The organism is Rhizobium sp. BK196 (assembly GCF_014193255.1).
GTDB lineage: Bacteria > Pseudomonadota > Alphaproteobacteria > Rhizobiales > Rhizobiaceae > Rhizobium.
Genome location: NZ_JACHZB010000007.1, coordinates 115,344 through 172,534 on the forward strand (window position 1 = coordinate 115,344; position 57,191 = coordinate 172,534).

The 57,191-nt window shown below is 59.8% G+C and carries 51 protein-coding genes (2 of these 51 cut by a window edge); 22 read left to right on the forward strand and 29 right to left on the reverse strand.

Annotated elements, in window-relative coordinates; translation table 11 throughout:
- Window positions 1-1,795, forward strand: partial view of an EAL domain-containing protein gene (locus tag FHT78_RS21780; protein ID WP_183748552.1) — the 3' portion only. The gene continues 395 nt to the left of window position 1, outside the view; the window shows 1,795 of its 2,190 coding nt (coding positions 396-2,190); the start codon falls outside the window, past its left edge; it ends in the stop codon at window positions 1,793-1,795.
- A gap of 8 nt (window positions 1,796-1,803) precedes the next feature.
- Here FHT78_RS21780 and FHT78_RS21785 read toward each other — a convergent pair whose 3' ends face one another.
- The 4 genes from FHT78_RS21785 to FHT78_RS21800 form a co-directional block, all read right to left on the reverse strand.
- Window positions 1,804-2,733: a rhodanese-related sulfurtransferase gene (locus tag FHT78_RS21785; RefSeq protein ID WP_183748554.1), complete on the reverse strand. Its 930-nt coding sequence runs from the start codon at window positions 2,731-2,733 to the stop codon at window positions 1,804-1,806.
- Between the two features lie 72 nt (window positions 2,734-2,805).
- The gene (locus FHT78_RS21790) at window positions 2,806-3,282 is read right to left on the reverse strand and encodes a VOC family protein (protein WP_183748556.1); all 477 of its coding nucleotides are present in this window, start codon (window positions 3,280-3,282) and stop codon (window positions 2,806-2,808) included.
- 76 nt (window positions 3,283-3,358) lie between these two features.
- On the reverse strand, window positions 3,359-4,267 hold the full coding sequence (locus tag FHT78_RS21795) for a CHAD domain-containing protein (protein ID WP_183748558.1): 909 nt from the start codon (window positions 4,265-4,267) through the stop codon (window positions 3,359-3,361).
- On the reverse strand, window positions 4,245-4,733 hold the full coding sequence (locus tag FHT78_RS21800; RefSeq protein ID WP_183748560.1) for a CYTH domain-containing protein: 489 nt from the start codon (window positions 4,731-4,733) through the stop codon (window positions 4,245-4,247). The genes FHT78_RS21795 and FHT78_RS21800 overlap by 23 nt, the downstream gene beginning before the upstream one ends.
- A gap of 152 nt (window positions 4,734-4,885) precedes the next feature.
- Between FHT78_RS21800 and FHT78_RS21805 the strand changes: the two genes are divergently transcribed.
- The 3 genes from FHT78_RS21805 (at window position 4,886) to FHT78_RS21815 (ending at window position 6,679) form a co-directional block, all read left to right on the forward strand.
- A complete protein-coding gene (locus FHT78_RS21805) occupies window positions 4,886-5,524 on the forward strand; it encodes a 2-dehydro-3-deoxy-phosphogluconate aldolase (RefSeq protein WP_183748562.1) in 639 nt (212 codons plus the stop codon).
- 125 nt (window positions 5,525-5,649) lie between these two features.
- Window positions 5,650-6,369: a tellurite resistance TerB family protein gene (locus FHT78_RS21810; RefSeq protein WP_183748564.1), complete on the forward strand. Its 720-nt coding sequence runs from the start codon at window positions 5,650-5,652 to the stop codon at window positions 6,367-6,369.
- A gap of 103 nt (window positions 6,370-6,472) precedes the next feature.
- The gene (locus tag FHT78_RS21815; protein WP_183748566.1) at window positions 6,473-6,679 is read left to right on the forward strand and encodes a hypothetical protein; all 207 of its coding nucleotides are present in this window, start codon (window positions 6,473-6,475) and stop codon (window positions 6,677-6,679) included.
- A 2-nt stretch (window positions 6,680-6,681) separates the two neighbouring features.
- Here the strand turns inward: FHT78_RS21815 and FHT78_RS21820 are convergent, their stop codons facing one another.
- From FHT78_RS21820 to FHT78_RS21830, 3 genes are all read right to left on the reverse strand, one after another.
- Complete coding sequence (locus FHT78_RS21820) at window positions 6,682-7,752, reverse strand: nickel/cobalt transporter (RefSeq protein ID WP_183748568.1); 1,071 nt, start codon at window positions 7,750-7,752, stop codon at window positions 6,682-6,684.
- Window positions 7,746-8,387, reverse strand: a complete 642-nt coding sequence (locus tag FHT78_RS21825) for a DUF1007 family protein (protein WP_183748570.1) — start codon at window positions 8,385-8,387, stop codon at window positions 7,746-7,748. Before FHT78_RS21825 ends, FHT78_RS21820 begins: the two co-directional genes overlap by 7 nt.
- 96 nt (window positions 8,388-8,483) lie before the next feature.
- Complete coding sequence (locus tag FHT78_RS21830) at window positions 8,484-9,377, reverse strand: LysR family transcriptional regulator (protein WP_183748572.1); 894 nt, start codon at window positions 9,375-9,377, stop codon at window positions 8,484-8,486.
- 527 nt (window positions 9,378-9,904) lie between these two features.
- On the opposite strand from FHT78_RS21830, the gene odc2 reads away from it, so the two are divergent.
- Both odc2 and FHT78_RS21840 read left to right on the forward strand, forming a co-directional pair.
- A complete protein-coding gene (gene odc2, locus FHT78_RS21835; protein WP_113296001.1) occupies window positions 9,905-11,038 on the forward strand; it encodes an ornithine/lysine decarboxylase in 1,134 nt (377 codons plus the stop codon).
- Between the two features lie 96 nt (window positions 11,039-11,134).
- A complete protein-coding gene (locus FHT78_RS21840; protein ID WP_183748574.1) occupies window positions 11,135-11,725 on the forward strand; it encodes an N-acetyltransferase in 591 nt (196 codons plus the stop codon).
- A 62-nt stretch (window positions 11,726-11,787) separates the two neighbouring features.
- Here FHT78_RS21840 and FHT78_RS21845 read toward each other — a convergent pair whose 3' ends face one another.
- The 6 genes from FHT78_RS21845 to FHT78_RS21870 all read right to left on the reverse strand — a co-directional run bounded on the left by FHT78_RS21845 (window position 11,788) and on the right by FHT78_RS21870 (window position 17,203).
- Window positions 11,788-12,753, reverse strand: coding sequence for an NAD-dependent epimerase/dehydratase family protein (locus FHT78_RS21845; RefSeq protein ID WP_183748575.1), 966 nt, complete (start codon window positions 12,751-12,753; stop codon window positions 11,788-11,790).
- 98 nt (window positions 12,754-12,851) lie between these two features.
- Window positions 12,852-13,661 (reverse strand): serine O-acetyltransferase, encoded by an 810-nt coding sequence (gene cysE, locus FHT78_RS21850; protein WP_183748577.1) that lies wholly within the window; start codon window positions 13,659-13,661, stop codon window positions 12,852-12,854.
- A 41-nt stretch (window positions 13,662-13,702) separates the two neighbouring features.
- The gene (locus FHT78_RS21855; protein WP_183748861.1) at window positions 13,703-14,134 is read right to left on the reverse strand and encodes a GNAT family N-acetyltransferase; all 432 of its coding nucleotides are present in this window, start codon (window positions 14,132-14,134) and stop codon (window positions 13,703-13,705) included.
- A gap of 55 nt (window positions 14,135-14,189) precedes the next feature.
- Window positions 14,190-15,182: a WD40 repeat domain-containing protein gene (locus FHT78_RS21860; protein ID WP_183748579.1), complete on the reverse strand. Its 993-nt coding sequence runs from the start codon at window positions 15,180-15,182 to the stop codon at window positions 14,190-14,192.
- Window positions 15,182-16,267 (reverse strand): GTP-binding protein, encoded by a 1,086-nt coding sequence (locus FHT78_RS21865; RefSeq protein WP_183748580.1) that lies wholly within the window; start codon window positions 16,265-16,267, stop codon window positions 15,182-15,184. Before FHT78_RS21865 ends, FHT78_RS21860 begins: the two co-directional genes overlap by 1 nt.
- Window positions 16,268-16,414: 147 nt before the next feature.
- Complete coding sequence (locus FHT78_RS21870) at window positions 16,415-17,203, reverse strand: creatininase family protein (protein ID WP_183748582.1); 789 nt, start codon at window positions 17,201-17,203, stop codon at window positions 16,415-16,417.
- An 83-nt stretch (window positions 17,204-17,286) separates the two neighbouring features.
- Between FHT78_RS21870 and FHT78_RS21875 the strand changes: the two genes are divergently transcribed.
- The 4 genes from FHT78_RS21875 (at window position 17,287) to FHT78_RS21890 (ending at window position 21,207) form a co-directional block, all read left to right on the forward strand.
- Window positions 17,287-17,796: a MarR family transcriptional regulator gene (locus FHT78_RS21875; RefSeq protein WP_183748584.1), complete on the forward strand. Its 510-nt coding sequence runs from the start codon at window positions 17,287-17,289 to the stop codon at window positions 17,794-17,796.
- 114 nt (window positions 17,797-17,910) lie between these two features.
- Window positions 17,911-18,933: a LacI family DNA-binding transcriptional regulator gene (locus FHT78_RS21880; RefSeq protein ID WP_183748585.1), complete on the forward strand. Its 1,023-nt coding sequence runs from the start codon at window positions 17,911-17,913 to the stop codon at window positions 18,931-18,933.
- Window positions 18,934-18,957: 24 nt separating this feature from the next.
- The gene (locus tag FHT78_RS21885; protein WP_183748587.1) at window positions 18,958-19,914 is read left to right on the forward strand and encodes a 2-hydroxyacid dehydrogenase; all 957 of its coding nucleotides are present in this window, start codon (window positions 18,958-18,960) and stop codon (window positions 19,912-19,914) included.
- A gap of 261 nt (window positions 19,915-20,175) precedes the next feature.
- Window positions 20,176-21,207: an aldo/keto reductase gene (locus tag FHT78_RS21890; RefSeq protein ID WP_183748589.1), complete on the forward strand. Its 1,032-nt coding sequence runs from the start codon at window positions 20,176-20,178 to the stop codon at window positions 21,205-21,207.
- 50 nt (window positions 21,208-21,257) lie between these two features.
- Here FHT78_RS21890 and FHT78_RS21895 read toward each other — a convergent pair whose 3' ends face one another.
- Complete coding sequence (locus FHT78_RS21895; RefSeq protein WP_183748591.1) at window positions 21,258-22,037, reverse strand: gamma-glutamyl-gamma-aminobutyrate hydrolase family protein; 780 nt, start codon at window positions 22,035-22,037, stop codon at window positions 21,258-21,260.
- Between the two features lie 289 nt (window positions 22,038-22,326).
- Between FHT78_RS21895 and FHT78_RS21900 the strand changes: the two genes are divergently transcribed.
- A complete protein-coding gene (locus tag FHT78_RS21900) occupies window positions 22,327-23,433 on the forward strand; it encodes a TRAP transporter substrate-binding protein (RefSeq protein WP_183748593.1) in 1,107 nt (368 codons plus the stop codon).
- An 85-nt stretch (window positions 23,434-23,518) separates the two neighbouring features.
- On the opposite strand, the gene FHT78_RS21905 is transcribed toward FHT78_RS21900, so the two are convergent.
- Window positions 23,519-25,006: a TRAP transporter large permease subunit gene (locus tag FHT78_RS21905; RefSeq protein ID WP_183748595.1), complete on the reverse strand. Its 1,488-nt coding sequence runs from the start codon at window positions 25,004-25,006 to the stop codon at window positions 23,519-23,521.
- Window positions 25,007-25,027: 21 nt separating this feature from the next.
- The gene (locus FHT78_RS21910; protein ID WP_183748598.1) at window positions 25,028-25,567 is read right to left on the reverse strand and encodes a TRAP transporter small permease subunit; all 540 of its coding nucleotides are present in this window, start codon (window positions 25,565-25,567) and stop codon (window positions 25,028-25,030) included.
- 318 nt (window positions 25,568-25,885) lie between these two features.
- Between FHT78_RS21910 and FHT78_RS21915 the strand changes: the two genes are divergently transcribed.
- The 6 genes from FHT78_RS21915 to FHT78_RS21940 all read left to right on the forward strand — a co-directional run bounded on the left by FHT78_RS21915 (window position 25,886) and on the right by FHT78_RS21940 (window position 32,530).
- A complete protein-coding gene (locus FHT78_RS21915) occupies window positions 25,886-28,189 on the forward strand; it encodes an EAL domain-containing protein (protein WP_183748600.1) in 2,304 nt (767 codons plus the stop codon).
- A gap of 142 nt (window positions 28,190-28,331) precedes the next feature.
- Complete coding sequence (locus tag FHT78_RS21920) at window positions 28,332-29,084, forward strand: hypothetical protein (RefSeq protein WP_183748601.1); 753 nt, start codon at window positions 28,332-28,334, stop codon at window positions 29,082-29,084.
- Window positions 29,085-29,249: 165 nt separating this feature from the next.
- Window positions 29,250-29,474 carry an aa3-type cytochrome c oxidase subunit IV gene (locus tag FHT78_RS21925; protein ID WP_183748602.1) on the forward strand — a complete coding sequence of 75 codons (225 nt, stop codon included), beginning with the start codon at window positions 29,250-29,252 and terminating at the stop codon, window positions 29,472-29,474.
- Window positions 29,475-29,578: 104 nt separating this feature from the next.
- Entirely contained in the window at window positions 29,579-30,727 is a 1,149-nt protein-coding gene (locus tag FHT78_RS21930; protein WP_183748603.1) for a Re/Si-specific NAD(P)(+) transhydrogenase subunit alpha, read from the forward strand.
- Window positions 30,727-31,125 (forward strand): proton-translocating transhydrogenase family protein, encoded by a 399-nt coding sequence (locus FHT78_RS21935; protein WP_183748604.1) that lies wholly within the window; start codon window positions 30,727-30,729, stop codon window positions 31,123-31,125. The genes FHT78_RS21930 and FHT78_RS21935 overlap by 1 nt, the downstream gene beginning before the upstream one ends.
- A 10-nt stretch (window positions 31,126-31,135) precedes the next feature.
- Entirely contained in the window at window positions 31,136-32,530 is a 1,395-nt protein-coding gene (locus FHT78_RS21940) for an NAD(P)(+) transhydrogenase (Re/Si-specific) subunit beta (protein WP_183748605.1), read from the forward strand.
- Between the two features lie 46 nt (window positions 32,531-32,576).
- Here FHT78_RS21940 and FHT78_RS21945 read toward each other — a convergent pair whose 3' ends face one another.
- The 5 genes from FHT78_RS21945 to FHT78_RS21965 form a co-directional block, all read right to left on the reverse strand.
- Entirely contained in the window at window positions 32,577-33,059 is a 483-nt protein-coding gene (locus FHT78_RS21945) for a DUF992 domain-containing protein (protein ID WP_183748606.1), read from the reverse strand.
- Between the two features lie 62 nt (window positions 33,060-33,121).
- Window positions 33,122-34,765, reverse strand: coding sequence for a sensor histidine kinase (locus tag FHT78_RS21950; protein WP_183748608.1), 1,644 nt, complete (start codon window positions 34,763-34,765; stop codon window positions 33,122-33,124).
- Window positions 34,766-35,122: 357 nt separating this feature from the next.
- A complete protein-coding gene (locus tag FHT78_RS21955; RefSeq protein ID WP_183748610.1) occupies window positions 35,123-35,989 on the reverse strand; it encodes a tetratricopeptide repeat protein in 867 nt (288 codons plus the stop codon).
- Between the two features lie 137 nt (window positions 35,990-36,126).
- Window positions 36,127-36,342: a 30S ribosomal protein S21 gene (gene rpsU / locus FHT78_RS29425; protein WP_003542939.1), complete on the reverse strand. Its 216-nt coding sequence runs from the start codon at window positions 36,340-36,342 to the stop codon at window positions 36,127-36,129.
- A gap of 176 nt (window positions 36,343-36,518) precedes the next feature.
- Entirely contained in the window at window positions 36,519-38,147 is a 1,629-nt protein-coding gene (locus FHT78_RS21965) for an adenylate/guanylate cyclase domain-containing protein (protein WP_183748612.1), read from the reverse strand.
- 311 nt (window positions 38,148-38,458) lie between these two features.
- On the opposite strand from FHT78_RS21965, the gene FHT78_RS21970 reads away from it, so the two are divergent.
- Window positions 38,459-40,630, forward strand: a complete 2,172-nt coding sequence (locus FHT78_RS21970) for an adenylate/guanylate cyclase domain-containing protein (protein ID WP_183748614.1) — start codon at window positions 38,459-38,461, stop codon at window positions 40,628-40,630.
- Between the two features lie 4 nt (window positions 40,631-40,634).
- Here FHT78_RS21970 and FHT78_RS21975 read toward each other — a convergent pair whose 3' ends face one another.
- Window positions 40,635-41,774 carry a FecR domain-containing protein gene (locus FHT78_RS21975; RefSeq protein ID WP_183748616.1) on the reverse strand — a complete coding sequence of 380 codons (1,140 nt, stop codon included), beginning with the start codon at window positions 41,772-41,774 and terminating at the stop codon, window positions 40,635-40,637.
- A gap of 242 nt (window positions 41,775-42,016) precedes the next feature.
- Between FHT78_RS21975 and FHT78_RS21980 the strand changes: the two genes are divergently transcribed.
- From FHT78_RS21980 to FHT78_RS21995, 4 genes are read left to right on the forward strand one after another with little or no spacing between them, the layout of a single operon-like run.
- Window positions 42,017-43,270 carry a sarcosine oxidase subunit beta family protein gene (locus FHT78_RS21980; RefSeq protein ID WP_183748618.1) on the forward strand — a complete coding sequence of 418 codons (1,254 nt, stop codon included), beginning with the start codon at window positions 42,017-42,019 and terminating at the stop codon, window positions 43,268-43,270.
- Between the two features lie 13 nt (window positions 43,271-43,283).
- Complete coding sequence (locus FHT78_RS21985) at window positions 43,284-43,625, forward strand: sarcosine oxidase subunit delta (RefSeq protein ID WP_183748619.1); 342 nt, start codon at window positions 43,284-43,286, stop codon at window positions 43,623-43,625.
- Window positions 43,622-46,615: a sarcosine oxidase subunit alpha gene (locus FHT78_RS21990; protein WP_183748620.1), complete on the forward strand. Its 2,994-nt coding sequence runs from the start codon at window positions 43,622-43,624 to the stop codon at window positions 46,613-46,615. The genes FHT78_RS21985 and FHT78_RS21990 overlap by 4 nt, the downstream gene beginning before the upstream one ends.
- Window positions 46,608-47,156 (forward strand): sarcosine oxidase subunit gamma, encoded by a 549-nt coding sequence (locus FHT78_RS21995; RefSeq protein WP_183748621.1) that lies wholly within the window; start codon window positions 46,608-46,610, stop codon window positions 47,154-47,156. The genes FHT78_RS21990 and FHT78_RS21995 overlap by 8 nt, the downstream gene beginning before the upstream one ends.
- Window positions 47,157-47,171: 15 nt before the next feature.
- Here the strand turns inward: FHT78_RS21995 and FHT78_RS22000 are convergent, their stop codons facing one another.
- The 7 genes from FHT78_RS22000 to FHT78_RS22030 form a co-directional block, all read right to left on the reverse strand.
- The gene (locus tag FHT78_RS22000; RefSeq protein WP_183748622.1) at window positions 47,172-47,660 is read right to left on the reverse strand and encodes a MaoC family dehydratase; all 489 of its coding nucleotides are present in this window, start codon (window positions 47,658-47,660) and stop codon (window positions 47,172-47,174) included.
- 88 nt (window positions 47,661-47,748) lie between these two features.
- Window positions 47,749-49,719 (reverse strand): glycogen debranching protein GlgX, encoded by a 1,971-nt coding sequence (glgX, locus tag FHT78_RS22005; protein ID WP_183748623.1) that lies wholly within the window; start codon window positions 49,717-49,719, stop codon window positions 47,749-47,751.
- 12 nt (window positions 49,720-49,731) lie between these two features.
- Entirely contained in the window at window positions 49,732-51,363 is a 1,632-nt protein-coding gene (locus tag FHT78_RS22010; RefSeq protein ID WP_183748624.1) for an alpha-D-glucose phosphate-specific phosphoglucomutase, read from the reverse strand.
- 1 nt (window position 51,364) lies between these two features.
- Window positions 51,365-52,810, reverse strand: coding sequence for a glycogen synthase GlgA (gene glgA, locus FHT78_RS22015; protein WP_183748625.1), 1,446 nt, complete (start codon window positions 52,808-52,810; stop codon window positions 51,365-51,367).
- Window positions 52,811-52,813: 3 nt separating this feature from the next.
- Window positions 52,814-54,076 (reverse strand): glucose-1-phosphate adenylyltransferase, encoded by a 1,263-nt coding sequence (gene glgC / locus FHT78_RS22020; RefSeq protein WP_183748627.1) that lies wholly within the window; start codon window positions 54,074-54,076, stop codon window positions 52,814-52,816.
- A gap of 19 nt (window positions 54,077-54,095) precedes the next feature.
- A complete protein-coding gene (gene glgB, locus FHT78_RS22025; RefSeq protein ID WP_183748629.1) occupies window positions 54,096-56,303 on the reverse strand; it encodes a 1,4-alpha-glucan branching protein GlgB in 2,208 nt (735 codons plus the stop codon).
- Window positions 56,300-57,191, reverse strand: the end of a protein-coding gene (locus FHT78_RS22030) for a glycogen/starch/alpha-glucan phosphorylase (RefSeq protein ID WP_183748631.1). 1,571 nt of this gene lie beyond the right edge of the window; 892 of the gene's 2,463 nt are visible here — the last part of the coding sequence; its start codon lies off the right edge, out of view — the gene reads right to left on this strand; the stop codon is at window positions 56,300-56,302. Before FHT78_RS22030 ends, glgB begins: the two co-directional genes overlap by 4 nt.

Here is a 57,191-nt window from a genome sequence, read left to right on the forward strand (position 1 = left end):
GGTGAACGATTTCTTCTCCCCCTCGCTTTGGCGGCTTCTGGACAAGGTTCGCGCACCTGATGCCGGCGAGAAGCCGCAGGCCACCGGTTTCATCAAGACTGCCAGGGGCATTGCCGCTGTCGGTATCGCACTTGTGCGAGAGAAGTCGGGTGAGCTTGATATGCCCGACGGTCAGCATCGCTATCTGGTTTTCGCCCGGCATCTCGACGAGGACAAGATCTCCGCTCTCGGCGCGACTTACGTCCTGAACGGGTTACGACTGGTGCCTGCGGATTTTGCCGCGGCCTATTCGGTGGAAATTGCAGACCCTGCTCGAGCGGTTCTCGGCAAGCTAGTCTGGGTGTCGCGTTCGCCCGGCGATGTTGGTTACGCGCAGGTGAGGCCCATGGTCATCCAGGCGCTTGGTCTTGTCGGCCTGTTCTTCGTCGTCCTCCTCATAATCGGTTGGATGACCGGCCGGCGGCTGAAGGCCGAGGAAAACAGCGCGCGTAAAGAAGCACTTCGAGATCGCCTGAGCGGTCTTTCCAACCGCGACGGCCTAGGGCTTGCCGTCGACCGCTTCGTTGCGGAAGCCCGGCAGACGAAGCGGAACGTGCTGCTCCTCTATCTCGATCTCGACGGCTTCAAGGAAGTCAACGACAGCTACGGGCACGGCACCGGCGACCAATTGATCCGCGCTGTTGCGGCAGGACTGGACGTGCTGATCCCCGAGGACGCGGTGCTCGCGCGCATCGGTGGTGATGAGTTTGCAATCGCTTTCCTTTCGGATGCGGAGAATGCGGCCGCGTTGCAGCTTGCGGAGCAGATCCTCGATTTCCTTGCCGAACCGCTCGAAGTCGGCCGCCGTATCGTCGTGGTCGGCGCCAGCATCGGCATTGCCATGTCATCGCTCGGTTCGATCGCCCGGGAGGAGCTGGTACGCCGCGCCGATCTTGCCATGTACAAGGCGAAGGAGGCCGGCCGCGCCCGCATGACACTTTACGATCCGGCCATGGATACCGATCGCGCGCAGCGCAACGCGCTGGAGCTCGATCTGCGCATGGCGATCGAAAGCGGCGATCTCACGCTTGCCTATCAGCCGCTCGTCGATGCCGCGACGCATGAGATGAATGGTGTGGAAGCGCTGGTGCGCTGGAACCGGCCGGGCCACGGTCCGGTTTCGCCCGAGGTTTTCATTCCGATCGCCGAGACCAGCGGGCTCATCGAATCCCTCGGCCTTTTCGTGTTGCGCAAGGCATGCGAAACGGCAAAGCAATGGCCGGAGCTGAAGATCTCGGTCAATGTGTCACCGGGCCAGTTCCGCAATCCGGCCTTCACCGATTATGTTCGCTACGTGCTGAAGCAGACGGAGATCGAGGCGAGCCGCGTCACGCTGGAAATCACCGAAGGCTATATGATCCAGAATCCGCAGCGCACGCGCCTATCGATCGAGCGACTGAAGTCGCTCGGCGTCAAGGTGGCGCTCGACGACTTCGGCTCCGGCTTTTCTTCGATTGGCTACCTGCGGCAGTTCGGCTTCGATCGCATCAAGATCGACCGCTCGCTCGTGACCGACATTATCGGCGACAGCCGGCAGCGGGAAATGCTGCAGGCGACGGTCGCACTTGCCCGTGCGTTGGATATCCCTGTCACTGCGGAGGGCATCGAGACCGAAGAGCAGGCGGTCGCGCTTCGCCTCTTTGGCTGCGACAGCCTGCAGGGCTATTTCTTTGGCAAACCGATGACTGCTGACCACATCAATGACCGATTGCAGGAGCGCCGCGAAGCCCGGGTCCTGCGCCGGATCGTCGGCTAGACGTCGCCTTATGTACCTATGTGCTTCTGGCCGCGCTGCTTGGCGAGCGCGATCTGGTGCTGGCGCTGACGATAGCGCAGGCGATCTTCTTCGCTGCGCGTATGGTAGCAATTGCTGCAGGAAACGCCTTCTTCGTAATAGGGCGAGGTGACTTCTTCTGCCGTGATCGGATTGCGGCAGGCGTGGCAGAGCTTGTGCTCGCCCTCCTTCAGGCCATGCTCGACGGAAACGCGTTCGTCGAAAACGAAGCAGGCGCCGTCCCACAGGCTTTCTTCCCGCGGTACTTCCTCAAGATATTTCAGGATGCCACCTCTGAGGTGATAGACCTCATCGAAGCCCTGTTCCTTCATGAATGCTGTCGCCTTCTCGCAGCGGATGCCGCCGGTGCAGTACATGGCGATCTTCGGCTTGTTGTGCAGGCCAGGATTGTTGCGCACCCAGTCCGGGAACTCGCGGAAGGTCTTGGTCTTGGGGTCAACCGCGCCGCGGAAGATGCCGATTGCCGTCTCGTAGTCGTTGCGGGTGTCGATGACGATCGTATCCGGATCAGAGATCAACGCATTCCAATCAACAGGATCGACATACGTTCCGACCACCTTGTTGGGGTCGATATTCTCGACGCCCATGGTGACGATTTCTTTCTTAAGCTTCACCTTCATGCGCAGGAACGGCATCTTGGATGCGCGGCTTTCCTTATGTTCCAGCGCCGCGAATTCCGGCTGGGTCCGCAGGAAGGCGAGCACGCTCCAGATGCCGGCATCCGGCCCTGCAATCGTGCCGTTGATACCTTCATGGGCGAGGAGCAGCGTACCCTTTACGCCATTCTCTTCGCAGAGCGCTTGCAAGGGCTGCTGTAAGCTTTCGTAACGCGGTAGCGAAACGAAATGGTAAAGTGCTGCCACGAGGTACGGGCTTGTCTGGATCGCATTGTCGGTCATGCGCGTGGAAATACAGAATATGCTGGGCCTGCGCAATGACATTACGCAAGTCAGGCGCCGTATGAACTCGCCTTACCGACGCGCTTTCCATTCCGCGTGGGACCGCATGCCGAAAGCGGCATCCGGCTCTTCGTCGAGCACGCTCAGGAATTCGATCGAATGCCCGTCGGGGTCGTTGAAATAGAGCGAGAGCGCAGGCACCCAGCCGATGACGATCGGTTCGGTGATCGGCTCGCCGTGAAAGCCGTGCAGCTTCAGGCCCTTATGGATCAGCAGCGCCGGCGCGTGCATTATTTCTTTCTGCGACATGCGGAAAGCCATGTGCAGACGCATCTTCAAGGGGCCGGTGCCGATTTCCCAGAGGCCGAGCATGGCGTTCTCCTTGCCGTTCACCCAGAAGAAGGCAATGCGGCGTTCGGGAAATTCGGCGGCGAGTTCCAGGCCGAGAATATCGCGGTAGAAAGGTATGGAGGTCTTCAGATCAGCGACGGTGAGATGGGTTTCATAGATGCCCTGAATCAGGGGCGTCGTGGCATTGGCTGCAGACATATTTTCCTCGATCGGTTCATTGACCAGGGCCGAGGCTAGGACCTCAAGCAAAGTTCAGGTCAATAGGTCAAATACGTCAATTGCGGATGGACACCCAGAGCAGTTCCAGACGCTGCGCCTCATCGTCAGGATTATCGCCATAGAGCGTTTCGGCTCTGCGCAATGCTTCGCGCCGATCCTCCTGCTGGCGGAAGATGATAGCATCCAGCAGATGGGCGAGGTCGTCGCTGCGGGTGAAGAGCTGCGGTTCTGCCTCCACCAGGCCTGAAAGCACGGCGAGATCGTTGATATGGCCGAGACGTTCGACAAGATCCTTGGCGAAGTCGCGCTTGACCTTCATGGCGCTCGGCCAGACATCGCGCAGAAGCGCGTGATAGAGGCGATAATCGTAGGTGCGCTTGCGCAGCTCATGAAAATCGCCGGCAGCTGGGTTTTCGTGGCAGGCATCGAGCGCTTTCCTGGCGCGCGATGCCGTCCTGCGCCAGCTTTTTGCAAGCATACGGGCATTCTTGCGGTGGCTTTTGTCGAAGCCGACATCGTCGAGCGCTGCAATTGCTTCCCGCAGCGTGCCGGCGGTATCGTGCAGCCGTTGCTCGAGGCCGCTTTCGGCTTCCGCCATCCAGTCGCGACGCGCTTCCAGAATGGAAACAATGCGGCTGAGCGCCTCTGCCTCTTCCGCGTTACGAGCGTTCTCCTTCAGGTAGCGGCCGGTACCGACGATTGCTGCGGCATCGCGAATGGCCGAGAGCGACTTTGCCGCGTCCCTAAGCCGCCCGTTCTCTCGCTTCTGAAAATCCGGTACTTCGCGGGACACGAGGCGATAGAGCGAACGCAGCCGCTTCATATTCTTGCGGAAAGCGTGGATCGCCTCATGGGCGCCTTCGGGCCGCTCCTCCAGAACGGAAATGGCGCGCAAAAGTTGCTCCTCGGCCGCGCTTCGGAACTCATCGGTAAAGTCGGCCTCAGGCCGTATGCGATAGCCCATGCCTATCGTGCTCGAATTCTGTGGCAAGTGCCTGATTGGAATAGCGGAAATCGCCGGTGACCTCGCGGCCGAGCCAGGTGGGAAGCGGAGGATTATCAGTTTCGGCCCGCATCTCGACTTCGGCGATGACGAGGCCGCGATGGGCGCCGGCAAAGACATCGACCTCCCAGACGAAACCTTCATAGGGGACGCGGTAGCGCGTCTTTTCGATGATGACACCGATAGCGTTTTCCAAAAGCTCCTCGGCGTCGGAGACGGGGATCTCATACTCGAATTCATCGCGGGTGAGGGTGCCGCGGCCGATTTTCATCGTCAACCGCGCGGTCTTCTCGTCAAGGATGCGAACCCGCACGGAGCGGTCTTCCATCGAGGCGATATAGCCTTGTTTCAGGACCGATTTGGACTCTGCGGCAGAGCGCCATGCTTCACCGCGCACGAGGAACTTCCGTTCGATCTCTTTCGCCATGCAAATGAACCTTTTGTGACGATCGGTGGCACGCTACCCCAATTTCCAGTGATTTAATACCCGTCTTGTCGTAGGGGCTGGTTTTATCTCGACAAGCCTCCGTGAGGGCGCTATTCGAAAGCCGATTTCAATCGTTTAAGGGAACCGTGGCCATGGGCGAGAAGACAGAAAGACTCCTTTCCATCCTGAAACTCCAGCCCGTTGTTCCAGTCCTGATCGTTGAGGACGCGAAATCGGCCGTCCTGCTCGCGAGAGCGCTCGTTGCCGGCGGTCTGAGAGCCATCGAGATCACCATGCGCACGCCGGCCGCTCTCGATGCGGTGCGCGCGGTCGCCGCTGAAGTGGAAGGCGCGGAAGTCGGCGCTGGCACGATCCTCAACGCCGCACACTGGGAGGCAGCCGTACAGGCAGGCTCCAAGTTCATCGTCAGCCCCGGCACGACGCAGGAGCTTCTCGATGCCGCAGCCGATTCTCCCGTGCCGCTTCTGCCAGGTGCGGCGACCGCAAGCGAGGTCATGGCACTCCGCGAAGAAGGCTATCAGGTGCTGAAATTCTTCCCGGCCGAGCAGGCTGGCGGTGCGGCCTATCTCAAGGCACTTTCTTCGCCGCTCGCAGGTACCTTCTTTTGCCCGACAGGCGGCATCTCGCTGAAGAATGCCAACGACTATCTGGCACTGCCGAACGTCATCTGCGTCGGCGGTTCGTGGGTCGCGCCGAAGGAGTTGGTTGCTGCGGGTGACTGGGCAGGTATCACCAAGCTCGCCTCCGAAGCTTTCGCGCTAAAGAGCTGAGTCTTCGACGCTTGCCGGCTTCGCAGCCCAATGAATGACCAAGGTAGTCGCGCCGCCCTCGTTTGTATTTCGACAGTCGCAACCCTATGTTCCCCTTCAGCCTTAAACAGGGAGAAGACGAGGACATGTTCGACGCGAAGAAACTACTCGATCAGTTTCTGGGCTCGCAGGTGCCGGGCGTGGGCGGCAGCGTGCGCGACCGGGCAGGCGATGCGATTCAAGTGGCCAAGGACAATCCCCTGAAGACCGGCGCGCTTGCCGCCGTGCTTCTCGGTACCAAGACCGGCCGCAGCATCGCAGGTAATGCCATTACCATCGGCGGTCTCGCGGCCATTGCGGGCCTCGGTTACCAAGCCTGGAAGAACTATCAGGCTGGGCAAGCACCCGCAGCGCCCTCCGATGCGCCAACGGCGAACAATCCCGTCCTCCTGCCGCCGCCTGCCGAATCCGGCTTTGGGTCGGCTTCACCTGCGACCAGCAATGAATTCGTGCTTGTGCTTATCCGAGCCATGATCGCTGCCGCCAAGGCTGACGGTCATATCGACGACGCGGAACGCGCCCTCATCATGGACAAGGTCAAGGCCGCTGACGTCAGTGGCGAGGCGGCGAGCTTCATCGAACGTGAGCTTTCGGAGCCGACCGATATCGATGCGCTTGTCGCGGCGGCGGTGACGGAGGAGCAGAAAGTCGAACTCTACACCGCCTCGCGCCTGACGATAGAGCCGGATTCACGGGCCGAACGCGGCTATCTCGATCTGCTTGCGGGCCGGCTCGGCCTGCCCGATCAGCTGGTCGATCACATCGAAGCGACGGTTTCCTCTGCCAAGGTCACTCTCTCGCAGTGATCTTGAGAACTCGCAGCAATCTGCGGGTCCAGTGACATCAGGGCCGGTTGCCTTTGCGGGGCGGCTGGCCTATCCACTCCCGGAAAAGAGGAGTGAGCTATTCATGAGCCCGGAAAGCCGTTCGCAGGCGATCGCCGCCGCTATCATTCTGCTTTGCGCCGGGCTGGTGATCTACTTCCTGCCGACCATCGTGCTGTGGATCGGCAGCTTTTCGCCGGCATTGGCGGTCATCGTCGGCGTCTGCCTGCTGATGTGTTTCTTCGGCATATTCTGGCTACGGGCGCGCTACCAGCGCAGCAGAAAGCCGTGAGGCTATCCCTGCAGGGAGGCTCCGAGCAGCAACACGCCCATCAGGATCACGAGAATTGCTCCCAGGATCTCGATCGCATTGCCGATCCAGACGGAGGCTGACGAGCCGCGGCCGGAGAGACGAACTGCCGTGCTCTTGGCGGTGACGGCAAGTGTAGCGAGGATTGCCACGGTGATCGCGGTGCCGAGCGACATGGCGACGACCGAGAGCATGCCGCCGAGATAAAGCCCGTTCAGCAGCGAGAAGGTCATGACCAGCAGTGCGCCGGAGCAGGGCCGTAAGCCCACGGCGATTACCGCCGACCACGCCTCGCGGACGCTGAACTTGTCGCCGCTGACCAGCGCGGGATCTGGCAAGTGTGAATTGCCGCAGGTCTCGCAGACCATGCCTGGTATATAGGTATGGTCACGCTCGACGGCCTGCGCCTTGCCGTTGAAGCTGAAATTAGGGTTTTGGCGGTGTGCGGCATTATCCTTCCAGTCCAGCATCATGCTGACGGGTCCGGCGGGCGTTGCCATGAGCTGACGGCGTGGCAGCCTGCCGGCCATCGAGCGCAGCTTGCGGAAGAGTAGCCAGCCACCGAAGAGGATGACCATCACGAAGCTTGTGATTTCCATCGCCTGTGTTGCCATGGTCAGGGTGATACCGGTGCCACGCAGCACTAGCCACGCGCCGCCGACAAGTACGACAGCCATGACGCCCTGGACGAAGGCTGAGATGAAGGAGATCACGACGCCACGCCGAAGCTCGACCTCGTTGGCGATCATGTAGGATGAGATGACCGCCTTGCCGTGGCCGGGGCCAGCGGCATGAAAGATGCCATAGGCGAAGGAGAGGCCGATGAGCGAGGACAGCCGCCAAGGGTCTTCGCGCATGGCTTTCAGCGCGCCGGTCAGCGCACGATAAAAGGCCTGCTGCTCGTAGTTCACGTAGAGAAACAGAGACGCGAGCGGCCCACCCGTCGGCTGGAAGCTCGGTTCCGCCGTGCCGATACCGAGCGGCGATTGCGCATGGGCAGTCACGACCATGACAGCGAACGCGAGCAGGGCGAGCGGCAGGCGTTTTGTCAGCATGTGACCTCCAGCCGTGTGGCAAAGAGTTTCGACATATTGGTACCAGTCGGATCGTTGAAGAAAGCATCGGTCAGCGACTGCTTGTTTTCCGAAATCACCTGGTCCGCATCCGGGCGCACGACGGCGCGCTTGCAAGCCTTGAAACCGTCGCCGACTGTCGCGAGTTCGTTGTCGGTCGGAAAGTCGATCGAGGTGTAGAGCGTCGGATCATAGACGCCGAAGGACAGCTTTCCTTTCAGCGGCATCTTTTCGACCGGCTTGACCGCAAAAAACATCAGAAGCTGACCTTCCTTGTAGTCGACATGGATGATGTCGGGCTTCTGAACGGTGATGTTCTTACCGTCGATCGTCAGGTTCATATAATAATCGTAGTCAGCGAGCGAATCCCGGACCGTCTTGCCGACCTCGGCGAGTTCGTTCGGCTCCAGTTTCAGATCGGTGTTCTTGTCGAAATCCATGACGACCGAAGAGGAGAAGACCTCGTCGAAACGCCAGACATTGCGCAGCTCCTGAATGCTGCCGTCAGGTGCTGCGACGATTTCCAGCCGTGCCTCCACGAAGATATGCGGATGGGCGAAGGCGGTGGCGGGGGCCAGTGAAAGAAGCCCAACCGTCAAAAGTGTCGATCTTTTCATGCTTACCCGTTGCCCTGTTCGGTTGGGTGATTTCTCACCAGAAAATGGGACGGAATTGGGACCGGTCCTGCGACGCTTGGGCGCGCTATCCCTCTATCAGGGATGCTTCTTGAACCAGTTGTGGAGGTAATCCACGAAGATCCTGACCTTTGCCGGCAGATAGCGGCGGTGCGGGTAGACAGCATAGATGCCGCGGTCGGTCGGAATATAGTCGTTGAACAACGTCACCAACCTGCCATCCTCGATCGGTTTGCGAGCGATGAAGTCAGGAATCAGCGCAATGCCGATCCCAGACAGCGCAGCGCGCAGCGTCGCGTGCGGGCTGTTGACTTCCATCGGTCCGGACACGGCGACCGCAAAGGAGGTGTTGTCGGGGTTGTAGAAGCGGATGCTTGTCTGGCTGCGGGAATTGGTATCGACGATGAAGGGCACATTGGAGATATCGGCCGGATGCTCAATATTGGGGTACCGCTCCAGGAATTCCGGTGTGGCGCAGATATGGACGCGGAAATCCGAAATCTTGCGGGCGATCATACCGGAATCTTCGAGCTTGGTCACGCGGACCGCGACGTCGAAGCCTTCCTCAATCAGATCGACGAAACGGTCATCGGCGGCGATCTCCAACTGCAGATTGGGGTTCTCTTTGGCGAAATCGATCAGCGACTGACCAACATCGGCGTCGACGAAGGTGCGCGGCACGGAGACCTTCAAGCGGCCTTTCAGTTGGGCATTGTTCTCGCGTACAAGGTCCGCAAGGTTGTCGATCTCCTTCAAGATATCCGATGCGGTGCGATAATAGGTGTGGCCGGCCTCGGTCATAGAGAATTGCCGGGTGGTTCGGTTGAGCAGCAGCGCGCCGAGTTCGTCCTCCAGTTCGCGCACATATTTGGAGAGCAGCGCCTTGGAGCGTCCCGTGCGCCGCGCGGCGGCGGAAAAGCCTTCTGCTTCGACCACATCTATGAAGGCGCGTATGCGGGTCAGCGTGTCCATAACCATTCCTTATCTGTTTCGGAATGTTGAACAAATCCCGCCGTCGCGTTCAATTTATTTTTTTGAGCGGTCATCAAAAATCCTCTTGATTATGTCAGCGAATATTCTTATTTCCCACTCAGCCCAAAGTCGCACGTGCCCATGGGTGTCCGCCGAACCCTCGAATTGGTGAGGAAATCGGTAAGGTACCTGGAATTAACCCCTCCAGTCGCTATTTCGGCCAACCGGAAAATGCGAGGACGCCTGAAGCAACGACGGTGCGGGCCTTTTTGTTCTCTCCCTGCTTTCCATCAGCGGGGGTTACTGAAGAGGCACACCTTCATTGCCGGAAGTGCGGCAGGGATATTCCCTCCAATCCATGGCAGACAAAGCCGAACCTATACCGCATCCGCGGCGTTGGTTCACTATCCGCGCATCAAGCGCTGTCAAGGATCCGGGGTCTCCACCGGCTGGTTCCTGAGCGGTTCTTGCATGCCCTTTGTCCTCCGGTTGACCCCGGAGCTCTGGAATTGGAAGAGGGAATCGATATGACCACCCAGCGCATCCGCGACTTTCTCGCAACCCGACGTCCCGACGGTCCCTGCCTCGTGGTTGACCTCGACGTCATCAGTGACAATTTCCATGCATTCCGTCACGCCATGCCTGACAGCGCCATCTACTATGCCGTCAAGGCCAACCCGGCCCCGGAAGTCCTGAAGCTGCTCGCAGGTCTCGGCTCCAACTTCGATTGCGCGTCTGTCGCTGAAATCGAAATGGCGCTCGAAGCCGGTGCGACCGCAGCCCGTATTTCCTATGGCAACACGATCAAGAAGGAACGCGACGTTGCCCGTGCGCATGCGCTCGGCGTCAGCCTCTTTGCCGTCGACAGCCACGAGGAAGTCGAGAAAATTTCCCGTGCCGCTCCGGGTGCGCGCGTTTTCTGCCGCGTCCTGACCGATGGCGAAGGCGCTGAATGGCCGCTGTCGCGCAAATTCGGCTGCGTTCCGCAGATGGCTGTCGACGTTCTCGTCTACGCTCATCAGCTCGGCCTGCAGTCCTACGGCGTCTCGTTCCATGTCGGTTCGCAGATGACCAAGGTCGATGCCTGGGATTCGGCTCTTGCCGATGCCAAGCGCGTCTTCGTCCAGCTTGCCAAGCAGGGCATCCACCTGCAGATGGTCAACATGGGCGGCGGCTTCCCAACGAAGTACCTGCGCGATGTTCCGTCGGCAGAAGCTTACGGCAAGTCGATCTACCAGGCGCTGCGTACGCATTTCGGCAACCAGATCCCGCAGACGATCATCGAGCCGGGCCGCGGCATGGTCGGCAATGCAGGTGTCATCAAGGCTGAAGTCGTGCTGATTTCCAAGAAGTCGGACAATGACGATGCCCGCTGGGTCTTCCTCGACATCGGCAAGTTCGGCGGCCTCGCCGAAACCATGGACGAGGCCATCCGCTATCCGATCCGCACCGAGCGCGACGGAGACGAGATGGAGCCCTGCGTGATCGCCGGTCCGACCTGCGATTCAGCCGACGTGCTGTACGAGAAAAACCTCTATCCGCTGCCGATCACGCTGACGATCGGCGACGAGGTCTTGATCGAAGGCACCGGCGCCTACACGACGACCTATTCGGCAGTCGCCTTCAACGGTTTCGACCCGCTGAAGGCCTACGTCATCTAAGGTCTTGTTCCTGCCTGCCCCGTAGCCAGCCGGGGCGGCAATTTCACAATTTCCAGTCATCACCGCTGATAACGGTATTGGGTACGGGAGGCCAAGATGGCCGCTGTTCTTGATTCTGTCCGCGCTTTCTTTGCGCCTGTTACTTTCACCATCGACATGGAGAATCCCTCCGACGTCGTCGCGCGCGAAACCCTGCTCGATCGCGTCATGGGTCCGGATCGCCGCAAGAAGTCTTCGGAAATGATCCGCCGCAACCGTGTACCGGCCGAAGGCCTGGCGCTGGTCGCGCGTGACCGTGACGGTCGTGTTATCGGCACGGTGCGCTTGTGGAACGTCGAAGCCGGTATCAACAACGAGGGCACGCCGCTTGACGCCCTGCTGCTCGGCCCGCTTGCCGTCGACGGCAGGCATGGTGGAAAAGGCATCGGCTCGGCGCTGATGCGTGCGGCGATCCTCGAAGCAAAGAACCGCGGCCACGGAGCGATCCTGCTCGTCGGCGATGCGGATTATTACGAGCGTTTTGGCTTTTTCGCCGAGAAGGCTCGTCACCTCGTCATGCCCGGTCCGTTCGAACGCTCGCGCTTTCTAGCGCTGGAGCTCGTCGAGGGCTGGCTTGGCGGTGCGGCCGGCATGATCGTCCCCTCGGGACGCATGCTGGCCGGCGCGCCGGTCCGGAAGGCGGCCTGACCGGCAAAGCCCCTCCCTTTCTCCGGGAGGGGCTTTTTTTGTTTAAGGGCCATCGCTGGTGGCTAGGGAGCCTTTGCCTCGACTCGCCCATTGTCGATCAGCCAGCGGACGGCTTCCTGCACGGCTTGCAACGAGCTGTGCCGCGGCGTGAATCCGAGCAGCCGGCGGGCTTTTTCCATCGAACAGTTGGGACTGCGGGCGATATGTTCCCAGGTGGCTTGCGCCTCCTCCGGGGGCTGTCTTTCCGCCCAGGCTTCGTAGGGAAGGAATTCCAGCTTCGCTTCCTTGCCGAACCAGGCGGCCATCGCTTCGGCATAGCCCCTCAGCGTGATTGCCTTTTCCGACACTGCATGGAAAGCCTCGCCGATCGCCGCCTCAGGCTTTGCGATGGCCGCCATGAACAACTCAGCGATATCGTCGGCATGGACGTGATGCACCGTTTCCATGCCGAAATTCGGCAGGGCAAGCGTTTCGCCGCGCGCTAGCGTGGTGAAGACATCGGAGTTGAAATGACCGGCTGGGTTCAGCGGGTTCCAGCCGGGGCCGACGATATGGCCGGGATGGACGAGGGTTACAGGAAAATTCTTCTCCCGCGCCATCCTGAGCAGATAGGCTTCAATCGCAGCTTTGTTCACGCCGTAGTCGCCGAAAGGCCTTTTCGGCGCCTCCTCGGGCGTCGGCACGACGGTGGAAAAACCGTGCGTCCAGATCGTGCCAGTATGAAGAAAATGGTCGACACGGCCTTCGAGAGCTGTCACGAGCTGTTCGTTGCTGTCAGGCCTGAAGCAGATCATGTCAATGACGATTTCGCCTTCCAGCGCACGAATCTCATAGCCGAAGCGGCCTTCTGCCTCCAGCGCTACGCGATCCATGCGCCTGATATCGACATGGCTCCATGCATCATTCGCCTTGTAGGGCGTGGCCGCCCCGCGACTGATCGCCACCACCTCATGGCCGGCCTCGACGAGGCGGGGTACGAGGTAGGTGCCGACATGTCCTGTTGCTCCGATGACGATGACGCGAGCCATGCGGTCTCCTCCCAATGCGCCTTTGAGCTTGTGCTGCGCATTATGTCGTGCCGCTACACGGAACTGCAAGTCAGGCCGTTTGAGCAGTCCGCCTTCCCTCAGATATTCTGATCCATGGTTTCGGCGGGGATTTCATCATTGCGATGAATACGCACGACGGCAGCCGGAACACCGGCAACCGTGCAATGGGCCGGGACCGGCTTCAGCACGACACTGCCGGCCGCGATCTTGCTGAAAGCACCGATCTCGATATTGCCGAGGATCTTTGCACCGGCGCCGATCATCACGCCATGGCGGATTTTCGGGTGGCGGTCTCCAGTTTCCTTGCCCGTGCCGCCGAGCGTAACGTTCTGCAGGATGGAGACTTCATCTTCGATGACGGCTGTTTCGCCAATCACGATGCCCGAGCCGTGGTCGAGCATGATTGAGGAACCAATCCTTGCAGCCGGATGGATATCCGGGCCGAAGACCAGCGAGGCGAGGTTGGAAACCCAGCTGGCAATCTCGAGACGACCGTCGGTCCAGAGCGCGTGGGCAATGCGGTGTGTCTGCAGCGCATGGAAACCTTTGAGGTTCAGCAGTGCATGCAGATAGGTGGTGCAGGCAGGATCGCGCTCGCGCACGGCCAGAAGATCGGCTTCAATGGCGGCGCTTATATCGGCATGCTCCAGCAATATGTCATGAAACAGCCGGAAGAGGTCTTCGGGATCGACCTTCGCCACTGCGAGGCGTGCAGAGATTACCCGCGCAATGATCTCAGCATCGCTATCTGCGACGATGATCTGCATTTCGAGCAAAGTCCGCAGCGTAGGCTCGCGCGCCGCGAGATCCGCCGCTTCGGCACGGATTGCCGACCAGACGGATGCGAAGGCGCCCAGCTCCCTGGCGGCATTATTCGAAGCTTTCATTCGCGGATCCCTGTTCTTGCAATCTGTGCGCAGCCAAAATGTCAACGGCGGCATGCATCGGCACTATACACCGGTTCCGGCAGGCGACGCCAATGGTAGAGCACGTCGGGCTCATTTTCCTCGTTGCCGCTGCCATCGGTTTCTTCGACGGGTGAGAAGCCGCGTGATTTGTAGAAGGCGCGAGCGCGGCGATTTTGCTGAAAGGTCCAGACGCGGATGTCGTCCATGTCGTTCATTGCCAAGGAGAGAAGCCTTGTGCCAATCCCCGCGCCCTGGACATCAGGCAGAACATAGAGCTGCTCGATCCAGCCATTCCCGTAGGCAATAACGCCAGCAAGCCTGCCGTCAAGGAAAGCGCCTAGAACCACGCACTCCGCCAGAAGATGTGTTCGCCAGTAGGCTTCGTCTTCCTCGACTGTATGCCTATCGCGAAGATGCGGCAATGCTCGCCATAGCGCGTTACGCCGCACCATCGCCGCTTGATACGCATCCCCGCAATCCAGTGGCGCCACTTCGAGAGCCAAGAAATCAGTCCGCCGCGATATCCACCACACCGCAATCGCCGGCTTCAGAGGCGAAGGCGAGCAGCTTGCCGTTCTTGCTCCAACTCATGCTGGTAATCGCACCCTTGCCGGGACGGCGCAGGAGAGCTTCCTTGCTGTCGGCGAGACGGACGGCGAGGATCATGCCGTCGATGAAGCCGATCGCGAGGATATCCTCGGCCGGATGGAATTTCACAGCGGTTGCCATGATGTTGGCGCGCGTGCCGAGCTCCAGCGGCGCCTTGCCCATCGGGCCGTCCTTGCCCTGGAAAGGCCAGACGATAGCGGCCGGCGCTCCGGAGGAGGCGAGCCACTTGCCCTTGGAAGACCAGGAGAGTGACTTCACCTTGGCAGGATAGCCTGTCATGCGCATATGGCGGGCTTCGGCGCCCGACTTGACGTCGAGCTTCCAGCCGTGCAGCGCATTTTCCTGCATGGACGTGACGAGGAAATTGCCGTCGGGCGAGAAGGTTACGCCGGTATGTGCGCCCTTCCATTCGAGATCGACAGGCTTCGCGCTCATGCCGACCCAGTGCAGCGAGACGCCGTTGTAGCGGGCTGCGGCAATACGCAGACCCTTCGGAGCGAAGGCGAGGCCTTCGACTGTGCGCTCCTCGGGGAATTCCTTGGTCGTGCCGTCGGCCAGACGTACAAGTGTGCTCTTCCCGTAGGCATAGGCCACGGCGCCCTGGGGGCCGGCCGCGACCTGTGAGATCCACTTGCGCGGCGCGGACGCGATCTCGCTGACGCTGCCGTCAGCGCTAATGCGCAACACCTTGCCATCCTCACCGCCTGAAATAAGGCTTTCGCTGTAGGGATCGCGGATCGCCGCCAACATGCCTTGATGGGCCTCGATGACCTTGTCAGTTCCTTCGAGCCGGTGAAAGGTACCACTGGCATTCGCGAAAAAGGGGACATCACCTAAAAATTCGACGGCCAGAACGTGGCCGTCGAGATCAAGCGGTGCAACTGTTGGCATCAGGCGGCCGCCTCGCAGGCCTTGAAGGATTCTTCGAGCTTTGCGCGATCGAGATCGCGGCCGATGAAGACGAGACGGGTCTCGTGCTTTTCACCATCCTTCCAGGGACGCTGATGGTCGCCTTCGATGATCATGTGTACGCCCTGGACGACATAACGCTCGGCGTCGTCCTTAAAAGCGATGATGCCCTTCAGACGAAGGATGTTCGGACCCTGCGTCTGGGTGATCTTCTGGATCCAGGGGAAGAAACGCTCGGGGTTCATCTCGCCGCCACGCAGCGAAACGGACTGCACCGTCACGTCGTGGATGGCCGACATCTGGCCATGGTGATGATGGTCGTGGTCATGATCGTGATGATGATGGTCATGATCATGATCATGGTGATCGCAATCCGGGCCGCAGACATGATCGTCATGGCCGTGCTCGAGGAAGTGCGGATCGTTTTCCAGTGCGCGCTCGAGGTTGAAGGCGCCCTGGTCCAGGACGCGGGCGAGATCGACGCCGGAGCGGCTCGTCTTGTAGACACGGGCGGCCGGGTTGATGGCACGCACGATATCCTCGATCTGAGTCAGTTCTTCCGGCGTGACGAGATCGGTCTTGTTGATGATGACGACGTCGGCGAAGGCGATCTGGTCTTCGGCTTCACGGCTGTCCTTCAGGCGCAGCGGCAGATGCTTGGCATCGACGAGGGCAACGACGGCGTCGAGCTCGGTTTTGGCGCGAACATCGTCATCCATGAAGAAGGTCTGGGCAACCGGAACCGGATCGGCAAGGCCGGTGGTTTCGACGATGATGCCATCGAAGCGGCCGGGGCGACGCATCAGGCCCTCGACGACACGGATCAAATCGCCGCGGACCGTACAGCACACACAGCCATTGTTCATTTCGTAGATTTCTTCGTCGGATTCGACGATCAGGTCGTTGTCGATGCCGATTTCGCCGAACTCGTTGACGATGACTGCATATTTCTTGCCATGGTTTTCAGAAAGAATGCGGTTGAGCAGCGTCGTCTTGCCGGCACCGAGGTAACCGGTGAGCACGGTGACGGGGATGGGCTTCTGCTGTGTCTGGATCGCGTCGGTCATGAGAACCTCTAGGAATAGGGTCTTGACCCCGAGAGCAAAGTTCGGGGCCTCAATGGGTCGGTTTCATATAGGCGCTTGGAAGCGGCAGTTCAAAGGGTTTTGTATGTTATAAGATCACATTGCTCTGTCTGCAAAGCCGCGTCTTTATCACAGCGTTTTTGCGTCGAAGGCATCGATATCCTGCAGCAGCTCCACCAATCCGTTCACAGCATGGGTAATCAGCGCCTCGCCCTTTGCTGCAGTCGCCTTCGCGGCATTGCCGGCCGCGCCCTGTGGATTGAGATCCGACATCTTCCAGCCGAAGGCATGCGGGCCATAGGCGCGCAGGTGCTTGAAGCGCTGGACGAATTCTGTCTGCCGGGAAGGGAAGTTGGTTGCCTTCGCCATATCCACCTTCTCCGGATAGAGGGCGAGCATGACCGACGTTTCGATATCGCCGCCGTGAATGTCGATCGCCTTTTCATCAGGTGAGATCACACCATCAGGCACGCCGAAGCGGGTCCAGCTGGTGGCAACAGCCAGCATGTTGAAGCGCACGCGCGCTTCCGTTGCGACAACTGTCATCAGCGGCGAGTTGCCGCCATGGGCATTCAGCATCACGAGTTTGCTGATACCGAGCTTCGAGAGGTTTTCAGCGGTATCGAGCCAGCGCTTTACGGCTGCATCAAAGGAGAGCGTCTTCGTTCCTTCAACATCCATATGCTCTAAGGAGTAGCCGACCGATTCGACAGGGAGTACGGTGACAGGCAAACCGGCCGGCAGGGCGGTTTTGAGCCTGTTGACGATGCCCTGCGCGATCAATGCGTCGGTTTCGAAGGGTAGATGCGGACCGTGCTGCTCATGGGCGCCGAGTGGCAGGACCGCTATCCAATGGCGGCGTGTCTCCGGCGCAAGTGCGGGATCATTGTCCTCGAAACGGAACGACGGAACCAACATCGGCCTTGCCTCTTGTTTATGACGAAATGATGGGCAATGTCATAACGCAGCCTGGGCAGTGCTTAAAGATCAAAGGGATGGCAATGGGCAAGAAGCATAAGGACGGCAAGAAGCGCAAGAAAAAGAAGGACCAGACCGAGTATACGCTTGTCGATCTTTCGCCGGCTCTGACGCAGGCTGCCCGCTCCATGCGTACGGTCCTGTCACGCAATTTGCTGGAAAGCGGGCTCTATGCAGGCCAAGACGGAGTCATTCTTTCTCTTGCCGAAAGCGATGGCATGACGGCTGGTGGGCTCGCCCAGAAGCTCGGTGTCAAGGCGCCTACGATGACCCGGACCATCGGCCGCATGGAGGCGCAGGGATTCCTGGAGCGCAAGCCTGATGCCGAGGATGCCCGCCTCACCAAAGTTTATCTCACCGAACTCGGGCGCGGCAGCGTGAAGGCGATCGAGCTTGCCGCCTCCTCCTGCGATAAGCTCGCAACGCTCGATTTTTCCGAAAAAGAGATCCGTAATCTCGTACGCCTGCTCAAGGCGGTCGATGCCAATCTGCAGGCCGAAGCCATGCATGCGGATGAAGATGAGGAAGATTGAAAATTTCCTCAAAGGCGAATTGCCTGCGCCGCTTAAATCTTTTAATTAAATTTTTTAAGGCTGTCGCGTTGCGGCAGCCTCGACCAGCTTCACGCGTTGCCTGGAGGAGGAGACGTGGCTCAGAAGATCAAGCTTTCGACGATCGCCGAAACGCTCGGCATATCAACGGCGACTGTTTCTCTCGCCTTACGCGACAGCCCCCTTGTTGCAGGCAATACCCGCGAAAAGATCAAGGAACAGGCCCGCACGCTTGGCTACATTTACAATCGCCGCGCTGCCAGCCTGCGCACCTCGCGCTCCGGCATTATTGGCGTGGTCGTGCATGACATCATGAACCCGTTCTACGGGGAAATCCTGAAGGCGATCGAAAGCGAACTCGATCGCAGCCGCCATACTTTCATTCTTTCCAACCATTACGATTCCGTCGAAAAGCAGCGCACCTTCATTGAAACCCTGCTGCAGCTCGGCGGGGACGGGGTGATCATGTCGCCGGCCATCGGCACGCCGCCGGAAGATATTCAACTTGCCGAAGAAAACGGCATGCCGGCAATCCTTGTCGCCCGCTCGATGGACAGCCAGGATGTGCCGACCTATCGCGGCGACGACAGCTACGGCATTTCGCTCGCCACCAACCACCTGATCGGCCTCGGCCACCGGACGATCGCGATGATCGGTGGTACGGACCAGACGTCGACCGGGCGCGACCGTTATCAGGGCTACGTCAACGCACTGCGCAAGGCCGGCATCGAGGTCGATCCGAATCTGCGCATTCCTGGTCCTCGCTCCAAGCAAGGCGGGTTCGAAGCTGCCGTGCATTTCCTGTCCCTGCCGCAGAAGCCGACGGCTGCCGTCTGCTGGAACGACCTGGTCGCTATCGGTCTCATGAACGGCATAGCGCGTGCCGGCCTCGTGCCCGGCGGCGATATTTCGGTCACCGGCTATGACGATCTGGAAGAGGCTTCGATCGCCACGCCGGCGCTGACGACCGTCTGGAACGGGCAGACGGAGGTTGGACGTCTTGCGGCCCGCGCCCTACTTGATCGGTTAGCCGGCAGCCATGAGCCTGATGGCATCCATCTCATCAAGCCGGAAATGCGGATCCGCCAGTCCACCAGTCCCTATCGGCCGCGTATCTGACCGCCGAAGCCAAGAGGAAAAGCCATGCCCCGTATTGCCGTTCTCGTTCCCGGGAAGATACATGATCGTGTTCTCGCCCGACTGAAGGAGCGCTTCGAGGTCATCGGCGTCGAGCGCGCAGAGACGCTGGCGCTTGATGCCGAGGTGGTGAAACGCATTCGCGGCGTAGCCATCAGCGGCGCTTTCCCGGCGGCATGGTTCGAGCAATTGCCTGCGCTGGAGATCGTTGCCAGTTTCGGCGTCGGTTACGACGGCATCGATGCCAAGCTTGCAGGTTCGAAGGGCATCGTCGTCACCAACACGCCCGACGTGCTGAACGACGAGGTGGCCGACACAGCCATTGCTCTTCTGCTCAACGCCATTCGCGAGCTGCCGAAGGCCGAGGCCTGGCTTCGGGACGGCAATTGGAAGTCGGGTTCTGCCTATCCATTGACGCGCTTTTCCCTGAAAGGCCGCCATGTTGGCCTCTATGGCCTTGGCCGCATCGGTCTTGAGATCGCCAAGCGACTGGAACCCTTCAAGGTGAAGATCAGCTATCACACCCGCTCGCGCCATGCCGATGCGCCCTATGATTATCACCCGACGCTGAAGGGGCTTGCCGAGGCCGTCGATACGCTAATTGCGATCGTGCCGAAGACGCCGCAGACGCATAAAACGATCAATGCGGAGGTTCTTTCTGTGCTCGGCCCTGATGGCGTCGTCGTCAACGTCGGCCGCGGCTGGACGATGGATGAGGATGCGCTGATTGCTGCGCTGAATGCAGGCACCATCGGTGGCGCCGGCCTCGATGTCTTCTATGACGAGCCGAACGTGCCGCCCGGTCTGCTTTCCGCACCGAATACGGTCCTGGTGCCGCATGTCGGCTCGGCATCCATCCCGACGCGCAATGCCATGGCGGATCTGGTGGTGGAGAACCTCATCTCCTGGTTCGAGCAGGGCAAGCCGGTGACACCGGTTGCCGAAACACCGGTCAAACAATAGGTCTCTACGCACCCCTTTCGTGAAGGCGGAGGAGGGTTTTCGCTTATTCCTATTTTGCCCTTGGTCTTTTTCCAGTTTCCTACTTGGTCAGCGGGGAAGGATTGGCTATGGTTAGCCCCGGCCGCGTCATTCCCAGCGACCGCGATTATCATCGGCGGCATCTCGCCGTCTCAAGCACACACATAGCGATTTGATCGGGGAGCGTCTGCTCCGCCCGGCGACTTTCGCGCGGGCAGCGGGCGCCTCCGGAAGGAGGCAGAAATGGATTATCGCAAGCTCGGTCCCAGCGGGGCCGTCGTCACCGCATATTGCCTGGGTACCATGACGTTCGGGAAGGAGTCCGATGAGGCGGCTTCCTTCAAGATACTCGACGACTATTTTGCCTGGGGCGGCAATTTTATCGACACCGCTGACGTCTACAGCGCTGGTGCATCGGAGGAGATCATCGGCCGCTGGCTTAAGGCACGCCCGACAGAAGCAAAGCAGGCCGTGATCGCCACCAAGGGCCGCTTCCCGATGGGTGACGGGCCGAACGACATTGGCCTTTCCCGCCGCCACCTCAATCAGGCGCTGAACGACTCGCTGCGTCGCCTCGATGTCGAGCATATCGATCTTTACCAAATGCATGCCTGGGATGCGCTGACACCGATCGAGGAAACGCTGCGATTCCTCGACGATGCCGTTCGCGCGGGCAAGATCGGTTACTATGGCTTCTCCAACTATGTCGGCTGGCATATTGCCAAGGCCTCCGAAATCGCCAAGGCACAGGGTTATACGCGGCCGGTGACGCTACAGCCGCAGTATAACCTGCTGATGCGCGACATCGAGCTCGAGATCGTCGATGCCTGCCAGGATGCGGGCATGGGCCTGCTGCCATGGTCGCCGCTCGGGGGCGGCTGGCTGACCGGCAAGTACAAGCGTGACGAGATGCCGACGGGAGCCACGCGCCTCGGTGAAAATCCCAATCGCGGCGGGGAAGCCTATGCGGCCCGAAACGCGCAAGGGCGGACATGGGATATCATCGGCGCGGTCGAAGAGATCGCCAGAGCGCATGGCGTCAGCATGGCGCAGGTTGCGCTCTCCTGGGTGGCCGCGCGCCCGGCCGTGACCTCGGTCATCCTCGGCGCACGCACCTCCGAACAGCTTGCCGATAATCTCGATGCTGCGAAGCTGGTGCTATCCGAGGAAGAGACAGCGAAACTCAATGAGATCAGTGCGCCGACGCCGGGACAATATCCCTATGGTGTCCACGGCACCAACCAGCGTCATCGTAGGATTGAAGGCAGTCGCTGAGTGATTTCTTCAGGAAAAGGCCGGCGGAGTGATTTGGCGGCCTTTCGGTTTCAGGCGATGGCCTGCGCCGGCGGGGCCGGCAGCTTGCTGGCGGCGTAATCTCTGACGGCATCGCCGAAGGCGGTGAAGAGTTTGTTCGAAGGCTTGTCAGTCTCCGCCCAATATTCCGGGTGCCACTGCACACCGACGGCGAAGGCCTTGGCGTCGATGACAGAGACGGCCTCGATCGTCCCGTCCTCTGCCTTGGCCTCCACCTGCAGGCGAGGCGCGGTCTTGGCGATTGCCTGCCGGTGCAGGGAGTTCACGCGGATCTCACCGGCGCCGAGGATGCCGGCAATGCAAGAGCCTTCTTTGATGAAGACACTCTGACGGATAGCATACATGCCGTCGCGGTCGCCGACATCCGGCTTGCGATGGTCCCAGATGCCCGGCTGCTCCTGAATTTCGCTGGCAAGCGAGCCGCCGAGCGCAACATTCAATTCCTGGATGCCGCGGCAGATGGCAAGAAGCGGAATGGCGCGGTCGATGGCGCGACGGATCAGCGGCAGGGTCGTCGCATCGCGGGCGGGGTCAAAGGGGCCATCGGCATCGGTGGCTTCGAGACCGTAGAGCGAGGGGTGCACATTGCTTGCCGAGCCTGAAACCAGCACACCGTCAACCCGGTCGAGTATCGCATCGGTGTCATAACCTTCCTCGAAGGCGGGAATGATGAAGGCCATTACGCCGGCGGCATTCAGCGCTGCGCGCACATATTGATGCTGCACTGCATGCCAGGTTGCGCCATCAAGGCTGCGGATATCGGCGGGAATCGCAACGATCGGTTTCGTCATTTGTGCCCCGAAGAAAACAATATCGGACGTTTGTGCGGCCAGATCGGCCGGGAAGTCAACGCTTGGCTGCAAGCGGTGGCCAAATTGCGGCGTTCAGGCGGTATAGCTGGCACGCTGCAGCTAAGCCGCTGATTTCGATGGATGTGTGGCTTGCGCCACAGAAGCGGCGTGATCCCAAAGGCTAATAGACTAAAGCTTGAAACGCTTCTTCCGCCATGCTTAGCTTTGCCATTACTGCGGGTAGGGGTGAGGATTGACCGCGCAGTGCCATCTATACGGGAGGTTTTTGATGGATCGTCGTTCATTTATGAAGAAGGCGGGAACGGCCAGCGCCGGTGCCGTTGCCGCGACTGCTTTGGCAGCACCTGCAATTGCGCAGGAAAACCCGAAGATTTCCTGGCGTATGACCTCGTCGTTTCCGAAGAGCCTGGATACGATCTATGGCGGCGCCGAAGATATTGCCAAGCATGTTTCCGCTGCCACGGACGGTAATTTCACGATCCAGCCTTTCGCAGCCGGCGAAATCATCCCCGGTCTGCAGGCCGTCGATGCGGTGGCGGCGGGCACTGTCGAAGCAGCCCACACCACCTCCTATTATTTCGTCGGCAAAGACCCGACCTACGCCATCGGAACGGCCATTCCGTTCGGGCTGAACAGCCGCCTGACCAATGCCTGGTTTTACGAGGGCAACGGCAATACGCTGATGAACGAGTTCTATGCCACACAGGGAATGTATGCCCTGCCGGCCGGCAATACCGGTGCGCAGATGGGCGGCTGGTTCCGAAAGGAAATCAATACTCTCGACGATCTCAAGGGCGTCAAGATGCGCATTGCCGGTCTTGCCGGCCGCGTCATGGAGAAGGTCGGCGTCATCCCCCAACAGATCGCCGGCGGCGACATCTACCCGGCGCTCGAAAAAGGAACGATCGACGCTGCAGAATTCGTCGGCCCCTATGACGACCTGAAGCTCGGCTTCCACAAAGTGGCGAAATACTACTATTACCCGGGCTGGTGGGAAGGCGGCCCGACGGTGCATGCCTTCTTCAATCTCGATAAATGGAGCAGCCTGCCGAAGCACTATCAGGCAGCACTCACCGACGCCTGCGCTTTCGCCAACACCAACATGCTGGCAAAATACGACACGAAGAACCCGAGCGCGCTGAAGCAGCTTGTAGCTGAAGGCGCAACGCTACGGCCGTTCAGCCAGGAGATCATGGAGGCCTGCTTCCAGGCCGCGATGGGCATCTACGGCGAAATCTCGGGCACGAACCAGTATTTCAAGAAAATCTACGACGACCAGACCGCTTTCAAGCGGGATGCCTATCTCTGGATGCAGCTCTCGGAATACACGTTCGACACGTTCATGATGATCCAGCAGCGCGCAGGTAAGATTTGATAAGCCTCCGCCGCTGGACATTGGCGGTTTACGCGAACACGATACCTGAACCCCGGATTTCGATCCGGGGTTTTGCTTTTGCTGACTATTTGGCGGGCGCCGGCGCTCCCGGAAGGCCATTCAGCGGTGGCAGGGTCAACCCCGGGGTCTGCGGCGAGCCATTGTTGCCGCCGAGCGGAGGCAGGCCGAGCTGGCTGCCAAAGCCCGGGACTTCAATCTTGATCGAGTTCGGGTCGACCTTCGGGCCATGGTCCAGCCAGTAGGTCACCGATTGTGGCCAGAAGATCACGATCGCCACCAGGATCAGCTGCATGCCGACCCAGGGAAGCGCACCCATGTAAATATCTGAGGTCTTGACCTCGCGGCCGGCGATCGAACGCAGGTAGAAGAGCGCGAAGCCGAAGGGCGGGTGCATGAAGCTCGTCTGCATATTGACGCAGATCAGCACGCCAAACCAGATCAGGTCGATGCCGAGATTGGAGGCGACAGGGGCGAGCATCGGGATAACGATGAAGGCGATCTCGAAGAAATCGAGGAAGAAGGCGAGCACGAAGATGAAGATGTTGACGAAGATCAGGAAACCGACCGGGCCGCCGGGAATACCCGAGAGCATGTGCTCGATCCAGTGCGAGCCGTCCATGCCCTGAAAGACCAGGCTGAAACAGGTGGAGCCGATCAGGATCATCACAACCATGGAAGTGATATGCGTGGTCGATGTCATCGCCTCGCGGATCAGCGGCCAGGTGAGGCGCCGGTTCATGGCCGCGAGCGCCATGGCGCCGACGACGCCGAGCGCGCCGGCTTCCGTCGGCGTCGCAAGGCCCATGAAGATCGTGCCGAGCACGAGGAAGATCAGCACTATCGAGGGCACCATGCCCATCAGCACCTTCACGAGCAGCGCCCAATTGAAGTCGCCGCGCACTTCCTTCGGCAGTGGCGGCATCGATTTTGGCCGGACGATCGACAGGACCAGGATGAAGAGCACGAAGATCGCCACCTGCAGGATCGACGGGCCGATCGCGCCGCGATACATGTCGCCAACCGATTTGCCGAGCTGGTCGGCGAGAACGACGAGCACCAGCGAGGGCGGGATCACCTGGGTGATCGTGCCGGAGGCGGCGATGACGCCGGTGGCAAGGCGCGGATTGTAACCGTAGCGCAGCATGATCGGCAGCGAAATCACACCCATGGTGATGACCGAGGCGGCCACCGTGCCGGTGATCGCGCCAAGCACGGCGCCGACGAGGATGACAGCATAGGCCAGGCCGCCGGGAACGCCGCCGAAGAGCTTGCCGGTGCCCTCGAGCAGGTCTTCTGCCAGCCCACAACGCTCCAGCACCGCGCCCATGAATGTGAAGAAGGGAATGGCAAGCAAGAGATCGTTGGAGACGATGCCGAAGAAGCGCAGCGGCAGCGCCTGTAGGAGGGCTTCGTTGAAATGGCCGGTGACGATGCCGATGATGCCGAAAAACAGGCCGACGGCGGCCAGTGAAAAGGCGACCGGAAAGCCGTAGAGCATGAATATGACCATGCCCAGGAACATGGCCGGCGGAATGATGCCGAAATCAAACAAATCTGTTCCTCCAGGCGCGCGTTACTGCAGCGGCTTTTCGTACTTCGTGTCGATGCTGATATGGCCGGTAACGGTTGCGATCCGCTTGATCAGCTCGGAAACGCCCTGAAGGGAGAGCAGCGCGAAACCGGCGACAAGAACCAGCTTGACGGGCCAGCGGATCAGCCCGCCGGCGTTGCCCGATATTTCCCCCTGCCGGTAGGAAAGCGCGAAGAAGGGCCAGGAGATCCAGGTGAGGAAGATGCAGACGGGAATGAGGAATAGGATGAGGCCAACGATGTCGATCCAGATCTTCGCCCTGTCGGAAACCGACCCATAGATCAGATCGACGCGGACATGCTCGTTATTGCGCAGCGCATGCGAGGCACCCAGCACCACGACGAAGGCGAAGAGATACCACTGGATCTCGAGCCAGCCGTTCGAACTGTAGTTGAAGGCGTAGCGGACGACGGCGTTTCCGGCGCTGATCAGACAGCAGAACAGCACCATGTATTCGGATAGTTTTCCAATGAACTCGCTGATCGAGTCGATCAGCCGACTGACGGCCAGAAATACCGACATTCGCCTCCCCTTGTTATCTTGCCGTTTCGGCAGTTCTCCCTCTACTATCGGTGTAAACCAGGGTTTTTGGAATTGGAAGGATAAATGGCCCGCCTAGGAGTATAGTCTTAGGTGTCTAGGGCCTGTGATCTTCCGGCAGAAATTTAACAACTCACGCGTGGATATATTTTTCAATAACCTCGCGAAGAAGCTGTATTATCGCGCCTGGGATGAGTTGCTCACCCTGCGGTTTTAGAAAAATTGACCAAATGTTTGAACTGTTTGAAATCAATTTTTAAAGGGTTCGGTTTACATTTCCCGCGCACAGGGAAAGTATGGATGAAGCCACATAACCCGGACAGGGTCCCTAAGGATGTGTATCTGTCGTTTGTGAGTTCTCTCTCCGGGAACCGCATGACGCTTTTGGCTGGCGTCATTGTACATTCCGCAACCTTTCTGGCGGTAGCCGCCAAAACCCAATCCCCGGTCTACATATTCCTGGCCGTTGCCGTCATCCTCGTGTTCTGCGCCCGCATGGCGATCTTCCGCCTGTTCGACAAGGTGAACAAGGACGCGCTGTCATTTGCCGAGATCGAGCGGTGGGAGAAAATTCTCGTAGTCGGAGCAGCCGGCATTACGACGCTCCTCGGTATCGGCAGCGGTTATGCCATCTTCTTCACGCGCGATTCCTTTGCCGAACTCGCCTGTATTGCAGTGACCATGGCGACGATGGTTTCCGTCGTCGGCCGCAACTATGGCTCGCGCATGGCGGTCGATTTGCAGACCTTCTCCTGTTGCCTGCCGATGATCATCTGCAGCGTGATGACGCTGGATTTCTACCGCGGCATCCTGTCGGTCTTCCTCATTCCTTTCTGGCTGACGACGCGGGCGATGGCGACCGGCGTGCGCGAGTTCCTCTACGAGAATGTGATCGCGCGCCGCGAGATCGCTTCGATTGCTGATCGTTTCGATACGGCGCTGAGCAATATGCCGCACGGCCTCGTCATGGTCGACGAGGAGAATCGGATCCAGGTCATCAACCGCAAGGCCTGCGAACTTTTGAAAATTGGCGCACCGGACCGGCTGAAGGATCGCGATCTTGGCGCGGTGTTGCGTTATGGCGCGCGCTACAGCTTCATGGATGCCTCGCAACCCGAGTTGATCCTGCGGCAATTGACGCAGGTCGCCGAAGGCAGCCTGTCGCGCACGCTCATTCATTTCCCCGAGGCACTGTCGCTGGAATTCTCAGCCAGCCGGCGTGCGGACGGTGGCGCGGTATTGATCTTCGAAGACGTTTCGACCCGTGTGAAGGCCGAGCAGAAGATCCTGCACATGGTGCGCTTCGACGCGCTGACCGGCCTGCCGAACCGCGAGTATTTCGGCCATCTCGTACAGGATTATCTCGTCAGACAATCGAAGAAGCGAGGCCCCCTCGGCTTCATGATTCTCGATATCGACGAGTTCAAGCATGTCAACGACATGCGAGGGCATGTCACGGGCGACCATCTGCTGTGCGCCATCGCCATGCGGGTCAAGGAGATGGCCGGCAACGCCATCGTCGGCCGGCTGATGGGCGATCAGTTCATCTTGTTCTTCCCGCATGCGCGTGATCGGCAGGTGCTGGATGCCAGCATCCGCAAGCTGCACGCCGCAATCCAGGGGCAGTACGAAGTCGATGAGATAACTTTCCTCGTCTCGCTCAGTGCCGGTTACGCCGTTCTCGAGAGCGACGCTTTCGCCATGGACGAATGGAGCGTCAAGGCCGACCTTGCGCTGTTCGAAAGCAAGTCGCGCTTAAAAGGCGGCATCATGGGTTTCGAGCATGAAATGGATGGCCGCTATATCGAACAGCAGAAGCTCAAGGCGGATCTTCGCGAGGCGGTGGCTGCAAATGCGCTGCACCTCATGTTCCAGCCGATGTTCAAGGCCGATGGTACGCGCATCGAATGCGCCGAAGCACTGGCTCGCTGGGTGCATCCGGAAAAGGGTTCTATTCCGCCCGATGTCTTCATTCGCCTCGCCGAAGAGATGGGCATAATTTCGCAGATCACGCGCTTCGTGCTGTTCAAGGCCTGCGAAGAATGCATGAACTGGCCGGACCATATCGCCGTTTCAGTCAATCTGTCGGCACGTGACCTTCGCGACGCGGATATCCTGTCCGTGGTTTCGGATGCACTGGCGTATTCCGGTCTCGAGGCATCACGCCTGCATCTGGAAATCACCGAAAGCAGCCTCATCGACGAGCCGGGTGTCGTTCGTGCAATCCTCGCCGAATTGCGCAGCCGCGACATTACCATCGCCATCGACGATTTCGGGACCGGCTTCTCCAGTCTCAGCTATCTCGACACGCTGCCGCTCGATATCGTCAAGATCGACCGCTCCTTTGTGCGTAATATCGTCGAAGATACGCGTCGCCTGAAACTGCTGCGCGGCACGGTTCATCTCGCCCGAGAGCTCGGCCTCAAAATCGTGGTCGAAGGTGTTGAAACCCACGAGCAGCTGGTGCTTCTCAACAAGTACCGCAGCACGGATCTCATACAGGGTTACGTCTTTTCCCCGCCCGTCCCCTCGAAAGAAATCGGCATTCTCTCGCAGGCTCTCAACCGCCGCACGGCACCGCGGCGGCGCAGCAAGGTCGCCTGATCGCGGCGCCACCCGACGGTGTGACCACGGGTATATGCATGGCCGTTAACCTTAATAATTCAAATACGGCCCAAATTCTTATCAAATCTTGCGCTTTAACGAACGAGATATGATTAATGACCCGTTAACAACGGGGTCCAACATGGCATCTGTCCCTTTCAGTACCAGTGACTTTTCGAAAAAGGTTCTCGAAATTCTTGACAATATCGAATATCGCCGCGTCGAGAGCACAGAAGACATGGAGGATGTCGAGCGGCTGCGTTACAAGGCTTACAAGGCGCACGACACGCTGGCGCTGGCGCCGAAGGGACTGCTCGACGACACCGATTTCGACAGCCATGCCTACGTTTTCGGGCTCTATTATTACGGTGAGCTGGTCAGCACGATCCGCATCCACTACGTGACCCCGGAGCATCGCGTCAGCCAATCGGCCGGCGCCTTTCCGGAAGCGATCGACGCGCTTCTGGACGCCGGCCTCAGCCTGATCGACCCGGCGCGTTTTGCCGCCGATCCGGAGCTGACGGCCGATCTGACCTGGATCCCGTATCTGACATTGCGACCGAGCATCGTCGCTGCTGCGCATTTCCGCGCGCACCGGGTGCTGCAGTTCGTCCGTCCACCGCATGCGGCCTTCTACAAGCGCGTCTTTTACGCCGATACTGTTGTGCCGGGCCGGAAGGCGAAGAATTACGGAATCGACATGACGCTCATGGCGACCAACGTCATCGAGGTCGGCCGCAAGCTTCTCACGCGTTATCCCTTCTTCATTTCCAGCGCCAGCGAGCAGCGGATGATGTTCGCGCGCAGCCCTGGAAGCACGCTGCCTTCGCTCACCATCGTTCCCACCGCTCGTTTCGTGCCGGAAGGCCAGCTCGGAACGGATCTGCCGCTTTGATTCCTCCATAGGGAATGCTCTCTTCACATCAGGAGAGGGGCATCCCTGCGGCATTCTCATGCATTGCGCTTTCGCCCGTCATTGTGTAATCCCTGCGGGTGGGGATTTGCCTCGCCGAGGCGAGGGAATCAGGCAGCGCTAAGGCATTTCAGGGAGACGATATTCATGGCCGAACATCATACCGGACCGGTCGAGACCGGCGCGCCGATGGACTACAAGGAACATGAGAAGACCTACAACATGTTCATTGCCGGCACGAAATACGGCACGATGATTCTGGTCGCCCTGATGCTTGCTATGACTGCGGGTTTCTTCGGCGGCGCCGGCTTCCTCGGCGGCATTCTCGTCTTCCTCATCATCCTCGTCGCCGGCATCTTCCTGCTCCGCTAAGCGCGGTCTGCGGAAGACAAGTTTTCCGAACTTTGTGATGTAGATGCTTGGCCCGCGCAGGCAGGCAGCTTGCGACGGTCCAGCTGACCCGGAGGAGGGGGCAGTTGGCCAATATCGTTTTCGTAGCAAAGGAAATCACAGGCGATGAGACGCGTGTTGCCGCGTCCGTCGAAACCGTGAAAAAGATAAAGTCGTTCGGCTTCGATGTCGTGGTGGAAGCGGGCGCCGGAACACTTTCACGCATTCCGGACAGTGAGTTCGAGGCGGTGGGCGCCGCAATCGGCGCTTTTGCAGATGCAGCGTCGGCCGACGTTATCCTCAAGGTCCGCCGGCCGAGCGAGAGCGAGATTTCCGGCTATAAGACCGGTGCCGTCGTCATTGCCATCATGGATCCCTACGGCAATGACGAGGCCGTCGCCGCGATGGCACGCGCTGGTCTTTCCACCTTCGCCATGGAGTTGATGCCGCGCATCACCCGCGCCCAGTCCATGGACGTGCTTTCGTCGCAGGCCAATCTCGCCGGCTACCAGGCGGTCATCGAGGCAGCCGCGGTCTATGACCGCGCCATGCCGATGATGATGACGGCAGCCGGTACTATTCCTGCCGCCAAGGTTTTCGTCATGGGGGCGGGCGTTGCCGGCCTTCAGGCGATTGCGACGGCACGGCGGCTCGGTGCCGCCGTTTCGGCAACCGATGTTCGCCCCGCAGCGAAAGAACAGGTTGCATCTCTCGGCGCAAAGTTCATCGCCGCAGAGGATGACGAGTTCAAGGCGGCGGAAACGGCCGGCGGCTACGCCAAGGAAATGTCGGCCGACTATCAGGCCAAGCAGGCCGCACTCGTGGCCGAACACATCTCCAAGCAGGACATTGTCATTACCACAGCTCTCATTCCCGGCCGTCCGGCGCCGCGGCTCGTCTCGCGCGCCATGCTGGCTTCGATGAAGCCGGGGGCGATTGCTGTCGATCTCGCAGTCGAGCGCGGCGGCAATATTGAAGGTGTGGTAGCAGGGCAGGTCGCCGATGTCGAAGGTGTGAAGGTGATCGGCTTTGCGAACATGGCGGGCCGTGTGGCCGCCAGTGCCTCAGCGCTTTACGCCAAGAACCTGGTCACCTTCCTGGAGACGATGGTGAACAAGGAAACAAAATCGGTCGTGCTCAACCTCGAGGACGAGCTGATCAAGGCGACGATGCTGACTTATGCGGGCGACGTGGTGCATCCGGCATTCGGCGGCGCCAAGAAGGGGGATAACTGATGGCCAGTGAAGCAATGGACAAGGCGCTGGAGCAGCTCGACCAAGCCGTCACCGCGGTCATCGCCGCTGCTGCCCAGGCGCCTGAAGCGGCAAGTGCCGCCACCGGCGGGGCGATCGATCCCTTCGTCTTTCAGCTCGCGATCTTCGTGCTGTCGATCTTCGTCGGCTACTACGTCGTCTGGTCGGTAACGCCGGCGCTGCATACGCCGCTGATGGCCGTTACCAACGCGATCTCCTCAGTCATTGTCGTCGGTGCACTGCTTGCCGTCGGCATATCGAGCAGTGGGCTTGCTACCGGCTTCGGTTTTGTGGCGCTCGTTCTTGTCTCGGTGAATATCTTCGGCGGCTTCCTCGTCACGCAGCGCATGCTGGCGATGTACCGCAAGAAGGACAAGTGAGGCCGCACGAATGACCAATATTGCAGCCTTCCTCTATCTTGTCTCCGGCGTCCTGTTCATTCTGGCGCTTCGCGGGCTCTCGCATCCGGCCACCAGCCGCAAGGGCAATCTCTACGGCATGATCGGCATGGGGATCGCCATTCTCACGACGCTGGTGCTGGCGACGCCGAATTTTGGCGGCTTTGTGCTCATCATTCTCGGCCTTGCCATCGGTGGCAGCGCTGGTGCCTATATCGCCCGCACTATTGCGATGACCTCGATGCCGCAGCTTGTTGCCGGTTTCCACTCGCTGGTGGGCCTCGCCGCAGTTCTCGTTGCCGCATCGGCACTCTATACGCCGGGCTCTTTCGGCATTGGCGAGATTGGCCAGATCCACACTGAAGCCCGTATCGAAATGGCGATCGGTGTGGCGATTGGTGCGCTGACCTTCACCGGCTCGATCATCGCCTTCCTGAAGCTCGACGGGCGCATGTCCGGCAAGCCGATCCTGCTGCCCTTCCGTCATGTGATCAACATCGCTCTGCTTGCCCTGATCGTGCTCTTCATCGTCGGGCTGGCGGTGACGGAAAGCCATTTCGATTTCTGGGCCGTCGTCGCTTTGTCGCTGGCTCTCGGCGTGCTGCTCATCGTGCCGATTGGTGGCGCCGACATGCCGGTTGTCGTATCCATGCTCAACTCTTACTCGGGCTGGGCTGCTGCCGGCATCGGCTTCACGCTCGGCAATCTGGCGCTCATTATCACCGGCGCACTGGTCGGTTCTTCGGGCGCGATCCTGTCCTACATCATGTGCAAGGGCATGAATCGCTCTTTCATCTCCGTCATCCTGGGCGGTTTTGGTGGGGAGACGGGCGGCAATGCGGCGGATAATTCGGACAAGACCGTCAAGCTTGGTTCGGCAGAGGACGCTGCCTACCTGATGGCAAACGCTTCCAAGGTCATCATCGTGCCGGGATATGGCATGGCCGTGGCGCAGGCGCAGCATGCATTGCGCGAGTTGGTCGACAATCTCAAGAAGAACGGTGTGGAAGTGAAATACGCGATCCACCCGGTCGCCGGGCGCATGCCGGGCCATATGAACGTGCTGCTTGCCGAGGCCAATGTGCCCTATGACGAGGTCTTCGAGCTTGAGGATATCAACTCGGAATTTGCCCAGGCCGATGTTGCCTATGTCATCGGCGCCAACGACGTCACCAATCCGGCGGCGCGCGACGACAAGTCGTCGCCGATCTACGGCATGCCGATCCTCGACGTCGACAAGGCCAAAACCTGCCTGTTCGTGAAACGTTCGCTCGGCTCGGGCTACGCCGGCATCGACAATACTCTGTTCTACAAGGACAGCACGATGATGCTGCTTGGAGACGCCAAGAAGGTGACCGAAGAGATCAACAAGTCAATCGCTCACTAACCGAAAGGCCCGCTTCGTCAGGCTTTTCTTCCATTGCGGCCAACTGTCAGATTTCGCCCGGCACCAGCGTCATCTTCTCGACGCCGACGGCAAGGTTGAGACCCTCTTGCGCCTGCAGGTTCAGCGGTTGCAGCATAAAGGCCTTGTCCGTGCCGCCGGCAATGACTTTGGCACCTGCGCCGGCGCCGAGGCTGGCGTCCGCGCCGACGCCGTAATATTCGCCGGCGAGTGCAAAATCAGGCATATTGGTGCCGGTCTTGGCGAGCACCTGCCAGATCATCACGCTCTTGCCGGTCTGGCCGATATCAATGCCGAATTTCTCGATCTTGCCGGCATAAACCGCCTTCGGGCCACCGGACGCAGGCGTATAGGTGCAGATCAGATTCTTTTCAGACGTAACGATCAACCCCTGTCCACCATCCGATCCGCAGACGAGCCGGCCAAGCGATATATAATCGGCTGCAGCGGCCGGGCCGGCCCAGGCTGCGGCCGAGACGACTGCCGCGGCAATCATGGTTTGCTTGAACATGGTCCTTCTCCTTTTGAACGACCTGTTCGAAACGGGCGGTTGCAGTGATTGTTCCGGTGGCGCTACTCCCGCGCCATCGTCCCACGCTGGGCGGTGAGGATCCAGACGAGACCTTCCGGGCGGAAGTCGACATCAACCTTGCCCCGGAAAGCGGATGCGGCATGTGCCTTGATGACGGTGGTGCCAAAACCGGTGCGCGAAGGCGGACTGACTGGCGGGCCGCCACTTTCAGTCCAGGTCAGACGTAGCATGTTGTCCTCCGCCGGCTGCCATTCGAAGCGCACACGGCCCTGTGGCACGGAGAGCGCCCCGTATTTCACCGAATTGGTGGCGAGTTCATGCAGTGCCAGGCCGAGATTCTGCACGGCATCAGGCTTGAGGACGAAATCCTTGCCCTCAATTTCTACCTGCTCGCGTGCCTGCGGAAAGGCCTGGAGATGAATATCGATGACGCGATGCAGCGAGACGCCGGACCATTGCTCGCCCGTCAGAAGCTCGATCGAGCGCACGAGCCCTTCAAGGCGGTGAGCGACGGCCAGCCGGAATGTCTCAACGCTGTCGGCCTGCTTGGAGAGCTGCCGCATCATTGCGAGAACAAGCGTCAGCAGGTTCTTGGTGCGATGAACCAGCTCATGCATGACGAAGCGCAGCCGGTCTTCGCTCTGGCTACGGTCGAAAGAGGCATTGGAAAGCGCAATCGCCACTTGGTTGGCCTCGATGACGCTGGTTTCGACGGGAGACACGATATGGCCTTCGCCGAGCCGGTTCGCCATGTCGGCTATTTCACGGATTGTCGAGCGGACTTGCCGGGCAACGGCATAAGTGGCAAGCACGGCAACGAGCAACAGCACGAGGCCGCCGATCAACAGGAAGCGCCAGGTGCTGAGGATGGGTGCCTGGGCGGTGGCGATCGGCCCCCATACCACGGTTTTCCAGGACCAGCCGGGGATCTGCGCATAGCCCAACAGGGCATGCGGGAGGATGTCGCTGTCTTCGAAAACGCCGCTGGAAGCGACGAGCGAAGGCAGGATGCGTGGGTCGAAGGGTTCGCCGGGTTGCAGATTGGCGGGGCCGCGGCTCGCGACAACATGGCCACCCTGGTCGATAACCGCCGCAGACCAGCCGGAGGCAAGACCCTCTGTCGTGACAAGTTTGGCAAGGTCGTTGGCATTCTGGGTGATGATCAATGCGGCGACAGGACCTTCGTCGCGCGGCAGAGCGACGTTATAGACCCACATGCCGCTCGTTGCGCCCATAAAGACGTCGGAGGCTTCGATCCGGCCGGATTTCATCGCGGCCTCAAAAGCCGCGATGTTCGTTATCTTGCCGAGTGGCGTGCCGAAGGGGCGACGAGTATTCAAAAATTGCTGTCCGGCCCTGTCGACGGCGATCACGTAGAGAGTATCGCCCCGCAGTGCCGTTTCCGTACGGTTGTAGAAAGACTCATAGTCGCCGCTCTCCAGCTCCGGCGAGGAGGACAGCAGCCGCAAAGTCGTCGCCATATCCTGAAGCTGGCGGTCGATGGTGCGTGAGAGGGCGAGCGCATCCTGCGCGGTTTCGCGCTTGAGCGTAGACCGCTGGTTGTCTTCCAGCTGCATGAGAAGAAGGGCAACGAAGGCGAAGATCGGCAGCGCAATCGCCACTGCCATGGCGATGAGATATGTTCCGATGGAAGCTTTCGGAAAAAGACGCGCAGCGAACCTCATCGGTGCCGCCCGCGAACTGCCGGGGCTGGATGCTGGGAAAACTCGGTTTCGCAGAGTCCAACGAAAGCAAGAATCCGCATTGCTCGCAAACGCCCCTCACATCCGTACCGCCCAATAGCTCGCTATCAAAGCAGGGTCATGTTAGGGGGCGGGACATTTGGTTGCAACCTACTAAAATAGTCAGGTGCAAAATCGTCAATTTTTTGAACGACTATTCTGCGTCGGTGAAGCGCTGCAACCGGAAGGGCAAGAGGCTTTCGTCACTCTTGCCTGACAGAAGCTCGTGGCTAGCAGGCCGGCGCCGACGATGATCGCAAGCGGTTTCGCAATCATCGTCGTCATCTCTTCGGGTATCTGTCAGCCGGCAGTGCCGCCGACGCGGGCAAGTCCATCCCGGGCCGGCTGGTATTTGGGATCGAGGCTAACAGCGTGGCGGTAGGAGCGGGTGGCCTTGTCCTTCTCGCCGCGGCGCTCGTAGACGAGAGCCTGGTTCGCCCAGGATTCGGCGAGGTTGCCGTTGAGCTCGATCGCGTGGTTGAAGTCGGCGAATGCGTTGTCGTTGTCGTTCAGCGCGATGTAGGAAATGCCGCGGCCGTTATAGGGCTCGGGCGAGTTCGGCGACAGCGAGATCGCCTTCGAGAAGTCGTCGATCGCCTTATCCTGCTGATTGCGCTTCTGATAGATCAGGCCGCGATTGTGATAGGCGCGACCATCGGTGGTGCCGAGCTGAATCGCTCTTGAGAAATCATTGAAGGCCTGATCGTCCTGACCGGCCATGCGGTAGACATTGCCGCGACCGATATAGGCGACGTCGTAGCTCGGATTGATCTGCAGGGCGGCGTTGTAATCGGCGATCGCCTGCGGCTGCTGGCCCATGTTGCGGTAGACCAGCGCGCGGTTGGCGTAGGCCTGGAAGAAGCGCGGGTTGATCTGCAGCGCGGTGTTGAAGTCGTCGAGCGCCTTGCGGAATTCACCGCCGCGACCATAAGCTGAACCGCGGACATTGTAGCCTTCCGGATCGCGCGGATTGGCGTTGATGACGGCCGTCAGCGATGCGATGTTCTCTTGCGAGCCCTGCGCCTTGTCAATGCGGATCACAGCGTCCGACGTGTTAGTCGTTTCGCAACCGGCGAGGCCCAGCGCTGCGGCAAGTGCCAGCGAGGCGAGCACGACCGATTTCTGCGAACGCAACGAGCGGGACGGATTGAAGGTTATGACAGCCATTCGGGCTCGCTTTCCCCATGCAGCATATCCAGCAAGGCGGATATGTAATCTTCAGCAGAAATTAAAAAGGCGGCGGCGAAACCTATCGCCCCCGCCACACATGCACCTGAAAACGTCGAAAAAACGACGGCACCGCCTTAGCGTGCTGCAACCAGACCTTCGCGCTGAGCGCGCTTGCGGGCCAGCTTGCGGACACGACGGACAGCCTCGGCCTTTTCGCGCGCACGCTTCTGCGAAGGCTTTTCGTAGTAGTCGCGCATCTTCATTTCGCGAAAAATGCCTTCGCGCTGCATCTTCTTCTTGAGAGCGCGGAGAGCCTGGTCAACATTGTTATCGCGGACAAGTACCTGCACGAGAATCACGTTCCTTTGGTTGGTTGATGCCGAAAGGCGGCGCAGCGCCTGGGGCAAAAAAATAACGTTCGCGCGGCCGCAGCCTTGCGATTGGTGTGCGAAATATCAGATCGACGGAATGAAGTCCAGACGGGATATGCGATCAGGCGGAAAAATCGCCCATGCCCTACACGGAGCTAGGAGCGTGCCTTCTCGGGCTTCGTTTCGTCCAGAGCAGCGATCGCTTCCTTCAGCGCGGCGATGACACGGGAGCGGTCCGCCGGCTCAAGCCGAGCCGTGTCCAGATGCAGGTCCAGTCCGGCCAGATGTTCGCTGAGAACGCGGCTCTTGTGATCGGCGCCGAGCATCAGCCCGTCCACGGCGTAGGGTACGATCTCCCGCTGGATGCCCTTCATGGTGATCGGCGGCAAAGGATGGGCATCGACGATATCCTTCACCAGTGCGTAGGTTTCATAGCTGATGACGATTTCACCGCCCTGGGCGATCGATTGCAGGCGCGCGGCGAGATTCGCTTCGGCACCGATGATCGTATAGTCCATACGGTCGCTGCTGCCGAAATTGCCGACGTTGCAATAGCCGCTATTGATCCCCATGCGCACCACGAAAGGCTCTTCCGTGCCGTTCCGGCGCCATCTCTCCTTCAGTTCGCCGAGTCGGCGCTGCATGTCGACGGCCATGCGCAGGCAAGCTTTGGCATCTTCTTCCGGCCCTCTGGTTTCGGGATCGCCGAAGAAGACCAGCATGGCATCGCCGATGAACTTGTCCACCGTGCCGCCGTGTTTGAGCGCGATCGTGGACATTTCGGTCAGATATTCGTTCAGCATTTCCGTCAGCGCCTCCGGCTGAAGACGCTCGGTCGTGGCGGTGAAATCCTTGATGTCGGAGAAGAAGATCGTCAGTCGCTTTCGCTCCGTGTGGACTACCACATCCTTCTGGCCGCTGAAGATGCTCTTGTAGATCTGCGGCGACAGATAGCGGGAAATTTTCAGGGAGACGCTGGCGAGGAACTCGTTCGCCGCTTCAAGATCGCGGTTGGCACTGTGGATGACGCGCGTCTGCTGGCGCTGCAGAACAATGAAGCTGATGCCGATGATGGCGACGAAGAAGAAATAGCAGAGCAGGTATTTGAAGGCGAGAACATTGCTTGCATAGGGCTGGCGGATGATGACCTCCTGAATGCCGCGCACATCGCCTACCTTCCAATCCTTCTTTGGACTTTCGGGATGAGTGTTGTGACAGGCGACGCAAGCCTGGCCCATGATCACGGGGGTGATGAGCCGCAACGTATCGGTGAATCCGACGCGGGTGAGGTCAGTCAGTGTCTGGCTGGAATTGGCGCGCAGGGATGCGAGTGATGCCGTTTCGAAATTGTCGAGATCATGAGGCGCGCGATTCTTGAAGGGCAGATCGGAGAGGAAGCGATAGGTGATGTTGGCCTGCTGCTCCCTAATGACGTCGCCGAGTTCCAGCGAAAGCGTGGCGGGTAGTGGGATGGCACCTGGAATATTAGCGTAGTTGTGTGAGACGACCGTGCCGCTGACGTCGCCCGCCTGATGGGCAGCGAGCACCCTGCCGACGACATTCGCTGAATAATAGGAGCGTATGCTGGTGACGAGCGAACTCATGTCCCGCGCCTGCCGGCGCAGCGCATTTTCGGAGAGGTCGCTGATATCAAGCCAAACGGCGAGCGGCAGCCCGGCCAGCATCGCCAGAACGACGGCGATCAGCCAATAGCCGCTTCTGCGGGCGGCAGAGGCCGAGTTTTCCGTAGTTCTTGCCGTGGTCTCTCCTTGCGGATCTGCCATGGCTCATCCCCTCGACAATAATCGAATTGTTAAATCCCCGAATACACAAAAACATTTCGTCGCAGGCGCGGCAAGGCCAACGCTTAAAGGTCGGGCCGAAAGCGAGGACGGATCTCGAAGTAATTCCATGCTGTGTTGCCGCTGCACCTCGGCGAAAATACTTGGTCGGTGCCGACAGCAGGATACTGCATTGCCGACCGTTTTGTTTTTCAGCTTGTGAGCATGAGCGAATGGTCTTTGGCATTAAAGAGGCGTAGCCTGCTTGCTGCGGGTCGGCTCCCGGAGCCGGCTCGAGGGGAGGTCCGGAACGCATGACGCGATTGCAGCAGATCGGTGTGCTGATCGGCCTGACCATTGTGGCTGCGCTTACGCTGTTCCGGGCAAGCGATCCGCCTGTGCTGAAGCGGATCCGCGATGTCACCTTCGATGAGTATCAGCGCCTCGTGCCGCGCAGCTTTGAAGCGATGCCGGTTCGAGTGGTCGATATCGACGAAGCTTCCCTGCGGGAGTTCGGTCAGTGGCCATGGCCGCGCGACAAGCTGGCCACGCTGGTCGACCGTCTTTCCGACATGGGAGCGGCAGCCATCGCCTTCGACGTCATCTTCGCCGAGTCGGACCGGATGTCGCCGCGCAATGTAATTCAGGAGGTCGAGGGCATCGATCCATCGCTTGCGGCGCAATTGCCTGACAATGACGAGATATTCGCGCAGTCGATAAAGGGAAAGCCAGTCGTTCTCGGCTTCGGGCTCTCCAATGAAGGCAGCTACAAGCCGCAAGTGAAGGCCGGCTTTGCCTTTACCGGCGAAAGTCCGCTGACCGCACCTCCGCATCTCAGCGCTTCTACGCCGCTCCGGCCGGGGCTGGAGGCGAATGCCGCGGGCCTTGGCCATGTCAGTCTCAATCCCGGCAGTCCTTCATCAGTTGTTCGCGCGGTGCCGCTGTTCCTCAGCGATGGTGGACAGTTTTATCCCAATCTTGCGATCGAAGCGTTGCGGGTCGCGCAGGGCGCCTCAACCTATGTGCTGGCCGGCGCGCCGGATCGGGCAGGGATTATCACTTCGGCGAAGATCGGCGATTTCATCGTTCCGCTGACGGCCGCCGGAGAGATCTGGCTTTATGTGACGCCGAACCGGGCAGAGCGTTATGTCTCAGCCGGAAAGGTCCTTGCTGCTGGCGGAGTGGCCCCCGATGTCGTGGCCCAAATCGACGGCAGCATCATTTTCATCGGCACCTCGGCTGTCGGGCTGCAGGACATTCGCACGACAGCGCTCGGAGAAAATGTGCCGGGTGTTTCGCTGCAGGCGCAGACCGTCGAGCAGATCCTTTCGGGCCGCTACCTGTCGCGGCCGGACTGGGCTGACGGACTGGAAATTCTTGCGATCGCCGTGCTTGGCATCTTTCTCGTCATTATTACGACATTCGTCAGTCCGGCCATGGCGCTGGTCTGCGGCCTGGCGATCACCGCGATGGCGCTTGCCGCTTCGTGGTCCAGCTTTCTTTATGCCGGTTTGCTGTTCGATCCGCTGGCGCCGATCATCAGCGGCTCCATCACGCATTTTGCGGCAACGTCGTTCCGCATCCTCGTCATCGACAGGGAGCGACGGGAGGTGCGGCGCGCCTTCGGCCATTACCTCTCTCCTTCGCTGCTGCATCGTATAGAGCATACGCCCGATGCGCTGAAGCTCGGCGGGGACGAGCGCGAGCTCACCATGATGTTCGTCGATGTGCGCAATTTCACTGAGATCAGCGAGAGGCTGACGCCGACCGCCGTCGTCCAGTTTCTCAATACGCTGCTCGATGCGCTGAGCCGTCATGTTGTCGGGAATGAGGGAACCCTCGACAAATTCATCGGCGATTCCATCATGGCATTCTGGAATGCGCCGGTCGATGTTTCGGATCATGCGGCAAAGGCGCTGCGAGCGGCGCTCGCCATGCGGGAGACACTCGCCGAGCTCAACGCAAGCGACGCTTTCGGTTTCGGCAGCGCTCAGCAGGTCAGGATCGGCATCGGCATCCACACCGGCCCGGCCTGTGTCGGCAATATGGGGGCGAAGACACGCTTCAACTATTCGGCGGTGGGCGATGCCGTGAACGTCGCCGCGCGCATCGAATCCTGCTGCAAGGATGTCGGTTTTGATATCCTGATCTCCGACAGCACGGCGCGGGCGCAAAGCGGGGCGGCGCTCTTGGAGGCAGGAGCTATTCCGCTCAAAGGAAAGAGCAGCCGGACGCGGATCTTCGCCGTGGTCGGCGACGAGAGGGTCGCTGTCTCACCGGAATTCGGCGCCTTGCATCTCGTCCACGAGAAGGTAATGGGCGCCTTGCGCGAGCATTCGAGGAACAGCCGCAAGCTGATCGGTGCGGCAAAGCTCGCTGGGGTAAAGGTCCTTGCAGGCCTCACGGAATTCTACGAGCGGATATCGGCGAGAAACGACCATTTTCAGGAGAATATCGGTCTGCCGGAAAAGCAGACCATCGAATAATCAGTCACCGGTTGCGGCTCCAGCCGCCGTTCCAGTCCCGGTGTCCGTTTCCGCCCCAGCCATGATTCCGATCACGATGCTGGTCTCTTCCCGCACTCTGCTGATTATCAACGGCGTGGTTTTCATCGCCGCTTCTTTCCTGTCTGCTCGGCGTATCCGGGTTGCTGTCTGTCCTTTCCGTGCGGCTTGGTCGGTCAGAGGCATCATGTCTGTCCGCATGATCGGATCTTTCGTGCCGACCCGGTCTTCCATGATCGTCATCGTGGTCATCGTTATCGTGCCTGTCCTTCCAGCCATGCTCGTCATGTTCGTGGTGCCAGTCGTCCCTGTCATGATGCGGTTTGTCGTGATGCGGTTTTTCCGGCCGCTGCTTCTGCGGTTCCTCCTGCTTCTGCGGTTGCGAAGGAGGCGCGGGATTCGGAGTGCGCTGCCGGAGTTCCTGACGAAGTCGGTCTTTCCGCTCGGGCACAACCGAAGCCATTCGGCAACCGCCGAGCAGGCCGAGGCCGCCCGTTAAACTCTGATTGCCGGAAAGGAAGGGGAGGGCGCGCTGGTTGCCAAGTCTCTGCAGCACGCTGCTGTTGACAGGTTGCGCATCTGTCATGTTGCCGTTTGGCCGCGCGATGACGCAATCACACCGCTGCTGCAATTGCCGACAGCCGCCCGGACCGCAGAAGCTGGCCGCGCCATTCAACAGCACAACTGCGGTTGTGCCGTCGGGGCCGACATAGAAATCGAAGGCGGTACCGCGCACGCCGATCGTGCCGGCCGGCGTCTGTATCCGGTAGGCCGAGGATTTCGAATTGCCGCTGACCCAGCGGAATGTGCCTTTAGCCACCTTGATCGAGAGGCGTTTGACGGAGTCGGAATCATCGAAGACATATTTGTCGATGACAACGGACGAGCCCCAGCCGACGGCAAGCTTGGTGCCGTCACGGAATATGAACTGGCCGAGCCCCGATTGCGAGGTGCGGATACGCTCGTCGCGGTGGACCTCGTCATTGACGATAATGGGACCGGCTTGTCCCGTCACTTCAGTTTTGATGAGAGTTGCCTGGCCGACGGGCTCAGCCGCGTGTGCGGGCCATGCGCCTGAAAGCGCGAAGCAGCAGCTCGCGATCCATATGCTACGCCAACTCGACATCTAACACCCCATATATGGGAATATTAGCATCTCCCGTATGGCTGTTCTGCCTGCCCTGATGGGTGAGAAAAGGATTATGCCGCATCTGCGAAGGTGCAATAGAGGCCGATGGAGGCTGCGTGCCTCCCGCCGTGTCAAAACAAACGCTCTTTCACGTCGCAAAAGAACCGTTGTGCCGCAATTCGATTTGCGATTTGTATGGCCACGACGAAAATGCCTTTGCCTGAAGGAGATGATGGCGGATGCGGAAATATTCGGTTTTTGCCGTAGCGCGGGAGGCTCTGCGTGGGCACAGGGGCTGGGAAAAGCAGTGGACTTCGCCGGAGCCGCGATCCGAATACGACGTGATCATCATCGGCGGCGGTGGGCACGGACTAGGCGCAGCCTATTACCTCGCCAAGGAGCATGGCATCACCAATGTGGCGGTCTTGGAAAAGGGCTGGCTTGGTGGCGGCAACACCGGCCGCAACACCACGATCATCCGCTCCAACTATCTCTATGAAGAGAGCATGCACATTTACGAGCACTCGATGAAGCTCTGGGAAGGGCTGTCGCAGGAACTCAACTACAATGTCATGTATTCGCCGCGCGGCGTGATGATGCTGTCGCACAATGTGCACGACATGCAGAGCTTCAAGCGGCATATCCATGCCAACCGGCTTTACGGCATCGACAATGAATGGCTGACGCCGGAACAGGCCAAGGCCTATTGTCCGCCGCTCGATATTTCGGCGACGGCACGCTACCCGATCAACGGGGCTGCCTTGCAGCGTCGTGGGGGTACGGCGCGTCACGATGCGGTTGCCTGGGGCTATGCGCGTGCAGCGTCCGACCGCGGCGTGCACATCATCCAGAATTGCGAAGTCACCGGCATTCGCCGCGGTCCTGATGGTCGCGTCACCGGCGTCGAGACCAATAAGGGCTTCATTGGCGCGAAGAAGATTGGCGTGTCGGCTGCCGGCCACACGACCACAGTCATGAAGATGGCGGATGTGCGCGTGCCGCTGCAATCGAGCCCGCTACAGGCGCTGGTTTCCGAGCCGCTGAAGCCGATTTTCCCCTGCGTCGTCATGTCGAACACGGTGCACGCCTACATCTCGCAGTCCGATAAGGGAGAACTCGTCATCGGTGCGGGCACGGACCAGTATAATTCCTACTCCCAGACCGGCGGCCTGCAGATCATCACGCATACGCTCGACGCCATCTGCGAGCTCTTCCCGATGTTCCGCCGCGTGAAGATGATGCGCCAGTGGGGCGGTATCGTCGACAACACGCCGGACCGGTCAGCTATCCAGTCGAAGACGCCGGTTCCCGGGCTCTACGTCAATTGCGGCTGGGGTACTGGCGGCTTCAAGGCGACACCCGGTTCGGCCAATCTCTTTGCCCATCTGATTGCCCGCGACGAGCCGCACAAGTTCAATGCAGGACTGACGCTGGAGCGGTTCCGCTCTGGCCGGCTGATCGACGAGGCGGCCGCTGCCGCCGTTGCGCACTGACACGAGGACAAACATGCTGCTGATCTATTGCCCTTACTGTCAGGAAGAGCGCTCGGAGCTCGAATTCCGGGGTGCCGGCGACGCCCATATCGCCCGGCCGACCAATATTGCTTCGATCTCGGATGAAGAGTTCGAGGAATATTTCTTCCTGCGCGATAACCCGAAAGGCCTGATTTTCGAACGCTGGCGCCACATGCATGGCTGCGGGCGCTTTTTCAATGCGGCACGCGATACCGTGAGCGACAAGTTCATCATGACCTACAAGGCCGGCGAACCGAAGCCTGATATCGGCGCTGCGGCGGAACCGCATGCGCCGGTCGAGACCTATGAAGCTGTTGAAGGAGAGGCGCAATGAGCGGCGCGAACCGTATCGTCGGCAAGGGCCGGCTGACGCCCGCAAGGACTGCGCGTTTCACCTTCGACGGCAGGAGCTATACGGCGCTCGAAGGCGATACCGTTGCCTCGGCCTTGATTGCCCATGGTGTGCACCTTGTCGGGCGTTCGTTCAAATATCATCGCGCGCGCGGCATTCTTTCGGCGGGCGCCGAGGAGCCGAATGCGCTGATCGACGTTGCTCGCGACAGCGCTCGCAAGCAGCCGAATGTGCGGGCAACCGTGCAGGAAGTCTTCGACGGCATGATCGTGAAGTCGCAGAACCGTTGGCCGTCGCTTTCCTTCGATGTCGGTGCGGTCAACAACCTGTTTTCGCCCTTCTTTGCGGCGGGTTTCTACTACAAGACGTTCATGTGGCCGCGGGCCGCGTGGAAGCGCGTATACGAGCCGATGATCCGTCGTGCTGCGGGTCTTGGAGTCGCTCCGACGGAAGACGATCCCGACCACTATGCCAGCCGTTATGCCCATTGCGACGTATTGGTCGTCGGTGCCGGTATTGCCGGTCTTTCGGCGGCATTGGCTGCTGCGGAAGCCGGAGCAAAAATCATCCTCTGCGATGAGCAGGCCGAAGCCGGCGGCGCGTTGCGCTTCGATGCCGGCGTGAAAGTGGATGGGATCGATGGCTATGCCTGGGTGCAGAGAACCCTTGCGCGCCTGAAGGCCATGGAGAACGTGGAGCTCCTGACCCGCACCACGGCCTTCGGCTACTACAACCATAATTTCGTCGGTCTCGTCGAACGCGTCACGGATCATATCGCCCGCCCCGACCGCGATCTGCCGCGCGAGCGGCTGTGGCAGGTCCGCGCCAAGCGCGTCATCCTGGCGACGGGTGCTATCGAGCGGCACATGGTGTTTCCGAACAACGACCGTCCCGGCATCATGCTCGCTTCGGCCGGGCGGATGTATCTCAATCATTATGGCGTTGCGGTCGGCCAAACGGTCGGCATCTATACGGCCCATGACTCTGCCTACGAGGCTGCTTTCGACCTGAAGCGGGCGGGTGTTTCGATTGCCGCGATCGTCGATGTCAGGCAGGCGCCGGGTGCCGCAGTATTGGCCGAAGCCCGTACGCTCGGCATCGATGTTTTGGCCGGTCAGTCGGTCGTCAATACGTCGGGTGCGCTTCGCATCTCGTCTATGACGGTCGCGCGCAATGGCGGCGGTTCGGCGCGCAAGATCAGCGTCGATGCGCTGCTTGTCTGCGCCGGCTGGACACCCTCCGTACATCTCTTCTCGCAGTCGCGTGGCAAGGTCGCCTTCGATGCCGAAACGCAGCGTTTCCTGCCCGGCACCTATGCGCAGGATTGCCTTTCCGTCGGCGCCTGCAACGGTACGGATGGTCTGCAGCAGACCGTCGAGGAATCGCTTGCCGCCGGTGAACTGATGGCGCAGGCCGTCGGCAAAAAGGCAGGCAGAAAGATCAGCGTTTCCGTCGAGCAGGCGTTCGACTGGACGGGTGGCATGATTGGTGCTGCCGAAGGGGCCGGACCGGAGACGAACGCCAAGGCGTTCATCGACTTCCAGCATGATGTCTGTGCCAAGGATATCCGCCTCGCTGTGCGCGAAGGTATGCATTCGATCGAGCACATCAAGCGCTTCACGACGAACGGCATGGCCTCCGACCAGGGCAAGCTATCCAACATGCATGGTCTGGCGATTGCCGCCGAAACACTCGGCAAGGATATTCCGCAGGTCGGCCTCACCACCTTCCGCGCGCCCTATACGCCGGTGACTTATGGTGCACTGATCGCGCATTCGCGTGGGTCGCTGTTTGACCCTACGCGCAAGACTCCGCTGCATGGCTGGGAAGAAGCCAAGGGCGCAGTCTTCGAGGATGTCGGCAACTGGAAGCGCGCCTGGTTCTATCCGCGTTCCGGCGAGACGATGCATCAGGCGGTTGCCCGCGAATGCCGGACTGCGCGCGAGGTCGCTGGTATCTTCGATGCCTCGACGCTCGGCAAGATCGAAGTCGTCGGGCCGGATGCCGCCGAATTCATGAACCTCATGTACACCAATGCCTGGGACACCCTGAAACCTGGCAAATGCCGATACGGCATCATGCTGCGCGAGGACGGCTTCGTTTATGACGACGGCGTCGTTGGTCGTCTCGCCGATGACCGTTTCCATGTGACGACGACGACCGGTGGGGCACCGCGCGTTCTCAATCACATGGAAGACTATCTGCAGACGGAATTCCCGCATCTGAAGGTGTGGTTGACCTCTGTCACCGAGCAATGGGCTGTTATCGCTGTCCAAGGGCCGAAGGCGCGCGAGATCGTCGCACCGCTGGTTGAAGGGCTCGATATTTCCAACGAGGCCTTCCCGCATATGAGTGTGGCGGAGTGCAAGGTGGCAGGCGTTCCGGCACGTCTCTTCCGTGTCTCCTTCACCGGTGAAACGGGCTTCGAAATCAATGTGCCCGCCGATTACGGCCAGTCGGTGCTGGAAGCGGTTTGGGCCAATGCGGAGCCGCTCGGCGCCTGCGTCTACGGCACGGAGACCATGCATGTGCTTCGCGCGGAAAAGGGCTATATCATCGTCGGCCAAGATACTGACGGTACGGTGACGCCTGATGACGCCGGGCTCTCCTGGGCGGTTTCCAAGAAGAAGACTGATTTTGTCGGTATTCGCGGGCTGAAGCGACCCGATCTCGTCAAGGAAGGCCGCAAGCAACTCGTCGGTCTTGCGACGAAGGATGCGAAGCTGGTGCTGGAGGAGGGGGCGCAGATTGTTGCCAACCCGAACCAGCCGAAACCGATGAAGATGCTCGGCCACGTAACATCGGCCTACTGGTCTGAAAATTGCGGTCGTTCGATTGCTTTTGCGCTGATCGAAGGCGGTCGCAATCTCGTGGGTGAAACGCTCTATGTGCCAATGCCGGATCGGACCATTCCGGTCGAGGTGACCGATCTGGTGTTCTTTGACAAGGAAGGAGGCCGTATCCATGGCTGAGGTCGCAATTCGCAAGCCGGCTCTCTCCGGTCTCCTTGCCGGTTCGGCGACGGTGCGCCTGACGGTGGCGCCGGTCGCAAGCCGCCTTTCGCTGCGTGCGCCGGCCGAATCCGTATCCGCACTATCTTCTGCGCTGGGGGTGACCCTGCCGACAGCACCCAAGACCTCCGGCAGTGCCGGAGGGCGTTCGGCATTCTGGCTGGGACCGGACGAATGGCTCGTTATTGACGAGGCTGGTTCAGATCTTCTGTCGCTTCTTTCTGGCGCGGACGCTCTTCACTCGGCGGTCGATGTTTCTCACCGCAATGTGGGTATTACTGTTTCAGGACCGGGTGCGGAGGTGACGCTGTCGGCGGGCTGCCCGCAGGATCTCTCTCTGGAGACTTTTCCGGTGGGTGCTTGCTCGCGGACAATCTTCGGCAAGGCCGAAATCGTGCTCTTCCGCACCGAGGAGGATACGTTCCGGGTGGAATGCTGGCGGTCGTTTTCGGATTATGTCTTCGGCCTGCTCGCCGAAGGCGCCGAGGACGCGAGCCATTAAGGTCCGCAGAGAACCTTAAACGTCTTCCGGCCGATCTTTCGGGTCGAACTGGATGATAGTGATCCAGCGGGCGGTTAGTGCCGGCTTCTTTTCGTTCTCGATTTCGATCGAGACATCATAGGTCGTCATCAGCATGCCGGCGCCGCGAAAGCGGGCGTCCGAGAGCACGAAGTGGCCGCGAATGCGAGTGCCGCTCCTGACCGGCGACATGAAGCGGATCTTATCGAAACCGTAATTGATACCCATCGTCTGCTCGCGCACCTTGGGCAGGCAGTTGTAATTCATCGTCGACAGCAGCGAGAGCGTCAGGAAACCATGGGCGATGGTCCCACCGAAGGGACTTTCGGCTGCTGCGCGAATGGGGTCGACGTGAATGAACTGATGGTCGCCGGTTGCCTCGGCAAAGGCATCGATCATCTTCTGATCGACAAGGATCCAGTCGGACAACCCAGTTTCCGTACCAACCAGTCCCTGGACCTCCGAGAGCGAAATTTCCGTGACCATGCATTCCTCGTAAAAAGTCGCAGCCGCAAAGCCTTATCCCGCATTCATGACGATTGCGATAATGATTCGCACGGGCGGGTTTCGTCGATCAATTTTCCACGAAAAAGGCGACCGAACGTGGCTCAACTGTGGCACGGCCGCCTACGTTCCGCGCGCCATCCGGCAAAAGCTGGCGCCAGTTTGCTTCGCCGACTGAAGGCAGCTTGAAGGGTAGGTGCTGTTGAGAGCGGTTGAAGAGAACGGCGAGGCGAGTCCGCCTGCGGCTAGCACGATCATCGGTCGTAAGTATCATGCCGAGGGTGGAAAGCGAGGGGGTCTCCCATTCGCCCGTTGTCATCGGCTCGCCGGATAGCGAGATCCATTCCACATCCCCATTGCCGGAGAAGAAGGTCAGGTCGGAGAAGACCGAGAAGCGGCGGCGAAGGGTTGCGAGGAAGGCGGTGTGGGCGATCAAGTCTTCGTCCAGCAGCTTCCAGTCGATCCAGGTGATCTCGTTGTCCTGGCAATAGGCATTGTTGTTGCCGTGCTGCGTGCGTCCGCCTTCATCTCCGGCCGTCAGCATGACGCTGCCGCGGCTGGCAAAGAGGGTGGAGATGAGCGCCTTGACATCGGCCTTGCGTAGCTCCCGGATGACAGGATAGGCCGTTTCACCTTCGACGCCGTTGTTCCAGGAATGGTTCTCGTTGTGGCCGTCGCGATTGTTCTCGCCGTTCGCCTCGTTGTGCTTGCCGCTATAGGATACGAGGTCCATGAGCGTGAAACCGTCATGTGCCGCGAGGAAATTGACGCTACGCGTCTCAGCCCCACCATTGGCTGAGAAAATGTTCGACGAGCCGGCCAGGACGGTTGCGAGCGAACCCGTCTTCCAGTCATCGCCACGCCAATAGCACCTCACGTCATCGCGGGACCGATCGTTCCATTCGAGGAAGGGCGGAGGGAAATTGCCGAGCTGATAGCCGCTTGGGCCGATATCCCAGGGTTCGGCAATCATGATGCGATCGCCGAGTAAATCGTCGGCGAGAATCGCGGCCAGCGTGCCGTTCCGATCGAAGCCGTTTGCCGTGCGACCAAGAACCGGAGCCAGATCGAAACGGAAGCCGTCGACGCCGGCATTGCGGACGAAATGGCGCAGGCTGTCGATGATGAGTCGCTGGACATAGGGATGGTCGCAGGCAACCGTATTGCCGGTGCCGGTATCGTTGACGAGCACGGATGGCCGGTCCGCTACGTGGCGATAGTAGCTGAGATTGTCGATACCGCGCAGCGATAGCGTCGTGCCGTAGCGATCGCTTTCGCCCGTATGGTTGAAAACGAGGTCGAGGATGACGGCGATGCCTTCCTCATGCAGCTTCGCCACGGTGTCGCTCAGCTCTGCGATACCTCCTGGCACGACGCGCGGATCGAGTGCCATGAAGGCAACGGGATTGTAGCCCCAGCCGTTCGTCAGTCCAAGTGGAGGCAGATGGCGTTCGTCGATCCATGCGATGATGGGCATCAGCTCGACGGCATCGACGCCTATACGCTTCAGGTGCGCGATGACGGAGGGATGGGCCAGAGCGGCGACTGTGCCGCGCTGAGCTTCCGGCACGTCCGGATGCAGGATGGTGAAGGGCTTGACGGCCACCTCATAAATAAAGCCGCCCGGTTTGAAGAGCGGCTTTTGGCTTTTGAGAGGCGCGTCTTTGGTGACGACAGACTTCGGGATCAGGTGCTGCGTATCTTCTCCGAAGATGCCGAGCCGCGGGTCGTAATGAAAAGGCCCATCGACGGCCTTGGCATAGGGATCGATCAGCAGTTTCGAGGGGTCGAACCACAGGCCGTTATCCGGAGCGTAAATGCCGTCAGCGCGGTAGCCGTAGCGCGCGCCTTCCTTCACTCCATCGACAAAAAGACGGAAGACATGGTCGCTGTCACGGGCCATGGGGAGCCTCGCATATTCCTTGCCGTCATCGTCGAAGAGGCAGAGATCGATCTGCGCTGCATGATGCGACCAGACAGAAAATTCAACGCCCGTTTCGAAAACGATGGCGCCGCCCTGTGCGGAACTGTTGCCCCCCATATGCCCCCCGGATCAGGTGATCACGGTCGGCTCGTTGCGTCCCGTGCGCTCACGAATGTTGGCGATGCTTTCCGCGGCCGCAATCAGATCGGCGAGCGCTTCCTGCGTTTCGATATTATGGCGAGTCGAATCCGGCTCATAGCGCTCGATATAGACGCGCAGGGTTGCGCCAGACGTGCCGGTGCCGGAAAGGCGGAAGACGACGCGGGAGCCGCCCTGGAAAAGGACGCGAATACCCTGATGTTCGCTGACCGACTTGTCGACCGGATCGTGATAGGCGAAATCGTCAGCCTTCTCGACGGTCAGATCACCGAAGGTCTTGCCGGGCAAGGTGGAAAGCTGGCTGCGCAGATTGTCCACCAGACCGTTTGCGGCATCGCTGTCGACGCCTTCATAGTCATGGCGGGAATAGTAGTTGCGGCCATAGGTCTGCCAGTGCTGAGTGACGATTTCCTGCACGCTCTCGCCGCGGACGGCCAGGATGTTAAGCCAAAGCAGAACGGCCCAGAGGCCATCCTTCTCACGGACGTGGCTGGAGCCGGTGCCGGCGCTTTCTTCGCCGCAGATCGTCGCCATGCCGGCGTCGAGCAGGTTGCCGAAGAATTTCCAGCCGGTCGGGGTCTCGTAAATGCCGATGCCGCGCTTTTCAGCCACGCGATCGGCCGCGCCTGATGTCGGCATGGAACGTGCGATACCCGCGAGGCCGCCGGAATAGCCGGGCGCCAGGTTGGCGTTGGCAGCGAGAATTGCAAGGCTGTCCGACGGGGTGACGAAAATGCCGCGACCGATGATGAGGTTGCGGTCGCCGTCGCCGTCGGATGCGGCGCCGAAATCGGGCGCATCCTCACCCATCATCTCGTCGTAAAGTTCCTTGGCATGAACGAGGTTAGGGTCCGGATGATGGCCGCCGAAATCCGGGAGCGGCATGAAATTGCGCACGGAACCCGAGGGAGCGCCGAGACGGTTCTCGAAGATTTCCTTGGCATAGGGGCCGGTAACGGCGCTCATGGCATCGAAGGCGATGCGGAAGCCAAGGCTGATGAGGTTGCGGATCGCACCGAAATCAAAGAGCTCTTCCATCAACGCGGCATAGTCTTCGACCGGATCGATGACCGAAAGAATCATGCCGCCCGGCAGCTCCTCCTTGCCGATGCGGTCGATATTGACGTCGCCGAAGTCGGCGATCTTGTAGCTCTCGATCGTCTTGGAACGAGCAAAGATCGCGTCGGTGATCTTTTCCGGTGCCGGACCGCCATTGTTGACATTGTACTTGATGCCGAAGTCTTCTGTCGGGCCGCCGGGATTGTGGCTGGCCGACAGGATAATGCCACCGAAGGCTTTGTATTTGCGGATGATATGGGAAGCTGCCGGGGTTGAGAGAATGCCGCCCTTGCCCACCATGACCTTGCCGAAGCCATTGGCGGCGGCCATTTTGACCGCCTTCTGAATGACTTCGCGGTTATAGTAGCGTCCGTCGCCGCCGATGACCAAACACTTGCCCTGATAACCTTCGAGCGAATCGAAGATCGACTGGATGAAGTTCTCCGCATAGTTCGGCTGCTGGAAGACGGGAACCTTCTTGCGCAGACCCGAGGTGCCAGGCTTCTGGTCCTGATAGGGCGTGGTTGGAATGGACTTGATCATTTTAGGTCATGCCTTTCGAGACGAGGCTTGAATACAGGACAACATAACGTTCGGCGCTCTTCTCCCAAGAGACATCCGACTTCATGCCCTGCTTTTGCAATTGGGTCCAGACTTTTTGATCTGCGTAAAGGTGCATGGCGCGGCGCAGTGCCTGTAGCATGCTTTCTTCGTTTACCGGTGCGAATTGTATGCCTGTCGCCACCTTGGCTGCAAGTGCGGCATGATTGGCATCGATCACCGTATCGTTGAGACCGCCGGTGCGCGCCACGATCGGTACACAGCCGTAACGCAAGCCATAAAGCTGGGTGAGGCCGCAGGGCTCGAAGCGCGACGGGATGATGATTGCGTCGCAGCCGGCTTGCATGAGGTGCGACATCGGCTCGTTATAACCGATGGAAACGCCGATGCGACCGGGGTTGCGATGGGCGGCAGCCAACAGCGCGCCTTCGAGCGCCGCTTCGCCCGATCCGAGAACGACGAGTTTGCCGCCAAAAGCGGCGACCTTGTCGGCCGCGCTTGCGACGAGATCCATGCCTTTTTGCCAGGTGAGCCGGCTGATGACGCAGAATATCGGCGCGTCGTCATGGTCAAGATGGAAGAACTCCTCGATCGACCTGCGGTTTTCAGCGCGGTTTTTGAGCGTCGTCGGACCGTAATGGGTATGGACGACCGGATCGGTCGCCGGATTCCAGATATCAGCGTCGATGCCGTTGACGATGCCATGCAGTACGTCGCGGCGGCTGGCGATGACGCCTTCCAGGCCCATGCCGAATTCCGGGGTCAGGATTTCGTCGGCATACGAAGGGCTGACTGTAGTGATGGCCGTGGCGGTCTGCAGGCCCCCCTTGAGGAAACCGACCGTGCCGTAATATTCGATGCTTTCGGTAGCGAAAGCGTGCGGTGGCAGACGAAGGTGTGGGAAGATATCGGCGCCGAACTGACCCTGGAAGGCGATGTTATGGATCGTCAGAATGCTCGGCAGTTCCGGCGTCGGATAATAGCGCATGTAGACCGGCACCATGGCGGATTGCCAATCGTGCGCATGCACGAGATCCGGGCGCCATCCGGGCAGCAGGCCTGCAGCGATCTCGGAACCTGCCAGCGAAAGGGCGGCGAAGCGGCGCCAATTATCGGGGTGATCCTTGCCGTTCGTATCGAGATAGGGACCGCCGGGACGATCGTAATAGGCGGGAGCATCGAGGACGAGAATATCGAGACCCTGATGCTCGGCCTCGAGCACGCGTGCAGGCTGGCCGAGAAGATCGGAAAACTCCAGCCGGACGGCCGGATTTTGCAAGAGTTTCATCACGGCGGGATAGCCGGGCATTAGGGTCTTGGTTTCGATACCGAAGGATTTGAGGGCTATCGGCAGGGCGCCCGCCACGTCGGCAAGGCCCCCTGTCTTGATCAGCGGGAAGACTTCGGACGAAACCGAAAGAACTTTCATAAGTCAGATATCCAGCTTGTCGATCATCGGTTGCGTGATCAGGCAAATCCCGCTTTCCGTCCGTCTGAAGCGTCGGGCGTCGAGTTCGGGATCCTCGCCTACGACCAGACCTTCGGGAATAACGACACCGTGGTCGATCACAACATCCTTGAGCTGCGCGCGCCGGCCGATCTTCACATTGGGCAGGATGACCGCTCCTTCCAGCTTGGAGAATGAGTTGGCCCTGACACCAGTGAAGAGAAGGCTCCGGTTGAGGCTTGCGCCCGAGATGATGCAGTCGCCGGCAACGACGGATGACGTTGCCGAACCGCGTCGGTCTTCATCATCGTGGACGAATTTCGCCGGTGGCGTGATCTCGGCATAGGTCCAGATCGGCCAGGACTTGTCGTAGATATCAAGGGCAGGGACGATCGCGGTCAGATCGATATTGGCCTGCCAGTAGGCGTCGATCGTACCGACGTCGCGCCAGTAAGGCTCGTGTTCGAAATCTGAACGGACGCAGGATTGCGCGAAGCGGTGGGCGACCGCCTTACCATGCTCGACGATATAGGGGATAATATCCTTGCCGAAGTCGCGGCTCGAAGTCGGATCAGCGGCATCTCGGCGAAGTGCCTCGATGAGGAACTTCGTGCGGAAGACGTAGATGCCCATGGACGCGAGCGCGAAATCCGGCTTGTCCGGAATACCAGGCGGATCGGCCGGCTTTTCGATGAAGGCGAAGATCTCGTCCTTCTCGTTGACATGCATGACGCCGAAACCGACCGCTTCCATACGCGGCACTTCCAGGCAACCGATCGTCACGTCCGCGCCGGAATCGACATGCTGCTGGAGCATGTATTCGTAGTCCATCTTATAGACATGGTCGCCGGCAAGGATGACCATGTATTCGACGCCGTAGTCTTCGATGATATCGATGTTTTGATAGACGGCATCGGCGGTGCCTTCGTACCATTGCGTTTCGGAAACGCGCTGGGAGGCGGGCAGGATGTCGAAGCTTTCATTTCGTTCCGGCCGAAAGAAGTTCCAGCCGCGCTGCATGTGGCGGATCAGCGAATGCGCCTTGTATTGGGTGGCGACGCCGATACGGCGGATGCCGGAATTCAGAGCGTTCGACAATGCGAAATCGATGATGCGCGCCTTGCCGCCGAAATAGACGGCCGGTTTGGCGCGTCGATCAGTCAGTTCCTTGAGGCGGCTTCCCCTGCCGCCGGCAAGAACATAGGCCATTGCATCGCGGGCAAGTGGCTGAATACGTTTTTCTACCATTTTCTCCTCCCACCAATCACTAATTCTCGGGTTCAAGCATGATTGTCGCCAGCGGCGGCAGGGTTATCGAGCAGCTTATTTCGCCGCCGGCATCGACGGCCTGCACGCGCCCGCCATTGCCTTTTCCGCTGCCGCCATAGATATCGGCATCGGTATTGAGGATTTCCCGCCAGCGTCCGGCAGAAGGCAGCCGGATCGAGTAGTTCTCGCGATAGACGGGTGTAAAGTTGCTGATGACGGCCACCGGCTTCTGGCCGGGTGCCTTGCGCAACCAAGCGAAAACCGAGTTCTCATAATCGTCTGCGATGAGCCATTCGAAGCCGTCGCCTTCGCAGTCGCGCGCATGGAGCGCCGCCTTGCTGCGGTAGGTGAAGTTGAGGTCGCGCACGAGCCGGCGCATGCCTTCGTGCATACGATATTGCAGGAGGTTCCAATCAAGCGACTTGTTTTCGCTCCATTCGGCCCATTGGGCAAATTCCTGCCCCATGAAGAGCAGTTTCTTACCTGGATAGCCCCACATGAAGGCGTAGTAGGCGCGCAGATTGGCGAATTTCTGCCAGTCGTCGCCAGGCATCTTGGCGATCAAGGAACCTTTGCCGTGCACGACTTCGTCGTGGGACAGCGGAAGGACGAAGTTTTCCGAATAGGCATAGAGCAGCCCGAAGGTCAGCTCATTGTGATGATGCTTGCGGTGCACCGGTTCGCGGCTCATGTAGCTCAGCGTGTCGTGCATGAAGCCCATGTTCCACTTGAAGCCGAAGCCAAGGCCGCCTTCATGGACCGGCTGGGAAACTTTTGGCCAGGAGGTCGATTCCTCGGCGATGGTCATGACGCCGGGATATTCGCCGTAAATGCGGGTATTGAGGTTCTGCAGGAAGCGGACGGCTTCGAGATTTTCATTGCCGCCATATTCGTTCGGAATCCATTCGCCGTGCTTGCGCGAATAGTCGAGATAGAGCATCGAGGCGACCGCATCGACGCGCAGGCCGTCGAGATGGAATTTCTCAGCCCAATAGAGCGCATTGTTAACGAGGTAGGATACGACTTCGGTGCGGCCAAAATTGTAGATCGCCGTGTTCCAGTCCGGGTGAAAACCCTTACGCGGATCTTCGTGCTCGTAAAGCGCGGTACCGTCAAACCAGCCGAGACCATGTTCGTCTGTCGGGAAATGTGCCGGTACCCAGTCGAGAATGACGCCGATGCCGACCTTGTGGCAGCCGTTGACGAAACGGGCGAAACCTTCCGGCTCACCGAAGCGGGCGGTTGGGGCATAGAGGCCGGTCGTCTGGTAGCCCCAGGAGGGGTCATAGGGGTGTTCGGTGATCGGCAGGAATTCGATATGGGTGAAGCCCATATCGACGCAGTAGGGAATGAGGCTTGAGGCGAGTTCGTCCCAGGACAACATGGAGCCGTCCTGCCGGCGTTGCCACGAGCCCGCATGAACTTCATAGATACTGATCGGCTGCCGGCGCTTGTCGGTTTCGCGCCAGTGTTTCAGATGCTGTTCGTCTTGCCATTCCTGTGAGAGTTCGGCGGCTGTTACCGAAGCTGTTTTCGGGCGAAGTTCGCTGCGGCGGGCGAAGGGGTCAGCCTTCAGAGGCAGCAGAACTCCGTCATGACCGCGGATTTCGAATTTGTAGGGAACGCCGAGCGGCACGTCGGGAGCGAAGATTTCCCAGATGCCGCTGTCGGAACGGAAGCGCATGACATGACGCCGTCCGTCCCAGTTATTGAAATCGCCGACGACGGAAACGCGCTGGGCATTGGGCGCCCAGACGGCAAAATGGATGCCGGTCGCGCCCTCGTGCTTGATGCGATGGGCGCCCATCTTGTCGAAGAGCCGGAGATGCGAACCCTGCCTGGCGTAATAATCGTCCATCGGGCCGAGTACGGGGCCGAAGCTGTAGGGGTCCGTTACCGCCCATTCTGCATCGGCGCGTCTGGCGCGATAGCGAACCGGCTGCAGTTTCGTAACGGAAATCTCGCCGCCGAAAATACCGTTCGGATGAAGCTGGTGGAGATCGCCGATCGGCGTTCCATCCAGCGTCATTGCCGTGACTTCCTCGGCGCCCGGAAGGAAACACCTGGTGATGAAAGTCCCGCCGACCTGGTGCACGCCCAGGACGGCAAAAGGATTGGCATGCGAGCCACTGAGGATTGCCGCGATTTCGTCTGCCGAAATTTCCCAGGGAAGCTTCACTTCAGGGGCGGCTTTCGGCGGCTTCATCCGGCTCTCCAGATCTCGTCTGCATATTGTCTGATCGTACGGTCAGAGGAGAACCAGCCCATCCGCGCCGTATTGTTAATCGTCTTCTCATACCAGGAGGACTGGTTGGTCCAGATCTGGTCGACCTCGCGCTGGGCGGCGGAATAGGCATCGAAATCGCCAGCAACCATGAACCAGTCGTGTGAGTAGATGCCATCGATGAGACCGGTGTAGCGGTTGCGATCATCCGGAGAAAAGACGCCCGAGCTGATGGCGGCAAGTGCCTGAGACAGCTCACGCGAGCCTTCGATGATCGCACGAGGATTGTGGCCTTCGCTGCGGATCTTGGCGACTTCATCGGCCTGCAGGCCGAAGATGACGATGTTGTCTTCGCCGACATTGTCGCGCATCTCGACATTGGCGCCGTCGAGCGTGCCAATGGTCAACGCACCGTTCAGGCCGAACTTCATGTTGCCGGTACCCGACGCTTCCATGCCGGCCGTCGAGATCTGCTCGGAAAGGTCGGCGGCCGGGACCATGACCTCGGCAAGCGTAACGTTGTAATTCGGCACGAAGACGACCTTCAGCAGGCCGCGGACCGATGGGTCGTTGTTGATGGTACGGGCGACATCGTTGATGAGCTTGATGATGAGTTTGGCGTTGTAATAGCTCGGCGCAGCCTTGCCAGCGAAGAGTTTTACACGCGGCACCCAATCCAGCTCCGGATGCGAGCGGATCTGATCGTAGAGCGCAACGGCTTCGATGATGTTCAGGAGCTGACGCTTGTATTCGTGGATGCGCTTGATCTGGATGTCGAACATGGCCGAAGGATCGAGCTTCACGCCCATGCGGCTGGCGACGAGGTTGGAGAGCGCCACCTTGTTCGCACGCTTCACGGCCGCGAATTTC

Excerpts from the sequence above, each read along its gene's own strand:
- FHT78_RS21785 (WP_183748554.1), bottom strand. The coding sequence starts at position 2,733 with ATGACCGACAATGCGATCCAGACAAGCCCGTACCTCGTGGCAGCACTT.
- FHT78_RS21790 (WP_183748556.1), bottom strand. The coding sequence starts at position 3,282 with ATGTCTGCAGCCAATGCCACGACGCCCCTGATTCAGGGCATCTATGAA.
- FHT78_RS21795 (WP_183748558.1), bottom strand. The coding sequence starts at position 4,267 with ATGGGCTATCGCATACGGCCTGAGGCCGACTTTACCGATGAGTTCCGA.
- FHT78_RS21800 (WP_183748560.1), bottom strand. The coding sequence starts at position 4,733 with ATGGCGAAAGAGATCGAACGGAAGTTCCTCGTGCGCGGTGAAGCATGG.
- FHT78_RS21805 (WP_183748562.1), top strand. The coding sequence starts at position 4,886 with ATGGGCGAGAAGACAGAAAGACTCCTTTCCATCCTGAAACTCCAGCCC.
- FHT78_RS21810 (WP_183748564.1), top strand. The coding sequence starts at position 5,650 with ATGTTCGACGCGAAGAAACTACTCGATCAGTTTCTGGGCTCGCAGGTG.
- FHT78_RS21815 (WP_183748566.1), top strand. The coding sequence starts at position 6,473 with ATGAGCCCGGAAAGCCGTTCGCAGGCGATCGCCGCCGCTATCATTCTG.
- FHT78_RS21820 (WP_183748568.1), bottom strand. The coding sequence starts at position 7,752 with ATGCTGACAAAACGCCTGCCGCTCGCCCTGCTCGCGTTCGCTGTCATG.
- FHT78_RS21825 (WP_183748570.1), bottom strand. The coding sequence starts at position 8,387 with ATGAAAAGATCGACACTTTTGACGGTTGGGCTTCTTTCACTGGCCCCC.
- FHT78_RS21830 (WP_183748572.1), bottom strand. The coding sequence starts at position 9,377 with ATGGACACGCTGACCCGCATACGCGCCTTCATAGATGTGGTCGAAGCA.
- odc2 (WP_113296001.1), top strand. The coding sequence starts at position 9,905 with ATGACCACCCAGCGCATCCGCGACTTTCTCGCAACCCGACGTCCCGAC.
- FHT78_RS21840 (WP_183748574.1), top strand. The coding sequence starts at position 11,135 with ATGGCCGCTGTTCTTGATTCTGTCCGCGCTTTCTTTGCGCCTGTTACT.
- FHT78_RS21845 (WP_183748575.1), bottom strand. The coding sequence starts at position 12,753 with ATGGCTCGCGTCATCGTCATCGGAGCAACAGGACATGTCGGCACCTAC.
- cysE (WP_183748577.1), bottom strand. The coding sequence starts at position 13,661 with ATGAAAGCTTCGAATAATGCCGCCAGGGAGCTGGGCGCCTTCGCATCC.
- FHT78_RS21855 (WP_183748861.1), bottom strand. The coding sequence starts at position 14,134 with ATGGTGCGGCGTAACGCGCTATGGCGAGCATTGCCGCATCTTCGCGAT.
- FHT78_RS21860 (WP_183748579.1), bottom strand. The coding sequence starts at position 15,182 with ATGCCAACAGTTGCACCGCTTGATCTCGACGGCCACGTTCTGGCCGTC.
- FHT78_RS21865 (WP_183748580.1), bottom strand. The coding sequence starts at position 16,267 with ATGACCGACGCGATCCAGACACAGCAGAAGCCCATCCCCGTCACCGTG.
- FHT78_RS21870 (WP_183748582.1), bottom strand. The coding sequence starts at position 17,203 with ATGTTGGTTCCGTCGTTCCGTTTCGAGGACAATGATCCCGCACTTGCG.
- FHT78_RS21875 (WP_183748584.1), top strand. The coding sequence starts at position 17,287 with ATGGGCAAGAAGCATAAGGACGGCAAGAAGCGCAAGAAAAAGAAGGAC.
- FHT78_RS21885 (WP_183748587.1), top strand. The coding sequence starts at position 18,958 with ATGCCCCGTATTGCCGTTCTCGTTCCCGGGAAGATACATGATCGTGTT.
- FHT78_RS21890 (WP_183748589.1), top strand. The coding sequence starts at position 20,176 with ATGGATTATCGCAAGCTCGGTCCCAGCGGGGCCGTCGTCACCGCATAT.
- FHT78_RS21895 (WP_183748591.1), bottom strand. The coding sequence starts at position 22,037 with ATGACGAAACCGATCGTTGCGATTCCCGCCGATATCCGCAGCCTTGAT.
- FHT78_RS21900 (WP_183748593.1), top strand. The coding sequence starts at position 22,327 with ATGGATCGTCGTTCATTTATGAAGAAGGCGGGAACGGCCAGCGCCGGT.
- FHT78_RS21910 (WP_183748598.1), bottom strand. The coding sequence starts at position 25,567 with ATGTCGGTATTTCTGGCCGTCAGTCGGCTGATCGACTCGATCAGCGAG.
- FHT78_RS21915 (WP_183748600.1), top strand. The coding sequence starts at position 25,886 with ATGAAGCCACATAACCCGGACAGGGTCCCTAAGGATGTGTATCTGTCG.
- FHT78_RS21920 (WP_183748601.1), top strand. The coding sequence starts at position 28,332 with ATGGCATCTGTCCCTTTCAGTACCAGTGACTTTTCGAAAAAGGTTCTC.
- FHT78_RS21925 (WP_183748602.1), top strand. The coding sequence starts at position 29,250 with ATGGCCGAACATCATACCGGACCGGTCGAGACCGGCGCGCCGATGGAC.
- FHT78_RS21935 (WP_183748604.1), top strand. The coding sequence starts at position 30,727 with ATGGCCAGTGAAGCAATGGACAAGGCGCTGGAGCAGCTCGACCAAGCC.
- FHT78_RS21940 (WP_183748605.1), top strand. The coding sequence starts at position 31,136 with ATGACCAATATTGCAGCCTTCCTCTATCTTGTCTCCGGCGTCCTGTTC.
- FHT78_RS21945 (WP_183748606.1), bottom strand. The coding sequence starts at position 33,059 with ATGTTCAAGCAAACCATGATTGCCGCGGCAGTCGTCTCGGCCGCAGCC.
- FHT78_RS21950 (WP_183748608.1), bottom strand. The coding sequence starts at position 34,765 with ATGAGGTTCGCTGCGCGTCTTTTTCCGAAAGCTTCCATCGGAACATAT.
- FHT78_RS21955 (WP_183748610.1), bottom strand. The coding sequence starts at position 35,989 with ATGGCTGTCATAACCTTCAATCCGTCCCGCTCGTTGCGTTCGCAGAAA.
- FHT78_RS21965 (WP_183748612.1), bottom strand. The coding sequence starts at position 38,147 with ATGGCAGATCCGCAAGGAGAGACCACGGCAAGAACTACGGAAAACTCG.
- FHT78_RS21970 (WP_183748614.1), top strand. The coding sequence starts at position 38,459 with ATGACGCGATTGCAGCAGATCGGTGTGCTGATCGGCCTGACCATTGTG.
- FHT78_RS21975 (WP_183748616.1), bottom strand. The coding sequence starts at position 41,774 with ATGTCGAGTTGGCGTAGCATATGGATCGCGAGCTGCTGCTTCGCGCTT.
- FHT78_RS21980 (WP_183748618.1), top strand. The coding sequence starts at position 42,017 with ATGCGGAAATATTCGGTTTTTGCCGTAGCGCGGGAGGCTCTGCGTGGG.
- FHT78_RS21985 (WP_183748619.1), top strand. The coding sequence starts at position 43,284 with ATGCTGCTGATCTATTGCCCTTACTGTCAGGAAGAGCGCTCGGAGCTC.
- FHT78_RS21990 (WP_183748620.1), top strand. The coding sequence starts at position 43,622 with ATGAGCGGCGCGAACCGTATCGTCGGCAAGGGCCGGCTGACGCCCGCA.
- FHT78_RS21995 (WP_183748621.1), top strand. The coding sequence starts at position 46,608 with ATGGCTGAGGTCGCAATTCGCAAGCCGGCTCTCTCCGGTCTCCTTGCC.
- FHT78_RS22000 (WP_183748622.1), bottom strand. The coding sequence starts at position 47,660 with ATGGTCACGGAAATTTCGCTCTCGGAGGTCCAGGGACTGGTTGGTACG.
- glgX (WP_183748623.1), bottom strand. The coding sequence starts at position 49,719 with ATGGGGGGCAACAGTTCCGCACAGGGCGGCGCCATCGTTTTCGAAACG.
- FHT78_RS22010 (WP_183748624.1), bottom strand. The coding sequence starts at position 51,363 with ATGATCAAGTCCATTCCAACCACGCCCTATCAGGACCAGAAGCCTGGC.
- glgA (WP_183748625.1), bottom strand. The coding sequence starts at position 52,810 with ATGAAAGTTCTTTCGGTTTCGTCCGAAGTCTTCCCGCTGATCAAGACA.
- glgC (WP_183748627.1), bottom strand. The coding sequence starts at position 54,076 with ATGGTAGAAAAACGTATTCAGCCACTTGCCCGCGATGCAATGGCCTAT.
- glgB (WP_183748629.1), bottom strand. The coding sequence starts at position 56,303 with ATGAAGCCGCCGAAAGCCGCCCCTGAAGTGAAGCTTCCCTGGGAAATT.